This window comes from Escherichia sp. KTE96 (assembly GCF_000408525.1).
Lineage (GTDB): Bacteria > Pseudomonadota > Gammaproteobacteria > Enterobacterales > Enterobacteriaceae > Escherichia > Escherichia marmotae.
Genome location: NZ_KE137149.1, coordinates 919,611 through 977,281, shown reverse-complemented (window position 1 = coordinate 977,281; position 57,671 = coordinate 919,611). Strand labels below are relative to the sequence as shown.

50 protein-coding genes and 1 pseudogene (2 of these 51 cut by a window edge) are annotated in these 57,671 nt (G+C 51.5%); 27 read left to right on the top strand and 24 right to left on the bottom strand.

The window, feature by feature from the left end; translation table 11 throughout:
• Together A1WG_RS09725 and A1WG_RS09730 are read left to right on the top strand one after the other, a co-directional pair.
• Nucleotides 1–158 carry the 3' portion of an enamine/imine deaminase gene (locus A1WG_RS09725; RefSeq protein ID WP_000047542.1) on the top strand. Its footprint begins 229 nt before the window's first position, so only the last 158 of its 387 coding nucleotides appear in the window; its start codon lies off the left edge, out of view; the stop codon is at nucleotides 156–158.
• A gap of 66 nt (nucleotides 159–224) precedes the next feature.
• Nucleotides 225–680: a transposase gene (locus A1WG_RS09730; RefSeq protein WP_001517655.1), complete on the top strand. Its 456-nt coding sequence runs from the start codon at nucleotides 225–227 to the stop codon at nucleotides 678–680.
• Between the two features lie 44 nt (nucleotides 681–724).
• Here A1WG_RS09730 and mgtA read toward each other — a convergent pair whose 3' ends face one another.
• Complete coding sequence (gene mgtA / locus A1WG_RS09735; protein ID WP_001517654.1) at nucleotides 725–3,421, bottom strand: magnesium-translocating P-type ATPase; 2,697 nt, start codon at nucleotides 3,419–3,421, stop codon at nucleotides 725–727.
• A gap of 142 nt (nucleotides 3,422–3,563) precedes the next feature.
• The gene (gene mgtL, locus A1WG_RS24565; protein ID WP_001387276.1) at nucleotides 3,564–3,617 is read right to left on the bottom strand and encodes a mgtA regulatory leader peptide MgtL; all 54 of its coding nucleotides are present in this window, start codon (nucleotides 3,615–3,617) and stop codon (nucleotides 3,564–3,566) included.
• Nucleotides 3,618–3,790: 173 nt separating this feature from the next.
• Here mgtL and treR point away from each other — a divergent pair, with 173 nt between their 5' ends.
• From treR to nrdG, 5 genes are all read left to right on the top strand, one after another.
• Nucleotides 3,791–4,738 carry a trehalose operon repressor TreR gene (gene treR / locus A1WG_RS09740; protein WP_001181341.1) on the top strand — a complete coding sequence of 316 codons (948 nt, stop codon included), beginning with the start codon at nucleotides 3,791–3,793 and terminating at the stop codon, nucleotides 4,736–4,738.
• 121 nt (nucleotides 4,739–4,859) lie between these two features.
• Nucleotides 4,860–6,278, top strand: coding sequence for a PTS trehalose transporter subunit IIBC (gene treB, locus A1WG_RS09745; RefSeq protein ID WP_000049038.1), 1,419 nt, complete (start codon nucleotides 4,860–4,862; stop codon nucleotides 6,276–6,278).
• A gap of 49 nt (nucleotides 6,279–6,327) precedes the next feature.
• Nucleotides 6,328–7,983 carry an alpha,alpha-phosphotrehalase gene (gene treC, locus A1WG_RS09750; RefSeq protein WP_001517653.1) on the top strand — a complete coding sequence of 552 codons (1,656 nt, stop codon included), beginning with the start codon at nucleotides 6,328–6,330 and terminating at the stop codon, nucleotides 7,981–7,983.
• Between the two features lie 392 nt (nucleotides 7,984–8,375).
• Nucleotides 8,376–10,514, top strand: a complete 2,139-nt coding sequence (gene nrdD, locus A1WG_RS09755; RefSeq protein WP_000187807.1) for an anaerobic ribonucleoside-triphosphate reductase — start codon at nucleotides 8,376–8,378, stop codon at nucleotides 10,512–10,514.
• Nucleotides 10,515–10,598: 84 nt separating this feature from the next.
• The gene (nrdG, locus tag A1WG_RS09760; RefSeq protein WP_001106237.1) at nucleotides 10,599–11,063 is read left to right on the top strand and encodes an anaerobic ribonucleoside-triphosphate reductase-activating protein; all 465 of its coding nucleotides are present in this window, start codon (nucleotides 10,599–10,601) and stop codon (nucleotides 11,061–11,063) included.
• On the opposite strand, the pseudogene A1WG_RS09765 reads toward nrdG, so the two are convergent.
• Both A1WG_RS09765 and A1WG_RS09770 read right to left on the bottom strand, forming a co-directional pair.
• A pseudogene (locus A1WG_RS09765) lies at nucleotides 11,064–11,353 on the bottom strand (type II toxin-antitoxin system RelE family toxin).
• Nucleotides 11,343–11,585, bottom strand: a complete 243-nt coding sequence (locus tag A1WG_RS09770; RefSeq protein ID WP_000212715.1) for a type II toxin-antitoxin system RelB/DinJ family antitoxin — start codon at nucleotides 11,583–11,585, stop codon at nucleotides 11,343–11,345. Before A1WG_RS09770 ends, A1WG_RS09765 begins: the two are co-directional and overlap by 11 nt.
• A 28-nt stretch (nucleotides 11,586–11,613) precedes the next feature.
• Here A1WG_RS09770 and A1WG_RS0121895 point away from each other — a divergent pair, with 28 nt between their 5' ends.
• Nucleotides 11,614–11,778, top strand: coding sequence for a hypothetical protein (locus A1WG_RS0121895; RefSeq protein WP_228029481.1), 165 nt, complete (start codon nucleotides 11,614–11,616; stop codon nucleotides 11,776–11,778).
• Here A1WG_RS0121895 and cybC read toward each other — a convergent pair.
• Together cybC and pmbA are read right to left on the bottom strand one after the other, a co-directional pair.
• Complete coding sequence (gene cybC / locus A1WG_RS09775) at nucleotides 11,775–12,161, bottom strand: cytochrome b562 (RefSeq protein WP_001232257.1); 387 nt, start codon at nucleotides 12,159–12,161, stop codon at nucleotides 11,775–11,777. The two genes, A1WG_RS0121895 and cybC, sit on opposite strands and share 4 nt — an antisense overlap.
• A 58-nt stretch (nucleotides 12,162–12,219) precedes the next feature.
• Nucleotides 12,220–13,572, bottom strand: coding sequence for a metalloprotease PmbA (gene pmbA / locus A1WG_RS09780; protein WP_001162190.1), 1,353 nt, complete (start codon nucleotides 13,570–13,572; stop codon nucleotides 12,220–12,222).
• A 93-nt stretch (nucleotides 13,573–13,665) separates the two neighbouring features.
• On the opposite strand from pmbA, the gene yjgA reads away from it, so the two are divergent.
• Nucleotides 13,666–14,217 (top strand): ribosome biogenesis factor YjgA, encoded by a 552-nt coding sequence (yjgA, locus tag A1WG_RS09785; RefSeq protein WP_000166266.1) that lies wholly within the window; start codon nucleotides 13,666–13,668, stop codon nucleotides 14,215–14,217.
• Between the two features lie 179 nt (nucleotides 14,218–14,396).
• On the opposite strand, the gene mpl is transcribed toward yjgA, so the two are convergent.
• The gene (gene mpl / locus A1WG_RS09790; RefSeq protein ID WP_001219774.1) at nucleotides 14,397–15,770 is read right to left on the bottom strand and encodes a UDP-N-acetylmuramate:L-alanyl-gamma-D-glutamyl-meso-diaminopimelate ligase; all 1,374 of its coding nucleotides are present in this window, start codon (nucleotides 15,768–15,770) and stop codon (nucleotides 14,397–14,399) included.
• A 175-nt stretch (nucleotides 15,771–15,945) separates the two neighbouring features.
• Between mpl and fbp the strand changes: the two genes are divergently transcribed.
• Nucleotides 15,946–16,944, top strand: coding sequence for a class 1 fructose-bisphosphatase (gene fbp, locus A1WG_RS09795; protein ID WP_000853758.1), 999 nt, complete (start codon nucleotides 15,946–15,948; stop codon nucleotides 16,942–16,944).
• 39 nt (nucleotides 16,945–16,983) lie between these two features.
• On the opposite strand, the gene A1WG_RS09800 is transcribed toward fbp, so the two are convergent.
• From A1WG_RS09800 to ytfQ, 5 genes are all read right to left on the bottom strand, one after another.
• A complete protein-coding gene (locus A1WG_RS09800) occupies nucleotides 16,984–17,499 on the bottom strand; it encodes a DUF2569 domain-containing protein (protein ID WP_001517652.1) in 516 nt (171 codons plus the stop codon).
• A 26-nt stretch (nucleotides 17,500–17,525) separates the two neighbouring features.
• Nucleotides 17,526–18,530: a galactofuranose ABC transporter, permease protein YjfF gene (gene yjfF / locus A1WG_RS09805; RefSeq protein WP_000596001.1), complete on the bottom strand. Its 1,005-nt coding sequence runs from the start codon at nucleotides 18,528–18,530 to the stop codon at nucleotides 17,526–17,528.
• The gene (ytfT, locus tag A1WG_RS09810; protein WP_001468307.1) at nucleotides 18,517–19,539 is read right to left on the bottom strand and encodes a galactofuranose ABC transporter, ATP-binding protein YtfT; all 1,023 of its coding nucleotides are present in this window, start codon (nucleotides 19,537–19,539) and stop codon (nucleotides 18,517–18,519) included. The genes yjfF and ytfT overlap by 14 nt, the downstream gene beginning before the upstream one ends.
• A 13-nt stretch (nucleotides 19,540–19,552) precedes the next feature.
• Nucleotides 19,553–21,055, bottom strand: coding sequence for a galactofuranose ABC transporter, ATP-binding protein YtfR (gene ytfR / locus A1WG_RS09815; RefSeq protein WP_001517651.1), 1,503 nt, complete (start codon nucleotides 21,053–21,055; stop codon nucleotides 19,553–19,555).
• A gap of 135 nt (nucleotides 21,056–21,190) precedes the next feature.
• Entirely contained in the window at nucleotides 21,191–22,147 is a 957-nt protein-coding gene (gene ytfQ / locus A1WG_RS09820; RefSeq protein ID WP_000265933.1) for a galactofuranose ABC transporter substrate-binding protein YtfQ, read from the bottom strand.
• A 308-nt stretch (nucleotides 22,148–22,455) separates the two neighbouring features.
• Between ytfQ and ppa the strand changes: the two genes are divergently transcribed.
• The 4 genes from ppa (at nucleotide 22,456) to licT (ending at nucleotide 27,635) form a co-directional block, all read left to right on the top strand.
• Entirely contained in the window at nucleotides 22,456–22,986 is a 531-nt protein-coding gene (gene ppa / locus A1WG_RS09825; RefSeq protein WP_000055070.1) for an inorganic diphosphatase, read from the top strand.
• A 511-nt stretch (nucleotides 22,987–23,497) separates the two neighbouring features.
• Nucleotides 23,498–25,378, top strand: coding sequence for a beta-glucoside-specific PTS transporter subunit IIABC (locus tag A1WG_RS09830; protein WP_001108705.1), 1,881 nt, complete (start codon nucleotides 23,498–23,500; stop codon nucleotides 25,376–25,378).
• The gene (locus tag A1WG_RS09835; RefSeq protein ID WP_000640262.1) at nucleotides 25,375–26,799 is read left to right on the top strand and encodes a glycoside hydrolase family 1 protein; all 1,425 of its coding nucleotides are present in this window, start codon (nucleotides 25,375–25,377) and stop codon (nucleotides 26,797–26,799) included. Before A1WG_RS09830 ends, A1WG_RS09835 begins: the two co-directional genes overlap by 4 nt.
• Entirely contained in the window at nucleotides 26,796–27,635 is an 840-nt protein-coding gene (gene licT / locus A1WG_RS09840; RefSeq protein ID WP_000636962.1) for a BglG family transcription antiterminator LicT, read from the top strand. Before A1WG_RS09835 ends, licT begins: the two co-directional genes overlap by 4 nt.
• Before the next feature lie 285 nt (nucleotides 27,636–27,920).
• On the opposite strand, the gene A1WG_RS09845 is transcribed toward licT, so the two are convergent.
• The 4 genes from A1WG_RS09845 to tamA all read right to left on the bottom strand — a co-directional run bounded on the left by A1WG_RS09845 (nucleotide 27,921) and on the right by tamA (nucleotide 35,212).
• Entirely contained in the window at nucleotides 27,921–29,249 is a 1,329-nt protein-coding gene (locus A1WG_RS09845) for an IS4-like element IS4 family transposase (protein WP_001515900.1), read from the bottom strand.
• Nucleotides 29,250–29,355: 106 nt separating this feature from the next.
• Nucleotides 29,356–29,700, bottom strand: coding sequence for a gamma-glutamylcyclotransferase family protein (locus A1WG_RS09850; RefSeq protein ID WP_001219159.1), 345 nt, complete (start codon nucleotides 29,698–29,700; stop codon nucleotides 29,356–29,358).
• 2 nt (nucleotides 29,701–29,702) lie between these two features.
• The gene (tamB, locus tag A1WG_RS09855) at nucleotides 29,703–33,482 is read right to left on the bottom strand and encodes an autotransporter assembly complex protein TamB (protein WP_001517650.1); all 3,780 of its coding nucleotides are present in this window, start codon (nucleotides 33,480–33,482) and stop codon (nucleotides 29,703–29,705) included.
• Entirely contained in the window at nucleotides 33,479–35,212 is a 1,734-nt protein-coding gene (gene tamA, locus A1WG_RS09860; protein ID WP_001269290.1) for an autotransporter assembly complex protein TamA, read from the bottom strand. The genes tamB and tamA overlap by 4 nt, the downstream gene beginning before the upstream one ends.
• 205 nt (nucleotides 35,213–35,417) lie before the next feature.
• Here tamA and msrA point away from each other — a divergent pair, with 205 nt between their 5' ends.
• Nucleotides 35,418–36,056 carry a peptide-methionine (S)-S-oxide reductase MsrA gene (gene msrA / locus A1WG_RS09865; protein WP_016242574.1) on the top strand — a complete coding sequence of 213 codons (639 nt, stop codon included), beginning with the start codon at nucleotides 35,418–35,420 and terminating at the stop codon, nucleotides 36,054–36,056.
• Between the two features lie 187 nt (nucleotides 36,057–36,243).
• Nucleotides 36,244–37,593 carry a polyamine export protein PaeA gene (locus A1WG_RS09870; protein WP_001517648.1) on the top strand — a complete coding sequence of 450 codons (1,350 nt, stop codon included), beginning with the start codon at nucleotides 36,244–36,246 and terminating at the stop codon, nucleotides 37,591–37,593.
• Between the two features lie 60 nt (nucleotides 37,594–37,653).
• Here the strand turns inward: A1WG_RS09870 and A1WG_RS09875 are convergent, their stop codons facing one another.
• Entirely contained in the window at nucleotides 37,654–37,860 is a 207-nt protein-coding gene (locus tag A1WG_RS09875) for a DUF1107 domain-containing protein (protein WP_000689228.1), read from the bottom strand.
• 324 nt (nucleotides 37,861–38,184) lie between these two features.
• Between A1WG_RS09875 and A1WG_RS09880 the strand changes: the two genes are divergently transcribed.
• Nucleotides 38,185–38,742 (top strand): YtfJ family protein, encoded by a 558-nt coding sequence (locus A1WG_RS09880; protein WP_001517647.1) that lies wholly within the window; start codon nucleotides 38,185–38,187, stop codon nucleotides 38,740–38,742.
• Here A1WG_RS09880 and cysQ read toward each other — a convergent pair.
• Nucleotides 38,732–39,472 carry a 3'(2'),5'-bisphosphate nucleotidase CysQ gene (gene cysQ / locus A1WG_RS09885; protein WP_000886881.1) on the bottom strand — a complete coding sequence of 247 codons (741 nt, stop codon included), beginning with the start codon at nucleotides 39,470–39,472 and terminating at the stop codon, nucleotides 38,732–38,734. The genes A1WG_RS09880 and cysQ overlap by 11 nt on opposite strands.
• Nucleotides 39,473–39,643: 171 nt before the next feature.
• Here cysQ and cpdB point away from each other — a divergent pair, with 171 nt between their 5' ends.
• Entirely contained in the window at nucleotides 39,644–41,587 is a 1,944-nt protein-coding gene (gene cpdB, locus A1WG_RS09890) for a 2',3'-cyclic-nucleotide 2'-phosphodiesterase (RefSeq protein WP_001517646.1), read from the top strand.
• A 112-nt stretch (nucleotides 41,588–41,699) separates the two neighbouring features.
• Here the strand turns inward: cpdB and A1WG_RS09895 are convergent, their stop codons facing one another.
• On the bottom strand, nucleotides 41,700–42,080 hold the full coding sequence (locus A1WG_RS09895) for a winged helix-turn-helix transcriptional regulator (protein WP_001517645.1): 381 nt from the start codon (nucleotides 42,078–42,080) through the stop codon (nucleotides 41,700–41,702).
• An 88-nt stretch (nucleotides 42,081–42,168) separates the two neighbouring features.
• Between A1WG_RS09895 and A1WG_RS09900 the strand changes: the two genes are divergently transcribed.
• The 3 genes from A1WG_RS09900 to ytfE all read left to right on the top strand — a co-directional run bounded on the left by A1WG_RS09900 (nucleotide 42,169) and on the right by ytfE (nucleotide 44,873).
• Nucleotides 42,169–43,029 carry an SDR family oxidoreductase gene (locus tag A1WG_RS09900; RefSeq protein ID WP_001517644.1) on the top strand — a complete coding sequence of 287 codons (861 nt, stop codon included), beginning with the start codon at nucleotides 42,169–42,171 and terminating at the stop codon, nucleotides 43,027–43,029.
• Between the two features lie 108 nt (nucleotides 43,030–43,137).
• Nucleotides 43,138–44,103: a DMT family transporter gene (locus A1WG_RS09905; protein WP_001517643.1), complete on the top strand. Its 966-nt coding sequence runs from the start codon at nucleotides 43,138–43,140 to the stop codon at nucleotides 44,101–44,103.
• 107 nt (nucleotides 44,104–44,210) lie between these two features.
• Entirely contained in the window at nucleotides 44,211–44,873 is a 663-nt protein-coding gene (gene ytfE, locus A1WG_RS09910; protein WP_000331472.1) for an iron-sulfur cluster repair protein YtfE, read from the top strand.
• Between the two features lie 52 nt (nucleotides 44,874–44,925).
• Here the strand turns inward: ytfE and A1WG_RS09915 are convergent, their stop codons facing one another.
• The 4 genes from A1WG_RS09915 to fklB all read right to left on the bottom strand — a co-directional run bounded on the left by A1WG_RS09915 (nucleotide 44,926) and on the right by fklB (nucleotide 50,201).
• Nucleotides 44,926–46,419, bottom strand: coding sequence for a hypothetical protein (locus A1WG_RS09915; protein WP_001517642.1), 1,494 nt, complete (start codon nucleotides 46,417–46,419; stop codon nucleotides 44,926–44,928).
• Nucleotides 46,420–46,451: 32 nt separating this feature from the next.
• Nucleotides 46,452–47,609 carry a hypothetical protein gene (locus A1WG_RS09920; protein ID WP_016242573.1) on the bottom strand — a complete coding sequence of 386 codons (1,158 nt, stop codon included), beginning with the start codon at nucleotides 47,607–47,609 and terminating at the stop codon, nucleotides 46,452–46,454.
• A gap of 266 nt (nucleotides 47,610–47,875) precedes the next feature.
• Nucleotides 47,876–49,279 carry a D-serine/D-alanine/glycine transporter gene (cycA, locus tag A1WG_RS09925; protein WP_000228359.1) on the bottom strand — a complete coding sequence of 468 codons (1,404 nt, stop codon included), beginning with the start codon at nucleotides 49,277–49,279 and terminating at the stop codon, nucleotides 47,876–47,878.
• Nucleotides 49,280–49,580: 301 nt separating this feature from the next.
• Nucleotides 49,581–50,201, bottom strand: coding sequence for a BamJ family beta-barrel-assembly machinery protein (gene fklB, locus A1WG_RS09930; protein ID WP_000211229.1), 621 nt, complete (start codon nucleotides 50,199–50,201; stop codon nucleotides 49,581–49,583).
• A gap of 217 nt (nucleotides 50,202–50,418) precedes the next feature.
• On the opposite strand from fklB, the gene ytfB reads away from it, so the two are divergent.
• On the top strand, nucleotides 50,419–51,057 hold the full coding sequence (gene ytfB, locus A1WG_RS09935) for a cell division protein YtfB (RefSeq protein WP_001517640.1): 639 nt from the start codon (nucleotides 50,419–50,421) through the stop codon (nucleotides 51,055–51,057).
• On the opposite strand, the gene A1WG_RS09940 is transcribed toward ytfB, so the two are convergent.
• Complete coding sequence (locus A1WG_RS09940; protein ID WP_001517639.1) at nucleotides 51,041–51,688, bottom strand: TetR/AcrR family transcriptional regulator; 648 nt, start codon at nucleotides 51,686–51,688, stop codon at nucleotides 51,041–51,043. The two genes, ytfB and A1WG_RS09940, sit on opposite strands and share 17 nt — an antisense overlap.
• Nucleotides 51,689–51,897: 209 nt before the next feature.
• Here A1WG_RS09940 and A1WG_RS09945 point away from each other — a divergent pair, with 209 nt between their 5' ends.
• The 5 genes in view from A1WG_RS09945 to A1WG_RS09965 are tightly spaced (at most 9 nt apart) and all read left to right on the top strand, a layout consistent with a single transcriptional unit that may run on beyond the window.
• Nucleotides 51,898–52,689, top strand: a complete 792-nt coding sequence (locus A1WG_RS09945) for a 3-ketoacyl-ACP reductase (protein WP_001517638.1) — start codon at nucleotides 51,898–51,900, stop codon at nucleotides 52,687–52,689.
• Between the two features lie 9 nt (nucleotides 52,690–52,698).
• The gene (locus A1WG_RS09950; RefSeq protein WP_001205218.1) at nucleotides 52,699–53,541 is read left to right on the top strand and encodes a sugar phosphate isomerase/epimerase family protein; all 843 of its coding nucleotides are present in this window, start codon (nucleotides 52,699–52,701) and stop codon (nucleotides 53,539–53,541) included.
• A 9-nt stretch (nucleotides 53,542–53,550) separates the two neighbouring features.
• Entirely contained in the window at nucleotides 53,551–54,327 is a 777-nt protein-coding gene (locus A1WG_RS09955) for an enoyl-CoA hydratase/isomerase family protein (protein WP_001517637.1), read from the top strand.
• 9 nt (nucleotides 54,328–54,336) lie between these two features.
• A complete protein-coding gene (locus tag A1WG_RS09960; protein WP_016242572.1) occupies nucleotides 54,337–55,878 on the top strand; it encodes an acyl CoA:acetate/3-ketoacid CoA transferase in 1,542 nt (513 codons plus the stop codon).
• Nucleotides 55,875–57,671, top strand: the 5' portion of a protein-coding gene (locus tag A1WG_RS09965; protein ID WP_001517635.1) for an FAD-dependent oxidoreductase. It continues 276 nt past the right edge of the window; the window shows 1,797 of its 2,073 coding nt (coding positions 1–1,797); the start codon lies at nucleotides 55,875–55,877; its stop codon lies beyond the right edge, outside the window. The genes A1WG_RS09960 and A1WG_RS09965 overlap by 4 nt, the downstream gene beginning before the upstream one ends.

The window sequence follows — 57,671 nt, the reverse complement described above, 5'->3', positions numbered from 1 at the left end:
TTGTGAAAGATCTGAACGACTTCGCAACCGTAAATGCCACTTACGAAGCCTTCTTCACCGAACACAATGCCACCTTCCCGGCACGTTCTTGCGTTGAAGTTGCCCGTCTGCCGAAAGACGTGAAGATTGAGATCGAAGCGATCGCTGTTCGTCGCTAATCTCTTTCAAAAAGATAATCCAGGTTTCGCGCCTGGATTATCTGATTCAACCACGGAGGGTTGAAGATGGCTAAAGCCCGTTTCACTGATGAACAAATTGCTGAAATTTTACAACAGTCAAAAAAGGGTGCACCTAATAAGGATTTATGTGAACACTATCAATTTAGTGTTAGTACGCTGCGGCGCTGGCAAGAACAGCACGCAGAAGGCGTAAGAAGTGAATTAAAAAAAATAGAATCCAAAGCGCAAATCGTCTTTCTGCTTTTCTTTGCTGTCTCCATTATACTCACGCTTATATTTGGCAAGCCTACAGGTGGATGGGTAATACCGCCTTTATTACTTTATTGTGTTTATTATATCCGCCTGTATCGCAACATCTCCTCCAGACACATTAAAAAAGAAGACATCTATCTCTCTCGTTCGGTAAATAAAAGCTATAGCGCCCTTTATAATTTGAGCTGGACGTTTATTTGTTTTTTTATTTTTACAGTAATCTATTTTTTTGTGCAGATTTTTTCGTAGGTGACCGACCTGAAAGAATATTTCAGGTCAGTCTCATCACTGGCTTACTGCCAGCCGTAACGACGGCTATAGAACCCTTTCACCAGTTGCGTTAATGTCATATACCCTGCCAGAATCGCAATTAGCCACGGGAAATAGCTTAACGGCAACGCCTGCAGTTGCAGATAACTGGCCAGCGGCGAGAACGGCAATGCGATCCCCACAACCATCACGATCACGGTCATGATCATTAACGGCCACGATGCGCGGCTCTGAATAAACGGAACACGGCGGGTACGGATCATATGTACAATCAGCGTTTGCGACAGTAACCCCACCACAAACCAGCCCGACTGGAACAGCGTTTGCGTTTCCGGTGTGTTGGCATGGAATACCCACCACATCAGGCAAAACGTCAGAATATCGAAGATCGAACTGATCGGTCCGAAGAAGATCATAAAGCGCCCCAGATCCGCCGGATTCCAGCGCTGCGGCTTTTGAATTTGCTCGTCGTCGACGTTATCAAACGGGATAGCCACCTGTGACACATCGTACAGCAGGTTCTGAATAAGCAAGTGTAACGGCAACATCGGCAGGAAAGGCAAGAAAGCACTCGCCACCAGCACGCTGAACACATTACCGAAGTTAGAACTCGCCGTCATTTTGATGTATTTCAGCATGTTGGCGAAAGTGCGACGTCCCTCAATAACCCCCTCTTCCAGCACCATCAGGCTTTTTTCCAGCAGGATGATATCAGCCGCTTCACGAGCAATATCTACCGCGCCGTCCACGGAAATTCCAATATCCGCAGCGCGTAAGGCGGGCGCATCATTTATTCCATCGCCCATAAAGCCAACCACATGCCCTTCACGCCTCAGTAAGGTCACAATGCGTTCTTTATGCATCGGCGTCAGGCGCGCGAACAGCGTGGTACGTTGCGCGAGATTTGCCAATTCGTCGTCAGTTAGCGTTTCAATATCACTACCAGTAACCACTTCTCCCGCGTCCAGCCCCACTTCATGGCACACTTTCGCCGCCACTAACTCACTGTCGCCAGTAAGGATCTTCACGGTAATTCCACTGGCTTTTAACGCCCGCAGAGCCGGAGCCGTTGTCTCTTTTGGCGGATCAAGAAAAGCGATATATCCTTCGAGGATCAGATCGGATTCATCAATTCGCTGGTAATCTCCTTCACGCGCTGGCTGGTATTTCGTCGCCACCGCAACCACGCGCAGCCCCTGACGGTTCAGCGTATCAGTAACCCGTTTAATCTTGCGTAACATGGTGTCATCAAGCGGGACAATCTCGCCATTGTGACGCACTTGCGAACACACATTGAGGATCTCCTGCAATGCGCCTTTGCAAACCAGTTGATGGTGTTCGGCATTTTCTGCCACTACTACCGACATCCGGCGGCGCTCGAAATCAAACGGAATTTCATCCACTTTCTGCCAACGACTGGCCAACAGACGGGCAGACTCTTCATCGATGCCTTCCAGCACCGCCGTATCGAGCAGGTTTTTAAGCCCGGTCTGGTAATGGCTGTTCAACCACGCACTATGTAGCACCCGCTCGCTGGTTTTACCGGAGATATCGGTATGATTCTCCAGCACAATTTTATCTTGCGTCAGGGTGCCTGTTTTATCAGTGCACAGAATATCCATAGCGCCAAAGTTCTGAATGGCATCCAGATGTTTGACGATCACTTTCTGTTTCGACAGCTTGACTGCGCCACGTGCCAGCGTCGAAGTGACAATCATCGGCAACATTTCCGGTGTTAAGCCTACCGCAACCGAAAGCGCGAACAGCGCTGCTTCCCACCAGTCACCTTTGGTGTAACCGTTGATGAGCAGCACCACCGGCGTCATCACCAGCATAAAGCGAATCAACAATATGCTGACGCGGCTGATCCCTTGTTGAAAGGCGTTCGGCTCGTTTTCCTGCTCGCTGACACGCCCCGCCAGTTGACCAAACCAGGTATTGGCACTTGTGGCAATCACCATTGCTTGTGCCGTGCCGCTCACCACGGTGGTGCCCATAAAACACAAAGTGTCGCACTCCAGCGGATTACAGTGCTCTGACTGGCGGGTAGTTGTTGCTTTTTCAACAGGCAGAGACTCACCGGTTAATGACGCCTGAGCGATGAACAGATCGCGCGCCTGCAAAATACGTAAATCGGCCGGGATCATATCCCCCGCCGCCAGTTTAATAATATCGCCAGGCACTAACTGGTCGATTGGGATCTCCAGCCAGCCATTTTCCCCTTTGTCGTTAATTACACGCAGCACCGTCGCGGTATTGCTGACCATCGCTTTCAGGGCATCTGCCGCTTTAGTGGAACGCGCTTCCTGAATAAAGTTCAGCAGCGTGGAAATAGCCACCATTAACGCGATCACACCTGCAGCAAATAAATCCTCCGTGGCATAAGAAATACCGCCGAGAATGGTGAGCAATATATTAAAGGGGTTGCGATAACAGACCCACAAATGTACCCACCACGGAGACGGTTGTTGCGCAGGTAATTTATTTTCACCATGTTGTTCGCGGGCTAATTCCACTTCCGCCTGATTTAACCCTTCCGGATGGGTGTCGAAGGTTTTCCATAATTCCTCTTCTGGCATTACCGCCATTTTCAGGCAATGCGCACTTAAGGAAGGGGGGATCGGAATATTCGCTGTCTGTTGCGCGCCAGGCAACGGATCGCGATGAACCAGACGAGAAGGTAAATGGCGCATGAGCCGGGTAAAAATTTCTTTAAACATAGGAAGTCCCTCCGCACCCTGTAAGCATGGTGCAGAAAATATCTTCAGGCGTTGCAAAGCCTTACCTGAAGGTAATAAAAATGAGCTGGGACGTTAAAACGTCACGGCCTTACGCATCCGGTAACGCCGTGAAAAGACAGGCTTACCGGAAAAGTTTTAATCTCCGTCGAGGGAGAGGCGTGGGATCAGGTTCCATATAACCTCCGGTAAGTGAAAAATAGCGCCAGGAATCCAATAATATTGGTAGCATTTATGCCGATATAATACCTGCAGACAACTAAACCAACGATAAACCAGACTTTGCCCATTGCGGTATGCACAGGTAAAGTTAGGCTCAAATAATTAAACCGCAAGTTACGGGGCAACAGGATGCAAAATCGGCTGACCATCAAAGACATCGCGCGCTTAAGCGGCGTAGGGAAATCCACGGTTTCCCGGGTGCTGAATAACGAAAGCGGCGTGAGTCAGCGCACACGTGAGCGCGTGGAAGCAGTGATGAATCAGCATGGATTTTCCCCTTCCCGCTCCGCACGCGCCATGCGTGGGCAAAGCGATAAAGTCGTCGCCATTATCGTTACCCGTCTGGATTCGTTATCAGAAAATCTCGCCGTTCAGACCATGCTGCCTGCATTCTATGAACAGGGCTACGACCCAATCATGATGGAAAGCCAGTTTTCACCACAATTGGTCGCAGAGCATCTGGGCGTTCTGAAACGTCGTAATATTGACGGCGTGGTGCTGTTTGGTTTTACCGGCATAACGGAAGAGATGTTAGCCCACTGGCAGTCATCACTGGTGCTGATGGCACGTGACGCAAAAGGCTTTGCTTCAGTCTGTTATGACGACGAAGGGGCGATCAAAATCCTGATGCAGCGACTGTATGACCAGGGGCACCGCAATATCAGCTATCTCGGCGTGCCACACAGTGACGTCACTACCGGTAAGCGACGCCATGAGGCCTATCTGGCATTTTGCAAAGCGCATAAACTGCATCCCGTCGCCGCTCTGCCGGGCCTTGCCATGAAGCAAGGCTACGATAACGTGGAAAAAGTGATTACGCCTGAAACCACCGCGTTGCTGTGCGCAACCGACACGCTGGCACTTGGCGCAAGTAAATACCTGCAAGAGAAACGCATTGACACTCTACAGTTGGCGAGTGTTGGTAATACGCCGTTGATGAAGTTCCTCCATCCGGAGATCGTCACCGTTGATCCCGGCTACGCTGAAGCCGGACGCCAGGCGGCCTGCCAGTTGATCGAGCAGGTAACCGGACGCAGCGAACCCCAACAAATCGTCATCCCCGCCACCCTTTCCTGATCGTTGACTGAACGATAATTTGTGATCTTCGCTGCGTTTCGGGAACGTTCCCATTTTTAATATTCTCTTCCCACGATATTCTGCCATCAACCAAATATGTCATCTGCCACGGGGCTTTACGATGAGCAAAGTGAACCAAACGGATATCGACCAGTTGATTGAACTGGTTGGCGGGCGCGACAATATCGCGACGGTGAGCCACTGTATTACACGCCTGCGCTTTGTCCTCAACCAACCGACCAATGCCAGACCGAAAGAAATTGAACAATTACCAATGGTGAAAGGCTGCTTCACCAATGCCGGGCAATTTCAGGTGGTCATTGGCACCAACGTTGGCGATTACTATAAAGCGCTGCTGGCGAGGACTGGTCAGGCGCAGGTCGATAAAGAGCAGGTGAAAAAAGCTGCACGGCAAAATATGAAATGGCATGAACAGTTGATCTCCCATTTCGCAGAGATCTTCTTCCCGTTGCTACCGGCGCTAATTAGTGGTGGTTTGATCCTCGGTTTTCGCAATGTGATTGGCGATCTACCCATGAGCAACGGGCAGACGCTGGCGCAAATGTACCCTTCTCTAAAAACGATCTACGATTTTTTGTGGTTGATCGGTGAAGCGATCTTCTTCTACCTGCCAGTCGGAATCTGCTGGTCAGCGGTGAAAAAGATGGGTGGCACACCGATTCTCGGTATCGTACTTGGCGTGACGCTGGTTTCTCCACAATTGATGAACGCCTATCTGCTCGGGCAGCAGGTGCCAGAAGTATGGGACTTTGGCATGTTCAGCATCGCTAAAGTGGGCTATCAGGCACAGGTGATCCCGGCACTGCTGGCCGGGCTGGCGCTTGGCGTTATTGAAACCCGCCTTAAGCGCATCGTGCCAGATTACCTCTATCTGGTGGTTGTGCCGGTCTGTTCGTTGATCCTCGCGGTGTTCCTTGCCCATGCACTTATTGGTCCCTTTGGCCGCATGATTGGCGATGGCGTTGCCTTTGCGGTACGCCACCTGATGACCGGCAGCTTTGCGCCGATTGGTGCGGCATTGTTTGGCTTCCTGTACGCCCCGTTGGTGATCACCGGCGTACACCAGACCACGCTTGCTATTGATTTGCAGATGATTCAAAGCATGGGTGGCACGCCAGTGTGGCCGCTGATTGCACTGTCGAATATCGCTCAGGGCTCCGCCGTGATAGGTATTATCATTTCCAGCCGCAAGCACAATGAACGCGAGATCTCCGTGCCTGCCGCGATCTCCGCCTGGCTTGGGGTCACAGAGCCGGCAATGTACGGCATCAACCTGAAATATCGCTTCCCGATGCTGTGCGCGATGATTGGTTCTGGTGTGGCGGGATTGTTATGCGGCCTGAACGGCGTCATGGCGAACGGCATCGGTGTTGGCGGTCTGCCGGGCATTCTCTCTATTCAGCCGAGCTACTGGCAGGTGTTTGCGCTGGCAATGGCTATCGCCATCATCATTCCGATTGTACTCACCTCGTTTATCTACCAGCGGAAATATCGCCTGGGTACGCTTGAAATTGTTTAATTTTCTTCGGGGCGCACTTGCGCCCCCTCGCATTTGCAGGAATAACCTAATGACTAATCTTCCCCACTGGTGGCAAAACGGCGTTATCTACCAGATTTATCCAAAGAGTTTTCAGGACACCACCGGCAGCGGCACCGGCGATCTGCGCGGAGTCACCCTGCGCCTCGACTATCTACAAAAACTGGGGGTCGATGCTATCTGGTTGACCCCCTTTTATGTCTCTCCCCAGGTCGATAACGGTTACGACGTGGCGAACTATACGGCGATTGATCCCACGTATGGCACGCTGAATGATTTTGACGAACTGGTGGCGCAGGCGAAATCGCGCGGTATTCGCATTATTCTTGATATGGTGTTTAACCATACTTCTACCCAACACGCCTGGTTTCGCGAGGCGCTGAACAAAGAAAGCCCTTATCGTCAGTTTTATATCTGGCGTGACGGCGAACCAGGAATACCACCAAATAACTGGCGTTCTAAATTCGGCGGCAATGCCTGGCGCTGGCACGCAGAAAGCGAACAGTATTATTTGCATCTGTTTGCACCTGAACAGGCCGATCTCAACTGGGAAAACCCAGCAGTACGCACAGAACTGAAAAAAGTCTGTGAGTTCTGGGCCGATCGCGGGGTAGACGGGCTGCGTCTGGATGTGGTGAATCTGATCTCCAAAGACCCGCGCTTCCCTGACGATCTGGATGGCGACGGGCGTCGCTTCTACACCGACGGGCCACGAGTCCATGAGTTTTTGCACGAGATGAACCGTGATGTCTTTACACCACGCGGGTTGATGACCGTAGGTGAAATGTCCTCCACCAGCCTTGAACATTGCCAGCGATACGCGGCGCTGACAGGCAGTGAATTGTCGATGACCTTTAATTTTCATCACCTGAAGGTCGATTATCCCGGCGGTGAAAAATGGACGCTAGCTAAACCTGACTTTGTAGCGTTAAAAACATTGTTCCGCCACTGGCAACAGGGAATGCATAACGTCGCGTGGAATGCTTTGTTCTGGTGTAACCACGATCAGCCGCGCATTGTTTCTCGCTTTGGCGATGAAGGTGACTACCGAGAGCCTGCGGCAAAAATGCTGGCGATGGTGCTGCATGGTATGCAGGGAACGCCTTATATTTACCAGGGGGAAGAGATTGGCATGACCAATCCGCATTTCACACGCATTACCGATTACCGCGACGTGGAAAGCCTCAACATGTTTGCCGAACTGCGCAACTGCGGGTGTGACGCCGAAGAGTTATTGGCGATCCTCGCCAGCAAGTCCCGCGATAACAGCCGCACGCCAATGCAATGGAACAACGGCGATAACGCCGGGTTTACTACCGCCGAACCGTGGATTGCCGTGTGTGATAACTATCGGGAAATCAACGTGGAAGCCGCGCTGGCCGATGAATCTTCGGTGTTTTACACCTATCAGAAATTAATCGCGCTGCGTAAACAAGAACCCATTCTGACATGGGGCGATTACCAGGATCTGCTGCCAAACAGCCCTGCGTTGTGGTGCTATCGCCGCGAATGGCAGGGGCAAACCTTATTGGTGATTGCCAACCTTAGCCGCGACATACAACCCTGGCAGCCAGGGCAAATCCGCGGCGACTGGCAACTGTTAATGCACAACTATGAAGAAGCCTCCTCTCAACCGGGAGCCATGACATTACGGCCTTTTGAGGCTGCCTGGTGGTTGCAGAGATAATTCTTCTCCTGGCCCCGGTAAAGCGAGCATTTTCGGGGCCTTACATGGCAGCACATTGTTTTTGTTGGTTTTTTAAACAGAAAATTATTAAAAATTTACACATCGCTGTAGCGCCCGTCATCCGTACACTCTGCTTTTTACTTTGAGCTAAATCAAAAAAAGCTCAAACATCCTTAATGCAAAGCACTATATATAGACTTTAAAATGCATCGCAACCCAATATGTTGTATCCGTCGACTATACTTGCATCAAGATACACACCAACTAAGCCGACATAATTGTGGATAAGGCAGATTGGGACTGCTGTAACTCCCCGTAAAAAGAGCCAAATAAACCGGGGCGCACTTCCCAATTTTCTGTGTATAACCTGTTCTTAAAAATATGGAGCGATCATGACACCGCATGTGATGAAACGAGACGGCTGCAAAGTGCCGTTTAAATCAGAGCGCATCAAAGAAGCTATTCTGCGTGCAGCTAAAGCAGCGGAAGTCGATGATGCAGATTATTGTGCCACTGTTGCCGCTGTCGTCAGCGAGCAAATGCAAGGCCGCACCCAAGTCGATATCAACGAAATCCAGACTGCAGTTGAAAACCAGCTCATGTCTGGCCCGTACAAACAACTGGCTCGTGCTTACATCGAGTACCGTCATGATCGCGACATTGAACGTGAAAAACGCGGTCGCCTGAACCAGGAGATCCGTGGCCTGGTCGAGCAGACCAACTCTTCGTTGCTCAATGAAAACGCCAACAAAGACAGCAAGGTGATTCCGACCCAGCGCGACCTGCTGGCCGGGATTGTTGCTAAACACTATGCACGCCAGCATTTGCTGCCGCGTGACGTGGTTCAGGCGCATGAGCGTGGCGATATTCACTACCACGATCTCGATTACTCGCCGTTCTTCCCGATGTTCAACTGCATGTTGATCGACCTGAAAGGTATGTTGACCCAGGGCTTTAAGATGGGGAACGCCGAGATTGAACCGCCGAAGTCGATCTCTACGGCAACCGCAGTAACTGCACAGATTATCGCCCAGGTTGCCAGCCATATTTATGGCGGCACCACCATTAACCGTATCGACGAAGTTCTGGCACCGTTCGTCACTGCCAGCTACAACAAGCACCGTAAAACAGCGGAAGAGTGGAGCATTCCAGACGCTGAAGGCTACGCCAACTCTCGTACCATCAAAGAGTGCTACGACGCGTTCCAGTCGCTGGAATATGAAGTGAATACCCTGCACACAGCCAACGGTCAGACGCCGTTTGTCACCTTTGGCTTTGGTCTGGGTACTAGCTGGGAGTCGCGTCTGATTCAGGAATCTATCCTGCGTAACCGTATCGCGGGCCTCGGTAAAAACCGTAAAACTGCCGTGTTCCCGAAACTGGTGTTTGCGATCCGCGATGGCCTGAACCATAAAAAAGGCGATCCGAACTACGACATCAAACAACTGGCACTGGAGTGTGCAAGCAAGCGCATGTATCCAGACATTCTGAACTACGATCAGGTGGTTAAAGTTACCGGGTCGTTTAAAACGCCAATGGGTTGCCGCAGCTTCCTCGGCGTGTGGGAAAACGAAAACGGCGAGCAGATCCACGATGGACGTAACAACCTCGGCGTAATCAGCCTTAACCTGCCGCGTATTGCGCTGGAAGCAAAAGGTGATGAAGCCACCTTCTGGAAGCTGCTGGATGAACGCCTGGTGCTGGCGCGTAAGGCGCTGATGACCCGTATCGCCCGTCTGGAAGGCGTGAAAGCGCGCGTGGCCCCAATCCTCTATATGGAAGGTGCCTGTGGAGTACGTCTGAATGCTGATGACGACGTTTCTGAAATCTTCAAAAACGGTCGTGCATCGATTTCGCTGGGTTATATCGGGATCCACGAAACGATTAATGCGCTGTTCGGCGGCGAACATGTTTACGACAACGAGCAACTGCGTGCGAAAGGTATTGCCATTGTTGAACGTCTGCGTCAGGCGGTGGATCAGTGGAAAGAAGAAACCGGCTACGGTTTCAGCCTCTACAGTACGCCGAGTGAAAACCTGTGCGATCGCTTCTGTCGTCTTGATACTGCGGAGTTTGGCGTGGTGCCGGGCGTGACCGATAAAGGTTACTACACCAACAGTTTCCACCTCGATGTTGAGAAGAAGGTTAACCCGTACGACAAGATCGACTTTGAAGCGCCTTATCCGCCGCTGGCGAACGGTGGCTTCATTTGCTACGGCGAGTATCCAAATATTCAGCACAACCTGAAGGCGCTGGAAGATGTCTGGGATTACAGCTATCAGCATGTGCCGTATTACGGCACCAACACGCCGATCGATGAATGCTACGAATGTGGCTTTACCGGTGAGTTTGAGTGCACCAGCAAAGGCTTCACCTGCCCGAAATGTGGTAACCATGACACCTCCCGTGTGTCGGTGACTCGCCGCGTGTGCGGGTATTTAGGCAGTCCTGATGCGCGTCCGTTTAACGCCGGTAAGCAGGAAGAAGTTAAGCGCCGCGTTAAACATTTGGGCAATGGGCAAATCGGTTGATCTTCACTCTGCGGTAAGCAAATGCCGGATGCGACGCGAAAGCGTCTTATCCGGCCTACACGCGGACTGATAAGCCAGGCAAAAATGAATTACCATCAATACTATCCTGTCGACATCGTTAACGGCCCCGGCACTCGCTGCACCCTGTTTGTCTCCGGGTGCGTCCATGAATGTCCTGGCTGCTATAACAAAAGCACCTGGCGGGTAAATTCCGGTCAACCGTTTACCAAAGAAATGGAAGACCAGATCATCAACGATCTGAACGACACCCGCATCAAACGCCAGGGTATTTCCCTCTCCGGCGGCGACCCGCTGCACCCACAAAACGTGCCGGATATTTTAAAACTGGTACAACGCATCCGCGCCGAGTGCCCTGGTAAAGATATCTGGGTATGGACAGGCTATAAACTCGACGAACTCAATGCTGCGCAAATGCAGGTTGTTGACTTGATTAACGTGCTGGTCGACGGCAAATTTGTGCAGGATTTAAAAGATCCGTCCCTGATCTGGCGCGGTAGCAGCAACCAGGTGGTGCATCATTTGCGGTAATCACTCATCCAGCCGTTTATCCGCCTCATCATAAACGGCTGAGTTCTCTCTCTTACCAATAGCTATCACCAACACGAGCAACGCTTTATCATTGACCTGATAGACCAGACGATATCCCAGTGTCCGAAACTTAATTTTGTAGCAGTCCGGCAAATCCCGCAGTTTAGCCGATGGATTGCTCGGCCTTTTCAGCACATTCTCAAGCTTTTTTAAAATTGTTCCCGGACTGCCACGCCCAGCTTTTGCCACTCTTTCAGCGCTCGCGGATCAAAGGCCAGCTCATAGTTCATCCAGTCGGACCTTAATGGCCTCTTGTGGGTTGGCCAGTCGTTCCCTGACAGTGCGTAACAAGGCTTCTTCGCTATCACTGACAGTGAGCGTTTTTACCGGCATTCGCCCATTTTCCGCAACGTACTGAAACAACAGTCGCACTGCTTCAGTAGGCGTGATATTTAATTTTTCCAGCACCGCATAAGCCTCATTTTTCAGTTTATCATCCAGGCGGACGTTAAGTGTGGCCATTATGCCTCCGGTAATTACGAAAAGTGTAATGCATTATAGCATTACATATGCATTACATTCATTTATGGAAAACGCCTCGCAAAAATGGGGCTACGCACAGGACAATGGTCGTGTTGAAAGTAAATTCTGCGTGGGATTTATGAAAGGAGAAGAGCGTTGGGCGGTGATGTTTCACCGCCCAATCCAGCATTAACGATACTTCTTGTGATAGGTGTTGCGGGTGGTTTTCAGTTGCTCTGCGGCGGCCTGTGCTTCTTTGACTTTACCTTCGTTCGCCAACTTCAGCGCGTCGTCAATCTGGCCGACCAGAATGTCGAAACCGTGACGGAAATCTTTCATTTCCGGACTGTCTGGCGATTTACCTTCCAGCTTCGGCGGCGTTGCTTTTTGCGCATCCAGCGCCGCGGCGCGCATTTTGGTTAACGCATCTTTGACTTGCGCCGCGTTATCCGCTTTTTCGACCACTTTTAAATTGTCGTTGAGGGTTTCCATATTGCCTTCCAGATCAGCGGCAAACGACGCCGAACTGAATACCAACGAGGAGACTGCAAGAATAGCTAACAGGCTTTTACGCATTGCTCACTTCCTTCCATTTTTCTTATTAAGATTCGGCGCGGCAGGTCGCGCCAGTTTTTTACTGCCCGGCGATTTTCATCTCCGGCAACAGTACAGAACCACACTGTATATTGCTGCGTGTTTCAATATCGTTACCGACGGTGACAATATTGCGCCACATATCTTTTAAATTACCTGCGATGGTGATTTCGCTAACCGGATACTGAATTTCGCCGTTTTCTACCCAGAAACCCGCAGCACCACGGGAATAATCACCGGTAATTGCGCTCACGCCCTGGCCCATCAATTCTGTCACCACCAGCCCGGTGCCCATCTCTTTGAGCATCTGCTCGAAGCTCAGACCTTGCCCGGCAATACGCCAGTTGTGGATACCGCCCGCATGACCGGTACTTTTCAGCCCCAGCTTGCGCGCAGAGTAGGAAGTCAGCAGCCACTGAGTCAGGATGCCATCTTTGATGATATCGCGACGCTCGGTGCGCACACCTTCACTGTCGAATGGCGTGGATGCCAACCCTTTTAGCAGATGCGGGTGTTCTTCAATGGTCAGCCAGTCAGGCAAAATTTGTTTACCGAGCGAGTCGAGCAGAAAAGTCGATTTGCGGTAGACCGCACCACCGGCAATCGCGCCGACCAGATGACCAAACAGCCCCGTGGCAACTTCATTGGCAAAAATTACCGGCGCTTTCATAGTGGAGAGTTTACGCGGTGACAGGCGCGATAAAGTACGGCGGGCGCAGTCTGCCCCGACCCATTCCGGCGTTTGTAGATCGCTCATCGCGCGACCAATGGTGTAGGCATAATCACGCTCCATATCGCCGTTCTCTTCGGCAATCACGCAACTGGAGAGTGAATGGCGCGTTGAACAGTAGCCCTGCAACATGCCGTGGCTGTTACCAAATACTTTTACCCCGTAGTGGCTGTTAAAACTGCCGCCTTCGGTATTGGTGATGCGTTTGTCCGCCTTTAACGCAGCCTGTTCAGCACGGGCCGCCAGTTCAATGGCTTCATCCGGAGAGACTTCCGCAGGGTGGAACAAGTCGAGATCAGGCGCGTCAAAGGCCAGCAACTCTTTATCTGCCACGCCTGCGTAGGGATCTGGCGAGGTATAACGGGCAATATCCAGCGCCGCCTGTACGGTGCGGGCAATGGCCTGCGGGCTTAAATCGGTGGATGATGCACTACCTTTGCGGTTCTGGTGATAAACGGTGATCCCCAGCGCGCCATCGCTATTGAATTCGACATTCTCCACTTCACCATAACGCGTGCTTACGCTAATGCCGGTGGTCTTGCTGACGGCAACTTCTGCACCGTCCGATTTGCCTGAGGCCAACTCCAGCGCAGTCGAAACTGCTTCTTCCAGAATCTTGCGCTGCGCTTCAACTTGAGAGATTACTTTCATTGCAAGTGCCATAATGTAGAGAGTTTCTCTGAAGTCTAACAGAGAACCGTTTTTCAGTGCGCATCTTAACTGGTAACATTAGCCTCTTTTTTTAAGGAGCCTGACATGACTAAGCAGCCCGAAGACTGGCTCGACGACGTTCCCGGTGATGATATCGAAGACGAAGACGATGAAATTATCTGGGTCAGTAAAAGTGAAATTAAACGCGATGCCGAGGAGTTAAAACGCCTGGGTGCGGAAATTGTAGATCTGGGGAAAAACGCGCTGGATAAGATCCCGCTAGATGCGGATCTGCGCGCAGCTATCGAGTTAGCCCAGCGTATTAAGATGGAAGGCCGCCGCCGCCAGTTGCAGCTTATCGGTAAGATGCTGCGCCAGCGCGATGTAGAACCGATCCGTCAGGCGCTGGATAAGCTGAAAAACCGCCACAACCAGCAGGTTGTGCTGTTCCATAAACTGGAAAACCTGCGCGATCGTTTGATCGACCACGGTGATGATGCCATCGCTGAGGTATTGAACTTGTGGCCAGATGCCGATCGTCAGCAATTACGTGCTCTGATCCGCAACGCGAAGAAAGAGAAAGAAGGGAACAAGCCGCCGAAATCCGCACGACAGATTTTCCAGTATCTGCGTGAGTTAGCGGAGAACGAAGGGTAAGTTTTGTTGCTGATGTGAGTATGGTTTGCCGGATGCAGTACACCGCCAGATCTGTAGGCCTGATAAGACGCGTCAAGCGTCGCATCAGGCGCTATGCTCAAATGCCGGATGCGGCGTGAACGCCTTATCCGGCCTACAAAAGCACGTTGCCCCTGTAGGCCTTATAAAACGTCTCAGGGTTACTGCGCGGCTTCCGCCTTCTTCGCCAGACCATCCAGCAGTTTCTGATGAATACCACCAAAACCGCCGTTGCTCATCACCAGAATATGGTCGCCAGGCTGGGCGGTTTTCACCACCATATCTGCCAACGCATCGACATCACCACTCCAGTGTGCAGGCTGAATACAGGCTTCCGCCACTTCGGCTACCTGCCACGGAATATGCGCCGGTTGCAATAGGAAGACTTCATCGGCACGACCTAACGACGGTGCTAAATCATCTTTGCAGACGCCCATCTTCATGGTGTTCGAGCGTGGTTCCAGCACGGCAATAATACGCGCCGTACCACCAACTTTACCGCGCAGCGCCGCCAGCGTTGCCAGAATTGCCGTCGGGTGATGAGCAAAATCGTCATATACCGTCACGCCATTTGCTTCACCACGCAGTTCCAGACGACGACGAGCGTTGATAAATGACCCCAGCGCATTAGCAGCATCTGCCGGAGCAACACCAACATGACGGGCCGCAGCAATCGCCATCAGACCGTTGTGCATGTTATGTTCCCCCACCAGCGACCATTTCACTTCACCCACTTTTTCACCATCCAGCAAAACTTCCCATTCGGAAGCGTCGGTGGTCAGCTTTTTCGCCTGCCAGTGTCCCTGCTCGCCCACCAGCTCCTGCTCGCTCCAGCAGCCCATCGCCATGGTCTGTTTCAGGTTGATGTCGTTTTCCGGCCAGATAATACGACCCTGCCCCGGAACAATACGTACCAGATGGTGGAACTGTTTCTGGATCGCTTTCAGGTCGTCGAAAATATCGGCGTGATCAAACTCAAGATTATTGAGGATCAGCGTGCGCGGGCAGTAATGAACAAACTTAGAACGTTTGTCAAAGAAGGCGCAGTCATACTCATCCGCTTCGATAACAAAGAAGTCGCTTTCGCCCAGACGCGCCGAAACCTCAAAGTTTCCAGGTACACCGCCGATCACAAAACCCGGTTTATAGCCGCACTGTTCCAGAATCCAGGTCGCCATTCCCGCGGTAGTGGTTTTGCCGTGTGTACCAGCAACGGCCAGAACCCAGCGGTCACGCAGCACAAAATCGTGCAGCCACTGTGGACCTGACATATACGGAATGTTTTTTTCCAGTACCGCTTCCACACACGGATTTCCACGGGTCATGGCATTGCCAATAATCACCAAATCCGGCTGCGGATCGAGCTGGCTGGCATCGAAACCCTGAATCAGTTCAATGCCTTGCTTCTCAAGTAAGGTGCTCATCGGCGGATACACATTGGCGTCCGAACCCGTTACTTCATGGCCCAACTGGCGCGCCAGAATCGCCAGACCACCCATAAACGTGCCACAAATTCCTAAAATATGAATGCGCATACGTCATTATCCTTTTTTAATCTACCGCTCATTTTACGCATATGTCGGGCAAGTGAGAAACGCATTTCAGGATAATCCGTAATTTGCTGGCGCGATTCACCTGAGCGCAACATTCAGATTATTTGTTAAGATTGTTGCGGTCGCTTTACTCCATAAACATTGCAGGGAAAGTTTTATGAAAACGTTAGGTGAATTTATTGTCGAAAAGCAGCACGAGTTTTCTCATGCTACCGGTGAGCTCACTGCTTTGCTGTCGGCAATAAAACTGGGCGCCAAGATTATCCATAGAGATATCAACAAAGCCGGACTGGTTGATATCCTGGGTGCCAGCGGTGCTGAGAATGTGCAGGGCGAGGTGCAACAAAAACTCGACCTGTTCGCTAATGAAAAACTGAAAGCCGCATTGAAAGCGCGCGATATCGTTGCGGGCATTGCATCTGAAGAAGAGGATGGGATTGTCGTCTTTGATGGGTGTGAACACGCAAAATACGTTGTGCTGATGGACCCCCTGGATGGCTCGTCCAACATCGATGTTAACGTCTCTGTCGGTACTATATTCTCCATCTACCGCCGCGTCACGCCTGTTGGTACGCCGGTAACGGAAGAGGATTTCCTCCAGCCTGGTAATAAACAGGTTGCCGCAGGTTACGTGGTATACGGCTCCTCTACCATGCTGGTTTACACCACTGGCTGCGGCGTCCACGCCTTTACTTATGATCCGTCACTCGGCGTTTTCTGTCTGTGTCAGGAAAAAATGCGTTTCCCGGAGAAAGGCTCAACCTACTCCATCAACGAAGGAAACTACATTAAGTTTCCTAACGGCGTGAAGAAGTACATTAAATTCTGCCAGGAAGAAGATAAGTCCACCAACCGCCCGTACACCTCACGTTATATCGGTTCACTGGTCGCGGATTTCCACCGTAACCTGCTGAAAGGCGGCATTTATCTCTATCCAAGCACCGCAAGTCACCCGGACGGTAAACTGCGTTTGCTGTATGAATGCAACCCAATGGCATTCCTGGCGGAACAAGCAGGCGGTAAAGCGAGCGATGGCAAAGAGCGTATTCTGGATATCATCCCGGAAACCCTGCATCAGCGCCGTTCGTTCTTCGTCGGCAATGACCATATGGTTGAAGATGTCGAACGCTTTATTCGTGAGTTCCCGGACGCGTAATGGTCTAAAAACGCCGGAGCAGTCCGGCGTTTTTGCGTTTTAATTAACAAAAGTTAATTTGACGCGTTTAGAGACACGGAAATAGGGAACCCAGATAGCCAGATGAATGATATTTTTCAGCACACCCCATGCGTCTGAAAGATCAATTGTGGTATGAAGAAATTGTACTGCTCCCCAGGTATCAGCAACATTCAATGCGAAGAGCGCCAGAAGAAGGGCAATATAGTAGTGAGGAAGTTGGCGTTTCTTATTAAAAAACAAAAAAGTAGTATAACTCACCAACAGAAATATCGTGGCACATCCGACCACTTCCAGATAAAGCAGAGTTCTGAGCGGTTCTTCCTGACTACTCTGAGCAAGCCCCCATGTTCGTACAAAAGAATAAATGCTCGAAATAATCACCAGCACTAAAGAAATAGCAGGTAAATACAGCCAACCTCCAATCCCCGTAAGCTTTTTATCAGCACAACCTTTACAATAATCGTCAGGTGGTAAAACAGCTACTCCACAACTTTTGCATGTTGTACTTAAATCCTCGCCTTCCTTTGCCCACATAAAAATATCCTTGTATATCAGTAAATTTACTCTTTTATTGTATTTTCCGGACTCACTCTTATTACTGGCGAACTCTGACGGTTCTCCCACAGCACCGTTAACCCACGCTGTAATGCAATGAAAATAAACAGCAAAATGCCGATGGCGATTTTCGTCCACCATGAACTCATCGTGCCGTCAAAGTTTATGTAAGTCTGAATGAGTCCCTGAATCGCTACGCCAAAAAGCGTTCCTAATACTGTCCCAACACCGCCGCTTAAAAGTGTACCGCCAATCACCACGGAGGCGATAGCGTCCAGTTCCACACCTACGCCTGCCAGCGCGTATCCGGCCTGGGTGTAAATAGAGAAGACAATCCCCGCCAGTGTCGCCAGTCCGGTGGAGAGCATATAAATGCGAATAGTGGTGCTGCGAGTAGAAATTCCCATCAGGTTTGCCGAAGTCGCGTTGCCACCAATGGCATATACCTGATTACCAAAACGGGTACGATGTGCGAGGAAAATACCAATAACCACCACCGCAAGCATCAGCAGCCCCATCGCGCTTAAGCGACCACCGCCGGGGATTTTCCACGCCAGGCTTGAGAGCGTTTCATAAATGGGATGGTTAATCGGGATCGACTCTTCCGAAACGAGATAGCTGACGCCGCGCAAAAAGAACATTCCTGCCAGGGTAATGATGAATGCCGGGATCTTCAGCGCGTCGATCAGAAGCCCCATAAATGCGCCGAAGGCACAGCCCATCACCAGTACCAGCGGGAAGGCCAATAGTGGCGAAAAGCCGAAGTCACCAATCACCTTTGCCAGAAACACGCCGGTAAAAGCGATCACCGAACCGACAGAAAGATCGATCCCACCGGAGAGGATCACAAAGGTCATGCCGACAGCGATGATCCCCAGAAAAGCGTTATCAGTCAGGATATTGCAGATCACCCGCGTGGAGGCAAAACCGGGAAACTGCGTCAGACAGTAGAGATAGCCCAACACAAAGACGCCGATGGTGATCATCAGTGGCAAGTTACGTTTTATCACGGCTACGCACTCCTTTAATCAGACTGATAAAGCGTTGCGACTGAACAATCAGCACGCAAAGCACCACCACCGCTTTCACCACCTGATTCATCTCCGGCGGAAAGCCCGAGAGCAAAATCCCGGTATTCATTCCCTGAATAATCAGCGCCCCCACCACCGAGAGCAGCAGGTTAAAGCGCCCGCCCATCAGTGATCCACCGCCGATCACCACCGCAAGAATGGCGTCCAGTTCCAGCCATAATCCAGCATTATTGGCGTCGGCACCGCGAATATCCGCCGCCACGATAATGCCCGCAATCGCCGCACACAGCCCGCTCAACACATAGGTGAGCATGACGATGATCCGCGTGTTCACTCCGGCATTTTTCGCTGCCCGAATGTTGATGCCAACAGCTTCAATAAACATCCCCAGCGCCGTTTTGCGAGCCAGCAACCAAAACAGAAGAAGTGTCAGCACTGCAATAATGACCGGCGTTGGCAGGAACAACAGCGATCCGCTGCCGAACCAGGAGAGATCCGGCGAGTTGAAAGTAACGATCTGTCCGGAGGTGATCAGTTGCGCCACGCCGCGCCCGGCAACCATCAGGATCAGAGTGGCGACAAACGGTTGAATTTTGAGGATCGCCACCAGAATGCCATTCCACAATCCAGCCAGAATGCCGGTGCCTAACGCACTGAGTAGCACAATCGGCACGCTATACCCCGCTACCGTCATCGCGGCCGTTGTGGCTCCGGCAATAGCCATCACCGCGCCTACGGAAAGATCGATGCCGCCAGTGGCGATCACCAGCGTCATGCCGATCGCCAGCAGCGCAACGGGAGCCGCGCGGTTAAGGATATCGATGGGACTCCCGAACAGACGCCCATCCTGAAGCACCACCTGCCAGAAATGCGGGGCGACCAGGCTATCGACCAGCAGCACCAGCAACAGCGCTGCCAGTTGCGGCATTCCCGTCGGCCAGCGAAAACGCCTTTTCGACGACGCGGTGTCAGGGAGAGATTGAGGCATCACACTGTTCTCCTTACGCCGCAATGGCGTTCATGATCGCCGGAACGGAAAGCTCTGCCAGCGGGATCTCTGCCACTTGTTTACGATCACGCATAATGATCACCCGATCGGCATAGCCCACCAGTTCTTCCAGTTCCGAGGAGATCACCAGCAGTGCCAGACCATCGGCGCACAGCGTTTCAATCAGGCGGATGATCTCGGCGTGGGCACCAACGTCAATACCGCGCGTTGGCTCGTCGAGAATTAGAAATTGCGGACGAGTCAGCAGCCAGCGTGAAAGCAACACTTTTTGTTGATTACCGCCAGAGAGGAACTCTATCGGCTGTTCCATAGAAGGGGTGCGAATACCGAGCTGGCGGATAAATCGTTCTGCTATTTCCTGCTGTTCTTTGCGTGAAATCGGTCGCAGCCAGCCGCGCTGGGCTTGTAAGGCAAGGATGATATTTTCCCGTACCGAAGCGGCAGCAATAATGCCATCGGTTTTCCGGTCTTCCGGACAGAAACCAATACCCAGTACCGATGCATGATGCGGCGATCGCAGGGTTTGCGGTTTACCTTTGATCAACGCTGTGCCGCTGTCGGCGGGTTTGATACCGAAGATCACTTCCGCAGTTTCTGTACGTCCTGATCCCAGCAAACCTGCCAACCCGACGATCTCGCCGGGACGAATTTCCAGATCAAACGGCGCGATCGTCCCTTTCTTGCCGTAATTGTTAAACTCGGCAACAGGTTTGTCGCTCAACAATGTTCGCCCGGCACGCTGTAGCGCATGAGTGTCGAGTTCACGCCCCAGCATCATTTTCACCAGTTCGATCTGCGGAAGCTCGCGGGTTTCCCGACAGCCAACAAAGCTGCCGTTGCGTAAGACGGTGATCCGATCACTGACCTGGTATACCTGATCGAGAAAGTGAGTGACGAAGATCAGGCTGACGCCGCGATCTCGAAGCTGGCGCATCAGGCCAAACAGTAGTTCCACTTCCTGGGTGTCGAGGCTGGCGGTGGGTTCATCAAGGATCAGCACTTTGGCGGAGAGATCGATGGCCCGGCAAATGGCGACGATTTGCTGCATTGCCACCGAAAAACGGTTGAGCGGTTCGCGCACGTCGAGGGAGAAACCGTAGGATGCCATTAACCCGGTTGCGCGCTTTTCCATCTCTTTGCGCCGTAGCAAGCCGAAACGTTTGGGCTCACGGCCGATAAAGAGATTGTCGGCAACCGACATATTGGGTAACAGGTTGACTTCCTGGTAGACGGTGCCGATGCCAAGCTGTTGTGCATGGGCTGTGTTTTTCGGTGAGATGGCCTGGCCTTCCAGCCAGATTGTGCCGCGATCGGCATGGTAAACGCCGGTTAATGCTTTAATCAGCGTCGATTTTCCTGCCCCGTTTTCACCAAGCAGTGCCATAATTTCACCACGACGCAAGCTGAAGTCAACGTTATCTAACGCTTTGACGCCGGGGAAGAATTTGCTTAATCCTTCGGTACGGAGGATTTCCTGGTGTTGGTCGGTAGTCATAGCTCTCCCAGTGTAAAGCGGGCTCCTGGTAGGCCTGATAAGACGCACCAGCGTCGCATCAGGCATCTGCGCACAAATGCCGGATGCGGCGTGAACGCCTTATCCGACCTACCAGTCGGCATCGGTTTGTAGGCCTCAATACCCCATATTTTTCTTCTTCTCTAACTCTTCTTTTGCGGTATCAGGCAGATAAAGGGTGGACTTAGTCAGCGTCAGCTTTTCAGGCATGGTGCCGTCTTTCTTGTATTTCTCCAGCGCGTCGAAAGCTGGGCCTGCCATGTTTGGCGTCAGTTCAACACTGGCATTCGCTTCACCATCAATCATCGCTTTGTAGATATCCGGCACGCCGTCGATAGAGCCTGTCAGAATATCTTTGCCCGGCTTCAGACCCGCTTCTTTAATCGCCTGAATCGCGCCTATTACCATGTCGTCGTTATGGGCGTAAACCATGCAGATATTTTTGCCGTTGTTTTCCGCTTTGATAAAGCTCTCCATAACTTCTTTGCCTTTACTACGGGTGAAATCACCGGATTGCGAGCGGATAATTTTGATATTTGGCGCATTCTTAATAGCTTCGGCAAAACCTTTCTTACGGTCGATGGCAACGCTCGCCCCAACGGTGCCTTGTAACTCAACCACGTTACACGGTTTACCGTTGACCTCTTTCACCAGCCAGTCACCAATCAACTTGCCTTCCAGAATGTTGTCAGCAGTAACGGTCGTCATATAGAGAGATTTGTCTTTCACATCGATGGAACGGTCGAGCAAAAAGACCGGAATTTCGGCATCTTTCGCCTCTTTTAATACTGGTTCCCAGCCCGTCGCCACCACCGGAGCGATAAAGATCGCATCCACACCTTGTGCGACGAAGGAACGTACCGCTTTAATCTGGTTTTCCTGCTTTTGCTGACCATCGGCAATTTTTAGCGTGATACCGCGCTTTTCTGCCTCACTTTTCGCCACATTGGTTTCTGCGGCACGCCAGCCGGACTCCGATCCGACCTGCGAAAATCCTACGGTTAAGGGAGCGGCCAATGCCATAGACGACATGGCTGCTGAGACCGCAGAGACTACAAGTAAGCGTTTCCACATAGGGTTGTCCTCGTCGGGGTGATTATTATTGTTTAAAAGATGTTCGCGAAAAAACTATAGACAATCGGTCATGTAACAGATTGCGTTACTTCACACTTCAAAAAAGTAAATACATCGTTAATCACAAGTTTGTAATCGCTTTCATCTCGCTATGAAAAATGCGGCTACGGTTATGGATTTTCCTGCTCTGTAAACCGTCTTAAAGCTGGCGAAAAAGGAAAAAGAGGACGAAAACAAGCGAAGACATTCGGCGCGAGTTGGCTATAATACTCGGCACTTGTTTGCCACATATTTTAAAGGAAACAGACATGAGCTTACTCAACGTCCCTGCGGGTAAAGATCTGCCGGAAGACATCTACGTTGTTATTGAGATCCCGGCTAACGCAGATCCGATCAAATACGAAATCGACAAAGAAAGCGGCGCACTGTTCGTTGACCGCTTCATGTCCACCGCAATGTTCTATCCATGCAACTACGGTTACATCAACCACACTCTGTCTCTGGATGGTGATCCGGTTGACGTACTGGTCCCGACTCCGTACCCGCTGCAGCCGGGTTCTGTGATCCGTTGCCGTCCGGTTGGCGTTCTGAAAATGACCGACGAAGCCGGTGAAGATGCAAAACTGATTGCGGTTCCGCACAGCAAGCTGAGCAAAGAATACGATCACATCAAAGACGTTAACGATCTGCCGGAACTGCTGAAAGCGCAGATCGCTCACTTCTTCGAGCACTACAAAGACCTCGAAAAAGGCAAGTGGGTGAAAGTTGAAGGTTGGGAAAACGCTGAAGCCGCTAAAGCTGAAATCGTTGCTTCCTTCGAGCGCGCAAAGAATAAATAAGTTCTTGTATACTCTAAATAATTCAAGTTGCAGGAAGGCGACAAGCGAGTGAATTCCCGGGCACCTACATAAGTAAGTGACTGGGGTGAGCGAACGCAGACACAGTACATGCAACTTGCAGCATGACGAGTATATCGTAATAACCCTGAACACCGGGCTTCGGTTAGTAAGGGTTTTTATTTTATATTGACACCTGTTTTGTCTTGCAAAAAACAACCGAACCCGGTGTTGGTAAGGCACAAAGCCCTTCTTATCACATGATATGGTAGACACGTGTTTGGGTAAAACATAGAGGTTCACCTGAAACCGTCATAATTTCATTCAATGCAGATCACGTTTTTTCTCTATACCGATTGAAAGACAACAACATCACTTAGATAATCTGTCGAAATAACCCATTTCTATGATGGCGTGCTACTGCGAAAGCAGGCAAGACCAAAATAGAAATGCTCTCCCGCCAAGGGGAGCATTTCTATTTTGGTCTTTTTTTTGCCTCAACCCAGGGAACACTATGAACTATAACGAAACAGCAGACAAAATCCTCCACTCGGTGGGTGGTGCGGAGAATATCCGAATGCTCACCCACTGCGCGACCCGCTTGCGCATGGAGTTTAACGATCGCGCAAAGGTTAACGATACGCAGATTGGCGCTATCCCCGGCGTGATAAGCGTGGTGGAGAAAGGCGGTCAGTTCCAGATTGTTATCGGCAATGAGGTGCAGCAGGTTTATCGCCTGCTCAATAAGGCGCTGCCGGAGAAGAAAGGCCCCTCAAGCGGTGGCAAAAACGCCAAACCCACCGGTATCATCGCACGCATTATCAGCGTGATTTCGACCACCTTCACCCCAGTGATCCCGGCCATTACCGGCGCCGGGATGATCAAGGCACTGCTGGCTATCCTCAAACTAACGGGCGTGATTAGCGAAACCAGTTCAACCTATCAGCTACTCAACATTATTGCCGACGCGGCCTTCTTCTTCCTGCCAGTGCTGCTGGCCTACGGGGCATCGCTGAAATTTGAATGTAACCCGATTCTGGCGATGACCCTCGCGGGCGTACTGCTGCATCCGGGCATCGGCCAGATGCTGGCAGCGGGGAAAGCGGTTGATTTTGTCGGTATCAACGTCCTGCTTTCCGATTACGCCGGGTCAGTGCTGCCGATTATTCTGACGGTCTGGCTGATGTCGTGGGTGGAGCGCTTCGCGGAGAAGGTTTCGCCGTCGATCATTAAGTTCTTTGTTAAGCCGATGCTGATCCTGTTGATCACCGCGCCACTGGCGCTGGTGCTCGTCGGCCCTGCGGGTATTTTGCTTAACGATCTGGTGGCGGCTGGCGCGGGCGCTATTGATCGCCACGCCAGTTGGTTAATTCCGATGCTGATGGGCGCTCTGCAACCCTTCCTGATTATTACCGGCACCGCCTGGGCGATGACGCCAATCGCTACCGGTCAGTTGAGTAAAAACGGTTTTGAGATGATCAACGGGCCGGGAATGCTGGCGTCAAACGTGGCAATGGGCGCGGCGACGCTGTGCGTGGCGCTGAAAACCAAAAATAACAACCTGCGCCAGTTGGCCTCATCATCGGGCTTTACCGCGCTGCTGGGGATCACCGAACCGGCACTGTACGGGGTATTACTCAAGTTCCGCCGGGTACTGATTGCCGCGATGATCGGTGGCGGCTGCGCCGGGATTTATGCTGGTGTGAGCGGTCTGGTGCGCTATGCGTTTGTCTCCCCAGGACTTGCGGCGCTGCCGGCGTTTATCGGTGAAAACCCGATGAATATCGTCCATGCGCTAGTGACCTGTGCGATTTCTATCGTAGTAACCTTTGCCCTGACCTGGTTTATCGCCTTTAAAGATACGCCTGAAGAGCAAGAAGAGGTCAGCGAGGCTCCGCAGCCTGTCGTTAGCCCGAAAATTGAGGGTGAGATTGAAGTACTCAGCCCGCTGCGCGGTCAGGTGATGGCGCTGAACGAAGTGAATGATGATGTCTTTTCCGGTGGCCTGCTGGGAGAAGGCGTGGCGATCCAACCACAGGAAGGGGTTCTGCGTGCGCCGTTTAACGGTACTGTAATGATGTTTCTACCTTCCTGCCACGCCGTTGGTTTACAAAGTGAAAGCGGACTTGAGCTGCTGATCCATATCGGTATCGATACCGTTAATCTTAACGGCCAGCACTTTAGCTCATCGCTGAAAGTAGGCGACAAGGTGGAGGTCGGACAGGAGCTAATCCGCTTTGATATCCCCGCCATCGAACAGGCCGGGTATGACCTGATTACCCCGGTGATTGTGGTCAATGGCGACGAGCAGCACTCCCTGCGCCTTACCACCGCCGCGCAGGTCGATTACGGCGAACAACTGATGGTGCAATCCGCTAAGGAGGTGCAGGTATGATTTATCAAAAGAAAACGCAGTTCCCGGACGGTTTTCTGTGGGGCGCGTCCACTTCGGCCTATCAGGTTGAGGGCGCGTGGAATGAAGACGGTAAAGGACCGTCGGTAGTCGACATGCTCAGCCATCCGCCGGGAACGGCTGACTTCCGCATTGCCAGCGATCACTATCATCGCGTGGAGGAAGACGTAGCGCTGATGGCGCAGATGGGGCTGAAGGCCTACCGCTTTTCGGTGGCCTGGTCGCGGGTGATACCTGACGGTGATGGCCCGGTGAATCCGGACGGGTTAGCCTTTTATCACCGCCTGATCGACGCCCTGACACGCCACGGAATAACCCCCATCGTCACGTTGTATCATTTCGACTTGCCCTGGGCTCTGGAGTTGAAAGGCGGCTGGCTGAACCGCAAAACCGGGGAGGCGTTTGTTCGTTACGCCCGTCTGCTGTTCAGCGAGTTTGCCGATAAAGTCCCGCTATGGCTGACGATTAACGAACAGAACACCATGATCCTGCATCCCGGCGCGATTGGCGTACCCGCCAATCGTGAACTGCCGGATAAGAAGGCGCTGTACCAGCAGAATCATCATATGATGCTGGCTCAGGCGCAGATCTTCGCCCTGTGCCACCGCGAATTCCCTGGGCTGCGCATCGGCCCGGCGATAAACACCACTTCGATGTACGCCGAAAGTTGCAAACCGGAAGACGCTATTGCCGCGCATAACTGGGAAACGCTGCGCTGCTGGAGTTTTTTAGATGTAGCGGTACATGGTCGCTACAACGCCCTGGCGTGGGCGTATTTGCAGGATCGCGGCCTCGCGCCGGAAATGCAGCCAGAAGATGCGCTGATTTTGCAGCAGGGGCGGCCGGATTTTATCGCCATTAACTACTACTCAACCGCGACGATTGCTGCCAGCCGGGGCGATGGTGCCGATGTTGCCCCCCGCGCGGGCGATCAACAAATTATGCTGGGCGAAGAGGGCGTTTATCGGCCAGCGGAAAATCCGTGGGTCGGCAAAACGCCTTACGGCTGGGTCGTTGATCCGGTGGGATTGCGCCTGACGCTGCGTAAAGTGTGCGAGCGCTACGGCCTGCCGATTCTGATCAGCGAAAACGGTATGGGCGCACCGGATAAGCTGGAGCATGATGGGACGGTGAATGACGATTACCGTATCGCTTTCCTTGAAGCGCACATTGAGCAAATGCGTCTGGCAATTGCTGACGGCGTCGAGCTGATGGGCTATTGCCCATGGGCAGCAATTGATGTGGTAAGCACTCACCAGGGATACGCTAAGCGCTACGGTTTTATTTATGTCGATCGCGGCGAGGATGATCTGAAGAGTTTGCAAAGGATCCGCAAACGCAGTTTCTGGTGGTATAAGGATGTCATCGCGCAAAACGGTAACCACAACGAGTCTCAGAGATGATTGTTCAGAAGGTGCTCAATAATAGCCTGGTGCTCTCCCTTGATGACGATAACAGGGAAGTTATCGTCATGGGGAAAGGTATTGGCTTCAACAGCAGACCCGGGGACGAGATCGCCCCGGAGCAGATAGAGAAGCTATTTGTAACCCAGACGCTTGACGAACGCAGCGGCTATCTTGAGGCACTTTCCGCTATACCGGATGAAGTCATCGAAATGGCTGCGATGATTATTTCCCGTGCCAACATGCAGCTTTCGAGCAAAGTTCGTGAGCAGATTTTCTTTACCCTTGCCGATCACCTGGCTTTTGCCATCGAGCGCAGCCGCAAAGGGATCACCATTCAAAACCGCCTACTACCGGAGGTCAGGCGGTTTTATCCACAACAGTTCCACATCGCCAGCGAGGCTGTAACCATTATTCGCCAGCAGTACGGTATTGAACTACCGGAAGAGGAAGCCGGGAATATCGCTTTTCATCTTGTGAATGGTCAGAGCGAAGGCGACGACGTAGCGCAAACCATGCAGTCAGTGAAAATGTTGAAGGATATTTTTAATCTCGTGCAGTACCACTTTAAGCAGGAGATCGACACTGAATCGATTAATTACTCACGTTTTCTTATCCATATGCAGTTTTTCCTTCAGCGTTTACAGGAGGGAGAACTGGATAGCTCGCGGGACAGTTTCCTGCTAGTGCAAGTGATTAAAGAGTATCCAGAAGCCTGGCAGTGTACGCTACTGATCCGCGATTATATCAAGGTTCAACTCGGTATCACCCTCAGAGGTAACGAACTGCTATGGCTCACAGTCCATCTGGTGAGGATAACTGGACTTGATGCATAAACAGGATGCCTCTAATCGTTTAAATTGACGTATAACATTTGCTTTTGAGAACGCATCTTGCCTGTTCAGAGCCGCTTGCTGGAAATAAGCCGCTCCTGCTCATTCTCACCATTTAAATTGCGAGATGTTTTACCCCTGCGCATTAATGAACACCAGCAGCGTTTTTTATGCGTTAACAGATATAGAAAGCGACTCGGAAGGAAAAGAAACAGGCGGGAAAGTTACAAAACAGAATGCGTGTCGTCTCGCAAAAACAACGCCACCCAGACGGGTAATGCCAGTCAGTTAAGCAACTGACTGGCTCTTTTTCGGGGCTGTGGGGTATTTCCAGGGCCTATCCTTTACCACTCTCGGGAAGGCCCTTTCCCTTCTTGTCGGTAATTTCACAAGTTGTCCCATACTTGCAAGATCGCGCATCAGCTCCGGTATACGTCCCGGTGAAGCGCCCTGCAATGTCATCAGCATTCTCATCACCATTCCGCATGATTCTGAGAAACTCAGTTGATTCGGCCAGTAACCTTTCAGATGTTCTGCCATTTTAATCATCTGATATCTCACCAGATTATAAGCCAGTAAGACACCCCACAGCTCTTGCTCCACAAGCTCCGGCTTTTTACTTCTCAGCGTCAGCCTGCTCAGTTGCATCGTCTGTTTTATCTCCCTGTATCCCAGTTCGATTTCCCAGCGATGACTGTACAGCTCCGCCATTTCTCCTCCGGGGAAGCGCATGGCGTCCGTCATCGACGTCAGCAGATGGCAGACTTTTCCTTTGCGCGTCACGGTCAGCAGGCGGGCTGTCATCTCATTTCCCAGTCCCGGCCACTTTTTTCGTGCCTGCGGGCTGGTTTTCAGCTTCACCAGATGATCGCCTTTACCCAGTTTTCTGATCTCTTCATATTGCGCTCCCTTTCTGAGAGGGATCATCCAGTGGCGGTGTTCTCCCGCCAGGCTCCAGGCATTTAACAGTCCCAGTGAGTAATAACCTTTATCCATTAACGTCAGGGTGTTATCGCCGGTTTGTTCTATAAGTTGCTCAGCAAGCTCATTTTCGCTGTTCTTCATCGTGCCGAAAGCTGCAGCCGTCAGCAGATGGCTGGTCAGTTCCATCTGGCAGACCATTTTGACCTGCGGGTAGAGCGCCGGGTTCCCGGCATGTGTCTGGCGGGGGAAGGCTGCATCGTTCTCTGGTGTATCCGGTGTGCGCCAGAACACACCATCGATGGCCAGCAGGGTCAGGCCGCACCAGTGCGGATGCGGCGTGGCGTTATGCCAGAGCTGCGCTGTTTTCGTGAACACGCGGCGGACAGCCTCACTTCCCAGGCGCTGGCGGGCCTGAATAACGGCACTGGGGGCAACGAAGGGGCGATTGCCCGGTAGCATGATGTCCAGGCGATTCACAATCTGGTGAAGAGGTTCTTTACGCTCAAGCGCCATGCCAACAATACACCAGACCATCATTTCGAGGGGAAGACGGCGCTTGCGTAGCGTTACAGTACCTGATTCAGCAAGGCAACGAGAGATGAGTTCGGGGTCGAGGTAATCCCCCAGAGAAGTCAGTGGGTTACGCAGAGAATCGTAACGGGATACCAGATCAAGGGCCTGTCCAATGTGCATAAAAAAATCCGGAAACGAGTGAGCGTTTCCGGATTTTTACACAGCCACTGGATCGGTCAACTGATCCTTAACTGATCGGCATTACACCCGAAGGTGGCGTGTTTAATTATGGCTTATCCCTGTCTAACCAGTCGCCGCTTGCAATCAGCTTTAATCCATCGACGGGTCGTTGATATACGTACATCCATGCACTCCCGTACGGCGTCTGAATCAACTGGCGCGCGTATTCACCGCCCCTGGTGCGCAAGGCATCAAGTTCGGCCAGCGTGGCGTTGTCAATACGATAAACTTCACCGTGTACCGTTCCGTTCCCCGGAACTGCGCCTGGATAGTGGCCCAGGCTATACAACTGGTAGTTATCGATACTGAAATCGCCCAGCAACTGGGCATTGGTCATCCAGTGGCTGTTGCCTTGTTTGTGGCGTAAACTGCCGTAGACAAATATTCGCATAGCTAAAACTCGAACTGATAGAGCAAATCCAGTGCCTGGTCTACACCAGACACGGCTTCCAGATATAGCTTCGGCATCAGGCGATAACGTAACGTGAGTGTTGCTATAGAGTCAAATATCCCCACGCCGTATTTCACTTGTAGGCCTGGTAATACATAGCCGCTGACCACCACCTGGGAGGAATCGCCTACCCCCTCGGTGTCGAGCGCTAAATTACTTACGCCAAATGTCTCACCGATTTTACCCACAATCTGACCACTTTGTGCAACCCCCAGACCAATCAGCATCGAGGTCATCGCCGCGCTGTCACTCTGATCGCTCTCCAGCCCTTGTCCGCGTAACAAGTAGGACAATGCCGCCTGTTGTGACATCGCCGGGTCAGAGAAGATCTCCGCTTTCGGCTCATCCGCCAGTCCGGTGACACGAACACCGGCGATCACGTCGTCTTCTGTTGCATCCGGGTTACGAATCGCTTCGATATTGAGATACGGTTGATCCGGCGGGCCAGAGAACAGCAGTTCACCTTTACGCACAATCAGATCCTGACCATAGGCATGGAAGCGACCTTCCGGAATGTTGATCTGCCCGTTCAGACCCAGACCTTGTTTGTCCTGTACGACATTGAGATCGCCCGTCAGTCGCGCTTTCAGGCCGAAGGCATCAATGCGCACATTGTTGCCAACGTGAACAATCAGGTTGCTGTTGATCGGAATCGATGCCGTTTTCACCTCCTCCGGTTGCAGGTTATCGTTGAGCATTACCACATCGCTGGAGACGCCCACCGCACTTTCCGGTAGATCGTGCACCACAATGCGCGCCCACGGTACATCCACGCGGCCATCGAGGGTAAACAGGCTTGGAGTGGCTTCGAATACGACATCTGGCGACACATCCATGCGCACCATCGGCGGTACGGTGATCCGCACCTTACTGCCTTTTGCCGTCACCCGCGCACGCCAGTTTTCAATCTGACTCCAGTCAGCATCACCGTTCAGGTAAATTTCCCCCTGCTGGGTTCGCACAGTGCCCGCCAGCGTCGAGCGCATACCGTTAAAGTTGACCGCAAGCTGGCTCGGCTGCATATCAAACGGCATAAAGTTGCCATCGATATCCACACCAGTGACCTGGAGCTGACCAAACAACTGCGGGCTCTGCACATCACCGCCCAGACGTAAGTTGGCGCTCACCATACCCGCCGCTTTTTCACCACGCGTAAAGATGGGGTTTACCATCGCGAGGTTGAAGTTACGGATATTCACGTTGCCGCCGAGGTTACGCCGCCCTTGTGGATCGGTTACCTGCACCTGACCATCAAACTGACCGTTATTAGTCAGACGGATTGTCCAGCCCAGCTCGGCACGGTTATTACGCAACTCCGCCGTCAGGTTCAGCGTCTGAAACGCTACTGGCAGCGCCGCATCGTTGATGGTTTGCGTAACCTGCACGTTACGCCCGGAAAGAGTAACACTGCCCTGCGGCAGCCCTTCTTTGGTGGTATCCCAGGCGACATCCGCTTTACCTGTAAAGATACCGCTGGCCTGAGTGTTTTCCGGCATAAACGGCTTCAGCATTGCCAGGTCGAAACGGTTGAGATTCACCACCGCACGCCCTTCAGCCCCGGCATCAATGGTTTGCGGCACGCACAGTTCCGCATTCGGGTTAAGCCAGCAGTGTGGCCCGATGCTGATTTTTTGCTCCTGATTGCGGTAGTCCAGTGCGATATCACGCGTCAGCGACCACGGGCCGACCGGCGTCTGGAAGCGCGTATTGCTAAGTGTTCCCTTCCAACGTTCTTCTTTGCGATCAAAACTCCCTGCCAGATTGAGCTGCCCGGAAACCGGCTCGCCCTGAATCCGCAGTTGTAACTCGTGCTGCTTTTCGCTGCCTTTCGCGTTCAGAGTGACGAGGTTGATATTCACATCCGGCTGCGAGATTTGCTCAACGCGCACGTCGAGTTTACCCGCAATCTGATCGGTGGATTTGATATCGCCTTCCACACGAACCTGCGCTACGGAGAGTTCCTGCCAACGCAAACCGCGCGCGGTAATATCTGCCAGTAGTTGTGGCGCTTCCACAGTACCGCGTACTTTCACCAACCCTTTCGCTGTACCGCCCAGTCCTGGTAGCGCATTATCCAGCCCCGGCGCGTTGATGGTGGCATCAAGATTGAGATCTTTTACCCCCAACTCGCCTTTCACTTCGGCACTGTTTGGCCCCAGTTCCAGATGCAGACCTGGGATCGTCCACTGCATATAACTGTTGCCTTTCAGCGTTCCGTCAACGTTCACTTTGTTCTGTTTAACATTGCCGGTCAGCTTCAACTCTGGTACGTCCATCTGCCAGGTGCCGCCGTACAGGCTGCCTCGGGTTTTGATCAAACCATTGAGTTTTGACGGCCACTCCGGGAACTCTTTCGCAGTGTTAATGCCGTTAAGCGTTAACTCACCACGCCAGCTAATCGCCTGCTGCCAGTCGAGTAACGCTTTCAACTCGGTTTTCCCTTCCAGCGCTGCGACGGTAAGTTTGTCGAGATTAACCTGCTGTTCATTGCCCTTTGCATCGAGGGTAATGGTCGCTGGCGGGATCTCATGCCCCTTCACCGCCATGTGCATAGAGAGCGTGTAATCAGTCATTTTTCCGGTGAGTTTCAGTTTCAGATCATCCGCCTGATACTGCTTCTCGCCAGTAAACGGCCAGTAAAGCTGTTTGCTGTTTACTTCCACGTTGAGCGGCAATCCGACTTCTGCCAGCCGCGTCTGGGCGCGCAGATCCATATCCACCGGACCGGAAAGATTAACGCCAATCTCCAGTTGTTCGCGCAGCGCACCACCCACTTTCAGCTTCACTTTTTCGCCTTTTAGTGGCTCCACGTTCAGTGTGCTATTGAGGGTGATATCTACCGGCCAGTTATTGGACAATTGCGCCGTGCCACTGGCATTAACGCTCCCCTGATTAGAGTCGATATCAAGTGCGTCCAGTTTGGTATTGCCATCGATGCTACTGACTTTCAGCAGCATGGTGTGCACGGTGATGTCCGTGTCGCCCGTCACGCGCAGTTGCTCACCCTTAAACTCTTCAATGTTCAGGTTGAGCGGCAAATGTACGTCGGTCATCTCCGGTAATACCGGGCGAGAAAAGAGATCTTTCAGCGTTTCGCCCAGCGGTTTTTCATCCGGCTGCGGATTTTCAATCTTCGGTTCGACAACTTCTTCCTGCGCCACTTCTGCCACTTTCGGCAGGGCAATCAACAGCCCTTTCAGCGATGTCGGTTTCAGGGTCAGGGTTTTCTCTTGCCAGTTCAGACCGGAGGTGAAGTCCATCACCGACACCGTAGTGTCATCAATCTTAATGTTGACGTTATCCAGCGCTACCCGCGTCAGGGTGATGGGATATGGCGTAGAGAGATCCAGCGGCCCGCTATCTTCCTCTTCCTCCGCTTGCTCTGAAGGGGGCATTTTTTTACTGTCGATGTTGACCTGAATATCCTTCAGTGCCAAATCGTTAATACAAACACTGCTGTCCCACAGGCACTCCAGCCCGACCGCCAGATGCAGATTGCCCGCTTTTACCGCCACGCCTGGCTGCTCATAACGAACGTCAGACAAGGTAAGGTCGCGCCAGCCACCGGTGACCTTGCCAATATCCAGCCCTGGCACCCAACGGTCTGCCGCTTTAAATACCAGATGCAGGCCGCTGGTGGTGCCCACCAGAAACGCCACTGATCCCAGCAACAGTAAAATAACGATGACTACGCCGAGGCTGATTTTTTTCCATAAACTCATAATTCTGGCCCCAGACCGATGTAAAACTGTAAACCATGCTCGTCTTTGTCAGCGACCGGAACGGCGAAATCGAGCTTGATCGGCCCGACCGGCGATTCCCAACGCACGCCAACCCCGGTGCCGGTTTTAAAGTCACTGCGGCGAATATCGCTTACCGCTTCGCCGCTATCGACAAACACCGCGCCCCACCATTTTCCGGTCACGTTGTACTGATACTCCAGCGATCCGGTAATTAGCTTTGATGCCCCTTTCAAGTCACCATTGGCGTATTTCGGAGCGATCGATTTGTATTTATAGCCGCGAATACTGCGGTCGCCCCCGGCGAAGAAACGTAAATCTGGCGGTACTTTGTCGAAGTCACCGGTTTCAATCCAGCCCAGCGTGCCGCGAGTGACAAAGCGATGGCGATCGTAAAGTGTGCGGATCCAGACGTTCTGCGCCTGGAATACGGAGAAATCGACATCCGATCCCCAGGCGGTGTTGGAGTAGTCGATAGAGTAACGCTGCGAGTCGCCCCAGGTCGGCATCAGGCCGCCGCGTGATCGCGTCCGGCTAATCATGACCCCAGGATAAAACAGCATCGTGGTGTTAGTGATTTCACCCTGAGTAAAGTGGTCGAGACTCCAGCGCAGGTTAATGGCACGCTGCCAGCCACTGGAAAGATCCCAGTAACGGGAAGCAACCAGGGTGGTGGAATCGGATTCGGTATCATTCAGATCAGTACGCTTAAAACCACCCTGTACCAGATAGTATTGTTCCAGTGGGTTCTTAAGCAACGGCATTTTATAACTAAAATCGAGAGTCTGTTCCGGTGCAGAGATACTTGTGCTGGTGGTCAGGCTGTGACCGTAAGAGTTCATCCACGGCTTTTTCCACGAGGCTTTAACTCGTGGGCCAACGTCCGTTGAGTAGCCGACCCCGGTTTCAATGGTGTTTTCCGTGCGCGGCGAAACGACGCCAGTCAGTGGCAATACTTTAGTTTCTCGCGCTTTATCAAACTGCGGTGCAACCACCACCGAGTTAAACCAACCAGTAGCGGAGAGACGGCGGTTCAGTTCCGCCAGATCTTTAGATTCGTACTCATCGCCCTCTTTAAACGGCACCAGATTTTGCAGGTACTCATCGCGGATCTGTGAACCTTCGAAGGTCACATGCCCAAAGCGGTAGCGTTCGCCACTGTTGTAATCAATATCCCAGTAGGCTTTATGCAAGCCAAGTGCGATACCCAACTGTGCTTTGGTAAATTCGCTATCGAAATAGCCTTTACGCAACGCGATGCTGGTTAAGGACTTTTTGAAATTTTCGTAGTCGCCCTGATTCAGCACCGTGCCTATAGCCGGGCGGGTATCGAGCAACTTCAAATAGTCTTTATCAGTCCGCGCACCGCCGCGCAAAACCACATCAGTACCGCCAATCAACACCGGCACGCCGGGCGTGACTTTGGCGATCAACACCTGCCGCCCCTTCTTTGGCGGTGGTCGGAGATCAAATTCAATGGTCGGCTGGTAATAGCCCAGCGCCTTCAGACCTTCGCGGATGGCATCATCAACACGTGCGCGAAAGCGCCGATCTGGCGTAACTTCATCACTTTCAATCGTAGAAAGCTGCGCACGAACGTTCTTTTCTAGCTGCCCCGATAACCCTTCGACCTGTAGACGGACGTTCGCGGCGACGGCAGCTCCGCTAAAGCAGAGTAAGCTTACACAGCATAACTGTCGGATATAGCGCACATTTTCTCCTGAATATCCTTTGTTCCTGCCCCTGGAACTCCGTTAAACGGCTTAACAAAAATCCAGCCATATGGATTTAAAAGCAGACTAAACCCAAAATATTTCTTATGGTTTACTTTATACACATTCACGGGGGTTATTGTGTGCAAATACGTCTCTTGTTACAACCTAATCCCCAAAGGCCGACTTTCGGGAGAGCAACACTATGAGTTTATTTGATAAAAAGCATCTGGTTTCCCCCGCCGATGCCCTTCCTGGACGTAATACCCCGATGCCTGTAGCCACATTGCATGCGGTCAACGGCCACTCACTGACCAATGTGCCTGACGGAATGGAGATCGCCATTTTTGCTATGGGCTGTTTCTGGGGCGTGGAACGCCTTTTCTGGCAACTTCCCGGTGTTTACAGCACTGCCGCAGGCTATACCGGCGGTTACACGCCAAACCCGACCTATCGGGAAGTGTGTTCTGGTGATACCGGCCACGCCGAAGCGGTACGCGTGGTTTACGATCCGTCAGTGATCAGCTACGAACAACTGTTACAGGTATTCTGGGAGAATCACGATCCCGCACAAGGGATGCGTCAGGGCAATGACCACGGCACGCAGTATCGTTCCGCAATTTACCCGCTGACACCAGAACAGGACGCTGCCGCCCGCGCCAGTCTGGAACGTTTTCAGGCCGCAATGCTCACCGTCGGTGACGATCGCCAGATAACCACCGAGATCGCCAACGCTACACCGTTTTATTATGCCGAAGATGACCACCAACAATATCTGCACAAAAACCCATATGGCTATTGTGGAATTGGTGGGATCGGCGTTTGCCTGCCGCCTGAAGCGTAGCAATAAAAGGCTGAACTAAAGCGAAATGAAGCAAAAATTTAACCCTCTGGCGACTTTACAGAACCTTACGCTATACTAGCCACTGAAAATGTCGGTTCACTCTCTTCGAACCGGCTTTCAATGTGTATTTCGCACAAATTAATCAACTTCCCCTTCCGAGGATCTGACCTGAACGGTCGGATAAGATATGTTAAACAGTATTTTAGTCATACTATGCTTGATCGCTGTGAGTGCGTTCTTCTCGATGTCCGAGATCTCGCTTGCCGCCTCACGCAAAATCAAACTTAAACTGCTGGCTGATGAAGGCAATATAAACGCCCAGCGAGTTCTGGATATGCAGGAAAATCCCGGCATGTTCTTTACCGTGGTGCAAATTGGTCTGAACGCGGTGGCGATACTCGGTGGTATCGTCGGTGATGCGGCGTTCTCTCCGGCTTTTAACAGCCTGTTCTCTCGCTATATATCAGCGGAACTCTCTGAGCAACTGAGCTTTATTCTCTCTTTCTCATTAGTGACTGGCATGTTTATTCTGTTTGCGGATTTAACCCCGAAACGCATCGGTATGATTGCGCCAGAAGCTGTGGCTTTGCGTATCATCAACCCGATGCGCTTCTGCCTGTTCGTCTGCACCCCTCTGGTGTGGTTTTTCAACGGCCTGGCAAACATGATCTTCCGTATCTTTAAATTGCCGATGGTACGTAAAGATGACATCACTTCTGATGACATCTACGCGGTGGTGGAAGCCGGTGCACTGGCTGGAGTACTGCGTAAACAGGAACACGAGCTGATCGAAAACGTGTTTGAACTGGAATCCCGTACCGTGCCGTCTTCCATGACGCCGCGTGAAAACGTGATTTGGTTCGATCTCCATGAAGATGAGCAAAGTCTGAAGAATAAAGTGGCGGAGCATCCACACTCAAAATTCCTCGTCTGTAATGAAGATATCGACCACATCATCGGCTATGTGGACTCGAAAGATCTGCTGAACCGCGTGCTGGCCAATCAAAGCCTGGCACTGAATAGCGGCGTGCAGATTCGCAACACGCTGATCGTGCCTGACACTCTGACCCTCTCTGAGGCGCTGGAAAGTTTTAAAGCTGCGGGCGAAGACTTTGCGGTAATCATGAACGAGTACGCCCTGGTGGTGGGGATAATTACCCTCAACGACGTGATGACCACGTTGATGGGCGATCTGGTCGGTCAGGGGCTGGAAGAACAGATTGTCGCGCGTGATGAGAACTCATGGCTAATCGATGGCGGTACGCCGATTGACGACGTGATGCGTGTGCTGGATATTGACGAGTTCCCGCAGTCGGGCAACTACGAAACCATCGGCGGCTTTATGATGTTTATGCTGCGTAAGATCCCGAAACGCACCGATTCAGTGAAACTCTCCGGCTACAAATTTGAAGTGGTGGATATCGATAACTACCGCATCGACCAACTGCTGGTGACGCGGATCGACAGCAAAGCCACCGCCCTTTCACCGAAACAGCCTGACGCTAAAGATAAAAATAAAGAAGAAAGCGTCGCATAACCCCAGAAACATCAACGGCTCCTGAATCAGGAGCCGTCTTATTACTGCATAGCACGCTGGTTAAGCCATCTCTGTTTGCAGACGCATAACCTGACGGTTAACTTCGGACATCACTGACAAATGCAGCTTATCCTTCACTTTTGGGATAAGAATCTTACCCTTATCAAATTCAAAAGCGCCAACGTCCTTGATGTATAACCGTCCACGGAACAGGATTTTCACGTACTTCGCCACCTGCAGTGGGTTGTACCGTTGGAAAATTTTCATTGTTATCTCCTGCTGAGTATTACGCCTTTGTGGTGCCACAATCGGCCCAACTATTATGAGGCGCAAATTTTAATGCCTGATGACTATAGTCTATCGCTGCAATGTTTCCAGTGTGTATAAAGTTTTTTACCTTAACGTTACAGTTATTCAGAATTATCTTTTCGCCTAACCACAATCTTCAGTATAAGCATTCATTTTTCATATGATTTGTGCGCTTGTCCGCAAACTGGCACCACACTTGCGGGAAATTCGATAAATAGCACATATGATTAAAAGTCCGACCCAAGTGGTCGGATCACCTGCATACGATAAGAAGGAAACACTATGACCCTACGCAAGATTCTCGCGCTGACTTGCTTGCTACTGCCGATGATGGCCTCCGCGCATAAATTCGAAACCGGTCAGCGAGTACCACCAATTGGCATTGCCGATCGTGGCGAGTTAGTACTTGATAAAGATCAGTTTAGCTACAATACCTGGAACAGCGCACAGTTAGTGGGGAAAGTGCGGGTACTGCAACATATTGCCGGTCGCACCTCCGCAAAAGAGAAAAATGCGACGCTGATTGAAGCGATTAAATCGGCAAAACTGCCGCATGATCGCTACCAGACGACCACCATTGTGAACACCGACGACGCTATCCCCGGTTCAGGTATGTTTGTACGTAGCAGCCTGGAGAGCAATAAAAAGCTCTATCCGTGGTCACAGTTTATTGTCGACAGCAACGGCATCGCACGCAGCGCCTGGCAGTTGGATGAAGAGAGTTCCGCCATTGCAGTGCTGGATAAAGACGGTCGCGTGCAATGGGCAAAAGATGGAGCGCTCACTCAGGAAGAGGTGCAGCAAGTGATGGACTTGCTGCATAAGTTGCTTAATAAATAGAAACCCGGAACCCTGGATTCAGGAAGGATTCACGCGGAGTGTAATCCAGCGGTTTCCCCTGCCAGTCGTGGACGTGTGCTCCGGCAGCGGCAGCCACAGCATGACCGGCAGCGGTGTCCCAAATATTGGTTGGCCCAAAACGCGGGTAGAGCTGAGCCTGCCCTTCCGCCACCAGGCAAAATTTCAGTGAAGAACCGATGGATGTCGTCTGGTGTTCGCCAAGCTGTTGCAGATACTCTTTCAGCTCCGCATCCGCATGGGAACGGCTAATGACGACCAGAGGCGGGCGAGCGTCGCGTACCTGAATCTGCTTGCGCACGCCGCACTCTTCTTTCCAGGCTTTTCCTTCCTCCGCGCTGTACATTACGTTCATTACCGGCGCATACACCACACCTAATATCGGTTTGCCTTTGTCGATCAGCGCAATGTTAACGGTAAATTCGCCATTTCGTTTAATAAACTCTTTGGTGCCGTCCAGCGGATCCACCAGCCAGTAACGTTGCCAGTGCTGGCGGACTTCCCAACCGGGAGGATCTTCTTCAGAAAGAACGGGGATATCCGGCGTCAGTTTACGTAATCCTTCCATGATTACGGTATGCGCGGCGATATCTGCCGCCGTCACCGGAGAGTCATCTGCTTTGTTGGCGACGTCCATCGGTTTAGTCCCGTCGTAGACCTGCATAATGGCATCGCCCGCAATCCGTGCAAGCTGGCATACTTGATCTAACATTCTCCACCTCGTCTCTGTGAGCGGCGTTAACTTATTGTTTTACTTATACCCCATCGCTATAGAATCCGCCAACTGTGATGGCGTCATCGTTTCCTGATTTATTATTTATGGCATCCTTCACGCTCCGTATGAAAGACGTTTCATCTTCTCGTTCATAAAAGGATGTCCCTTATGATTAAGTTTAGCGCAACGCTCCTGGCCACGCTGATTGCTGCCAGCGTGAATGCGGCAACAGTCGATCTACGCATAATGGAAACCTCTGATTTGCATAGCAACATGATGGATTTCGATTATTACAAAGACACATCCACAGAAAAATTTGGGCTGGTACGCACCGCGAGCCTGATTAATGACGCGCGCAATGAAGTGAAAAATAGCGTGTTGGTCGATAACGGTGACCTGATTCAGGGCAGCCCGCTGGCGGATTACATGTCGGCTAAAGGATTAAAAGCCGGTGATATTCATCCGGTCTATAAGGCGCTGAATACGCTGGATTATACCGTCGGCACACTCGGCAATCATGAATTTAATTACGGTCTGGATTACCTGAAAAATGCGCTGGTGGGGGCGAAATTCCCCTATATAAATGCCAATGTCATTGACGTAAAAACCAACCAGCCGATGTTTACACCGTATTTAATTAAAGACACCGAAGTAGTCGATAAAGACGGGAAAAAGCAAACGCTGAAAATTGGCTATATCGGCGTCGTGCCACCGCAGATTATGGGATGGGATAAAGCCAATTTATCCGGCAAAGTTACCGTTAACGATATTACCGAAACAGTGCGCAAGTACGTGCCGGAAATGCGCGAGAAAGGTGCCGATGTCGTTGTCGTTCTGGCGCATTCTGGTCTGTCTGCCGATCCGTATAAAGTAATGGCGGAAAACTCAGTTTATTATCTCAGTGAAATTCCGGGCGTTGATGCCATTATGTTTGGTCATGCCCATGCCGTCTTCCCGGGCAAAGATTTTGCTGATATCAAAGGCGTAGATATCGCCAAAGGTACGATTAACGGTGTTCCGGCGGTAATGCCAGGCATGTGGGGCGATCATCTCGGCGTGGTCGATCTGCAACTCAATAATGACAGCGGGAAATGGCAGGTGACGCAAGCAAAAGCGGAAGCTCGCCCGATTTACGATGTCGCCAATAAAAAATCACTCGCCGCTGAAGACAGCAAGTTGGTTGCAACGCTGAAAGCCGATCACGATGCCACACGCCAGTTTGTCAGCAAACCTATCGGGAAATCCGCCGACAATATGTATAGCTATCTGGCGCTGGTACAGGACGATCCGACGGTGCAGGTGGTGAACAACGCGCAAAAAGCGTATGTCGAACATTACATTCAGGGCGATCCGGATCTGGCAAAACTGCCGGTGCTCTCTGCCGCTGCGCCGTTTAAAGTTGGCGGTCGCAAGAACGATCCTGCCAGCTATGTAGAAGTGGAAAAAGGCCAACTGACTTTCCGTAATGCCGCCGATCTCTATCTCTATCCCAATACGCTGATTGTGGTAAAAGCCAGCGGCAAGGAAGTTAAAGAGTGGCTGGAGTGCTCCGCCGGGCAGTTTAACCAGATAGATCCCAACAGCACTAAACCGCAGTCATTAATCAACTGGGATGGCTTCCGTACCTATAACTTTGATGTGATTGACGGCGTGAATTATCAGATTGATGTTACCCAGCCAGCCCGCTATGACGGTGAATGTCAGGTGATTAATGCCAATGCGGAAAGGATTAAGAATCTGACCTTTAATGGTAAACCGATTGATCCGGACGCGATGTTCCTGGTTGCTACCAATAATTATCGTGCATACGGTGGCAAATTTGCCGGAACAGGCGACAGCCATATCGCCTTTGCGTCGCCGGATGAGAACCGTTCGGTGCTGGCAGCGTGGATTGCTGAAGAGTCGAAGCGTGCAGGAGAAATTCACCCAGCGGCAGATAATAACTGGCGTTTAGCGCCGATTGCCGGTGATAAAAAACTGGATATTCGTTTTGAAACGTCCCCGTCCGATAAAGCCGCAGACTTTATTAAAGAGAAGGGTCAGTATCCAATGAATAAAGTCGCGACTGATGATATCGGGTTTGCGATTTATCAGGTGGATTTGAGTAAGTAAGACACACCGTTTTCGGTCTACACATCATGCATCGCATCCGGCACTTCCTGGCGGATGCGATGCTGACGCGTCTTATCCGCCCTACAAACCACGAATCGTAGGTCTCCGGCAGTTATGCCGCACGTTCATCCCGCACCGCCAGCACCTCTGGCAAATTCAACTCAATCCAGTCTGCCAGTGCAGCAACCTTTTCACTGACCTGTTCACCCAGCGGTGTGAGGCTATATTCCACATGCGGCGGCACCACCGGATACGCGATACGGTTAACAAATCCATCCTGCTCCAGCGCCTGTAACGACTGCGCGAGCATCTTTTCGCTCACTCCGCCCATTTTACGCCGCAAGTCGCTAAAGCGATGAGTGCCTTCGCGCAGCGCCACCAGAATCAGTACCCCCCAACGGCTGGTAACGTGTTTCAACACATCCCGCGACGGACACTGCTCAGCGAAGAGGTTTCCCTCTTTCAGTTGTTGCGACAGGCTTACCCGACTCATTTCATACTTACCTTTTTGTATGTACTTACTAAAAGTTAGTTTAGGTGTTAGCGTATTTAAACACAAGACAAACCAATGGAGATTTCTCATGATCGCAATCACCGGCGCGACCGGCCAGCTTGGTCACAATGTAATTGAATCTTTGCTGCAAACCGTTTCTGCCAGCCAAATAGTGGCTATCGCACGTAATCCGGAAAAAGCGCATGCTTTGAGCGCACAAGGCATTAGCGTGCGTCAGGCTGACTACGGCGATGAAGCTGCACTGACATCTGCGCTACAGGGCGTGGAAAAATTGCTGCTGATCTCTTCCAGCGAAGTGGGACAGCGTGCCTCGCAGCATCGTAATGTTATTAATGCCGCAAAGGCGGCTGGCGTGAAATTTATCGCCTACACCAGCCTGTTACATGCGGACACCTCCCCGCTCGGCCTGGCTGCTGAGCATATCGAGACGGAGAAAATGCTGGCTGATTCTGGCATCGCTTATACCCTGCTGCGCAACGGCTGGTACACTGAAAACTACCTCGCCAGCGCCCCGGCAGCACTGGAACACGGCGTATTTATTGGTGCGGCGGGCGATGGCAAAATTGCCTCAGCAACTCGTGCAGATTACGCAGAGGCTGCGGCACGCGTAATTAGCGAAGCAGGTCACGAAGGCAAAGTCTATGAGCTGGCGGGCGACAACGCCTGGACGCTGACACAGTTAGCGGCAGAGCTGACCAAACAGAGCGGCAAACCAGTTATCTACCAGAATATGAGCGAAGCCGATTTCGCCGCAGCGCTGAAAAGCGTTGGTCTTCCTGGCGGACTGGCGGATATGCTGGCTGACTCTGACGTTGGCGCATCAAAAGGTGGTCTGTTTGATGACAGCAAAACGCTCAGCACGCTGATTGGCCGCCCGACAACAACATTAGCCGAAAGCGTAAACGCGCTTTTTAATGTTAATAACTAGTTAATTAAAGTGGCATCCTCCCGCATCCTCTCTGATAATGACGGGATGCGGGGAGCAACCATCTCTGTTCCCTGAATATTTCTTCTGACAGACCAATGGATGCCAGTGATGATTAGCGGCGTGCTGTACGCCCTGTTAGCAGGGTTGATGTGGGGGCTTATTTTTGTCGGGCCGTTGATCGTTCCAGAATACCCGGCGATGTTGCAATCAATGGGACGCTATCTGGCATTAGGTTTAATTGCACTGCCCATTGCCTGGCTGGGGCGCGTGCGTCTGCGCCAGTTGACACGTCGCGACTGGCTTACCGCGCTAATGCTCACCATGATGGGCAATCTCATCTATTACTTTTGCCTTGCCAGTGCCATTCAGCGAACCGGCGCGCCTGTTTCCACGATGATTATCGGCACCCTGCCAGTGGTTATCCCGGTCTTTGCCAATTTGCTGTACAGCCAGCGCGACGGCAAACTCGCGTGGGGGAAACTCGCCCCGGCGCTGGTTTGTATTGGTATCGGCCTTGCGTGTGTAAATATTGCTGAGTTAAACCACGGTCTCCCCAATTTTGACTGGGCACGTTATACCTCAGGCGTCATGCTGGCATTAGTCTCCGTGGTTTGCTGGGCGTGGTATGCATTGCGCAACGCCCGCTGGCTGCGGGAAAATCCAGACAAACATCCAATGATGTGGGCGACGGCGCAGGCGCTGGTCACACTGCCGATTTCGCTCATCGGTTATGTTGTTGCTTGTTTCTGGCTGAATACGCAAATGCCTGATTTCTCTCTACCTTTTGGCTCCCGTCCACTGGCCTTTATTAGCCTGATGATTGCTATCGCCGTGCTTTGCTCATGGGTCGGCGCACTTTGCTGGAACGTCGCCAGCCAGCGATTACCGACGGTGATCCTCGGGCCGCTGATTGTTTTCGAAACGCTGGCAGGTTTGCTGTACACCTTTTTACTCCGCCAACAAATTCCACCGCTGATGACGCTGAGCGGTATCGCGCTGTTAGTGGCCGGCGTGATCATTGCAGTCAGAGCAAAACCGGAAAAACCCTTAGCTGAACCTGTCTCTGAAAGTTGACACCTTGCCAATCTGTTAAATAATCCTCTGCTACGTAAGGGTTATAGCTTTTAACTTAAAGATGCATTTAAAATACATCTTATCTTATTAAGAATGAGGTATCAGCTATGGCTTATCGCGACCAACCTTTAGGTGAACTGGCGCTCTCTATTCCTCGCGCTTCGGCTCTGTTTCGTCAATATGATATGGATTACTGCTGCGGCGGTAAGCAGACGCTGGCTCGCGCGGCGGCACGTAAAGAACTGGATGTTGACGTCATTGAAGCCGAACTGGCAAAGCTTGCTGAACAACCAATTGAGAAAGACTGGCGTAGCGCGCCGCTGGCAGAAATCATCGACCATATCATCGTGCGCTACCACGATCGTCACCGCGAACAACTGCCAGAGTTGATCCTGCAAGCCACCAAAGTAGAGCGCGTTCACGCCGACAAACCGAGCGTGCCAAAAGGGCTGACAAAATACCTGACTATGCTGCATGAAGAGCTTTCCAGCCACATGATGAAAGAAGAGCAGATCCTCTTCCCGATGATCAAACAAGGCATGGGCAGCCAGGCGATGGGGCCAATCAGCGTAATGGAAAGCGAACACGATGAAGCAGGTGAGCTGTTGGAGGTTATCAAACACATTACCAATAACGTCACACCGCCGCCGGAAGCCTGCACCACCTGGAAAGCGATGTATAACGGTATTAATGAACTGATTGATGATTTAATGGAGCACATCAGTCTGGAAAATAATGTACTGTTCCCACGCGCGCTGGCGGGTGAGTGATTTGTTTGATCAACGATCCTGACATGAGCAGGATCGTTGATTGTTAAGTGATTCAGTCACTCAGTGGAAGCAATTCATTATTGTAACTGGTGTACTTACCTTCAACGGTAAGCAGACTGCCGTTTTTATCAAGATGCGCCGCATTGAGTTGTCGAGTCTCATTACGCCGCTTCGCATCACGAACCAACCCATCTCCTACGTAATAAATATAATGGTCATCATGAGCAAAGGTATCTGATAATTGACCATTGGCGTATTTAAACCACGTCCATTGGCCTTTCAGTTCAAAGAGCTCAACCGTGTCTTCGTTAATAAAATACGTATAGCGGTCATCATGTGCCAAATAATTTAATGTTGTGCCATCGGGGCTTTTATACCACGTCCAATGCCCATTAATATCGAAAATAGTCACATCAGCGCTCGCGATGAAATAAACTTTATTCCCTACAATATTAACGCCTCCCTGTAATTCTTGTTTGGGGTCGGGTAAATGAATAACCGAAAGCGTTTTTTCGACCCCAGAAACATACTTCACCAGATAGAGCGAATCTTTATATTGCGCCACATTCTGCGTCAACGGGCGAAAATATTCCGGATCAACATCAGGAATGGTCGCAACCCGGCAGTCATTAGCGCGCCGGGAAGCATCACGCGTCAACCATGTTACTTTATCTCGCTGTAGATCAAACGTACTCCGGCAATCTTTCCCGAACGAATAACGTTTCTCCCCGTTTTTGTCGCGATAAATCAGTAGTGAACCGGCCATCCAGCGCACAAGATGAAAGGTATCCGGATCGGCATTGATGGCATCTCCATTCACAAAGACCTGCGATTGGGTTCGCCAAATGGTATCCCACGGTCCAGGATTACTTTTGCTTTCACAACTATTAGGTGAATAAAGAATGGGGCGACGTGTCCAGGATTTAACGCCAAGAATAGAATACCCTTGTGCACTGCCTAACCAACGCCCTTGAAAATAAATATTGCGGCGATCTTTGAGCACATCCGCAGAATCACCTGAACGAACGCGACCGCCGACTTGTTGCAGCGAATCCATATCAACCTGCTTTTCGCCGCGGTTATCATCCGTGCGTTCGCCATCAAAATAGAGGCTGTCTTTATCAGCGGCAAAACGTCCCCAGGCACGGAAAGTTGCGGCATCGACTTTCGGTGTTCCCGGCGGGTTCTGGACTATTTTCCCTGCCCATAAAATATGACGGCCATCAGTCAACCAGTCGAAACGCCAGCCGCCATTAGTTCTGATATAAGTGCCAGCATCCACTTGTACAAAATCATTATTGATATTATCCGGAGAATCATATTTATCATCAGTGCCGTTGGGTACGCGGCGAAGTTGCTTAAACTTGACCTGCGGTAAATGAATATCCGGGAAATAGAGTCCATAATCGTCACTATCTTCAACGCTATATTTTGTTCCTTGCCCCCACGGCTGGTAGTAAAACGCAGCAGAAGGTACACCGGAGCAGGCTAGTGAGATGGTTGAAAATAAAGCCAGGGCGAGACAAAGGGGTTTAATTCGCAACATAGCGTCATCCTGAAGCTGTTAGTGTGAAGAGGTTATTTAAATAAGGGTTTTAGTCCGCTCGGAGGTTGCTTCACCGATGACCATCCTCCCACACCCAGGTTATAACGCAGCCATTCACCTTGCCGGGCACGCTCTTTCACAATTTCAGTCGCTTGTTGAGCGTAAAGCTGCCCGTCTGGAGATATATACATATTAATTAATCTCCGCCAACCACCTGCTTCAAGTGAGCCGGAGAGTTCCTCCGACTTAAGATTAATCAATTCACCTTCACCCAAGGCGTTGGTTGTTACTTTATAAATTTGGTTCTTATATAAACCGGTGTCCCAAACAAACAGATAAAAATATTCCGGATCAACCCCCACCAGCGTTTCATAAACACAGTCACTGCCCGCTGGAGTGGCTTCATGTTTGAGCCAGGACACATTATTCAGACCACTATTAAATGGCGCACAGCGATACTCAATATCCTCAAGCTCATAGTCATGCTCGCCGCTTTTATCGCGATAAACCAACCGTTCACCAGGCATCCAACGTTTAATCTGAAAAGTTTTGCGATCGGCGGGCAGAAGCTTACCGTTAACAATTACCTGCGAATTTGTCAGCACAACAAATTGTATGGCTGAATCATGCCGCACGATTTGAAATCCATCGGCATGACCCAACCAGCGACCTTTATGCCAAAGACTATTTTTATCACGCAGTAAATTCCAGATGTCCGTCTCTTCCAGCGTTGACATATCCACCTGCTTATCACCGCTATTATCATCGGTACGCTGACCATCAAAATAGATACTGCGTTTATCGGCAGCGAAAGCGCCGAATGCCTGAAAACTGGTGGCATCGACATTAGGTTTACCGGATGGGTTTGTCAGGACTTTGCCTGCCCAAAGGACAGAGCGTCCATCGGTGAGCCAGGTATGCTGACAATCCCCCTCATCATCGCAATCGAACTTATCGGGATTAAAATCGGACAGTAAGCGGGTTTCTTGTTTATTGGCTAAATTGGCAATGCGCCAAAGGTGGGAAAAATTAATATCTGGTAATTCGGAGAGGATCTCATCTTTTTCCCCCTTCTGTTCGGCAATGTAAACCGTACCTTTCTCCTGCTGGCGGTAATAAAAATCTGCGCCCCAGGAAGGTGAAATGGAGAGAGGTAATGCGGCGATTAATAACCAACTGTACTTAGCCATAGTGAACTCTGCAATAAGTGGCAAAGATTCACGGTAAGCCCGCGCCTGGGCGCTGTCGATGACGGGAAGTATTTTTAGGAATGTATAAAGACAAAAGAGATTGCAGACAAAGTGTGCTTTGTTCATGCCGGATGCGGCGTAAATGCCTTATCCGGCCTACAAAAGCACGCAAATTCAATATATGGCAGAGCTCCCGTAGGCCTGATAAGCGTAGCGCATCAGGCAATTTTGCAGCCTGAAAGGCACCCGCAGGTGCCTTAGCAGCATTACTTCGCTATACGTTTCTTACCAATAAACAACCAGCCCAGCCCTAGTGCGATAAACCACAGCGGAGTAACCAGCAGCGCCTGCCGAGTGTCATCTTCCAGCGTCAGCAGCACGATAACGAACACAAAGAACGCCATACATACCCAGCACATCAGCTTGCCGAGCGGCATCTTGTAGATCGACTTCTCATGCAGGTGTGGACGCTGTTTGCGATACACCAGGTACGAGCAAAGGATAATTGTCCAGACGAACATAAACAGAATCGCTGAAACCGTGGTGATCATGGTGAACGCGCCAATCACGCTTGGATTCACATACAACATCACCACGCCGCCGAGCAGACAGATACAAGAGAAGGTCAGCCCTTTCGCTGGTACTGCGCGTTTAGAGAGTTTAGCGAACGCTTTCGGCGCGACGCCTTCCTGTGCCAGACCAAACAACATACGGCTGGTAGAGAATACGCCACTGTTAGCAGAAGAAGCCGCAGAGGTCAGCACCACAAAGTTAATCACACTTGCCGCCGCAGGCAGCCCCACCAGCACAAACAGTTCTACAAACGGGCTTTTCTCCGCGACCACTGAACTCCACGGCGTCACGGACATAATCACAATCAGCGCGAAGACGTAGAACATAATGATGCGGATCGGAATGGAGTTAATCGCACGCGGCAGTGATTTCTCTGGATCTTTGGTTTCCGCAGCCGTTGTGCCGACCAGCTCAATCCCCACAAAAGCGAAAACCGCTATCTGGAATCCGGCAAAGAAGCCGCTTAAGCCTTTCGGGAACCAGCCGCCGTCATTCCACAAATGCGCAAACGACGCTTCTACGCCAGTCGGTGACTGGAAGTGCATCATCACCATAATCAGACCGACAACAATCAGCGACACAATAGCGACGATTTTGATCATCGCGAACCAGAACTCCATCTCACCAAACATTTTCACGGTGGCGAGATTAAGAACCAGCAACAGAATGATCACCGACAACGACGCCACCCAGTCGGAAAGTCCTGGAAACCAGAACTGCGCGTAAGCGGTAATCGCCACAACATCCGCCATACCGGTTACCACCCAACAGAACCAATAAGTCCAGCCAGTGAAATAACCCGCCCACGGCCCCAATAAATCGGAAGCGAAGTCACTAAAAGATTTATATTCCAGATTCGAAAGCAGCAACTCCCCCATTGCCCGCATCACGAAAAAGAGCATAAAACCGATGATCATATAAACAAAAATGATCGACGGCCCGGCAAGACTAATTGTTTTACCGGAACCCATAAACAACCCTGTACCTATGGCACCGCCAATGGCAATAAGCTGAATATGCCGGTTTGTGAGATTGCGCCGTAGCGACTGTTCAGCCGGAGCCTGATCATCGGCAACGACTTTTACCTGATCTACCATGTTTTTTCTTCCTGTCTGTGTTGTTCAGGCTCTGCGGCCTTTTGTCAGTCTATGATACGACGAATCGGTATCGGGACTCATCGATATTAGGTAACAATGCGCGGGATGAATACTAAGATTTAGATCTAATGTTAATTTAATGTTTAAAGTGAGTGTCATATCACGGTGATAACGCGAAATAGCTCACAAAAATACACGCTTACGTGGTCTTTGCAACACAAAATAGCGCCGTTTGGCAAACTGAAGGGTTTATTGCTGAATGCCTGCTCCCCTCTGGCTCGAGGGGAACAGAATGCGCTGCTTAGAGGATTTCCAGCAGTTCGACTTCAAACACCAGGGTGCTGAACGGAGGAATAGACGCGCCAGCGCCACGCTCGCCATAAGCCAGTTCCTGCGGGATAGTCAGTTCCCATTTAGAACCTACCGGCATCAGAGTCAGTGCTTCAATCCAGCCGGGGATCACGCCGTTAACCGGGAATTCAGCCGGTTCGCCACGGGCAACGGAGCTGTCAAATACAGTACCGTCGATCAGTTTACCGGTGTAATGAACGCGAACGCGGTCGGTACGTGCCGGAATTGCGCCTTCGCCCTGATTAATCACGCGGAATTGCAGGCCAGATTCGGTGCTGTTCACACCCTCTTTTTTGGCGTTTTCTTCAAGGTATTTCACACCTTCGGCAGCCATCGTCTGGAAACGCTGACGACGAACAGCATCGGCACGTTCGTGGATTTCACGTAGCGCACGGTGCACCACATCAACCGGAACAGCCGGATGTTTGCCTTCCAGCGCATCAGCAATGCCTGCAACCAGTGCTTCTGGCAGTAACCCTTCCAGACCAGATTCACTCAGTTGTTGCCCTACCTGCAAACCAATGCCGTAGCTTGCTTGCGCTTCGATGGTATCAAAAGTTGGGGTGGTCATCGTATTTCCTTTCTTAGGGTAAAAAGTAGCGGGCAGCATATCAGCCACACAACTTTGGGTAAAACTTTGTCGCGGGAATGATGACAAATCACGGGGAAAAAGAAACAATAGCAATATCCCGTATGAATATAATAAAAGCGGGTTTACCACGGACATCATAGCGTTAGCTTATTCATAGGCTATGATTGAGGAACAAGACGCGGAGCAGGAGGAAACCATGCCCGGGCGCTTTGAACTAAAACCAACCCTGGAGAAAGTCTGGCACGCGCCGGACAATTTTCGCTTCATGGACCCGCTGCCGCCGATGCATCGTCGGGGGATCATTATTGCCGCCATTGTATTGGTGGTCGGTTTTCTACTTCCGTCTGATGATACGCCCGACGCGCCGGTGGTGACGCGTGAAGCGCAACTGGATATTCAGTCGCAATCCCAACCGCCGACGGAAGAACAACTGCGGGCGCAATTAGTCACCCCACAAAATGATCCCGATCAGGTGGCACCGGTCGCCCCTGAACCGATACAGGAAAGTCAGCCTGAAGATCAGCCGCAAACCGCACAAACACAACCTTTCCAGCCAGATAGCGGAATTGACAACCAGTGGCGCTCTTACCGTGTCGAACCCGGCAAAACGATGGCGCAACTGTTCCGCGACCACGGTCTACCCGCCACTGATGTCTATGCAATGGCGCAGGTAGAAGGCGTGGGTAAACCGCTGAGTAATTTGCAAAATGGGCAGATAGTGAAAATTCGCCAGAACGCCAGCGGCGTGGTGACGGGCTTAACCATTGATACGGAGAATAATCAACAGGTTCTGTTTACCCGCCAGCCAGATGGCAGTTTTATTCGTGCGCGGTAGATGAAGGTTCAAGCAGAAGCCAGCTAAGGATCGTTTCTTTAATGACCTTACGTCTGGCTTCCAGCGCTTGCGGTGAAACCATGCTGATGTGATAAACCAGGCCAAGCGTATGCTGGTTGATCAAATAATATCCTCCAAGCGCGGCAATATTGATATTCACCTGCAACGGGTCGATATCAGGCTTAAAAATATTGAGTTTCTTCCCTTCAGCCAACAAGGATTCCATTAACTGCAAATGCGCGTGGTTAATTTCCTGAAGACGCTGTGATTTTGCATAATGCACACCTTTGCTCTGGTTTTCACTATGCACAATTTTTAAAAACCAGGGATTAGCAATGTAATAATCCCAGGTAAAATCGATGATTTTTTCAATTGCTTTTTGTGGAGGGAGACCTGAAACATCAAGGGATTTTTCTTTTTGTCGAATATCATTCCAGGTATATTCCAGCACTTCGATAAATAAATTTTCTTTATTACCAAAGTGATGGTAAACCGTCTGTTTACTGCACTCCGCAGCCTTCACGATATTATCGACTCTGGCCCCTTCATAACCATATTCGGCAAATTCATTAACCGCACATAATAATAGTTTTTCCTTCAGGCTTTGTACGTTGCTGGTATCAAGATACATAACGCTTCCCCACGACCTCTTCAGGATTACTATCATAACCTGATTTGATTTCAGCTCCAGAAAAAAGGGCAAAACTCGTACTTTCATCGAGTTATCAAATGCCCTGTGATCGCTATCGCAGATCAACCAACCAGATGGTTGATCTTTCTTTCCACACGTCGCAAGCTAATCGTCACTCAAGGAAACAATATTCAAAAGAGGGTTATTGTATGAAGTCCACTCGTCCCGTTGCCGTGATTACCGGAGCCGCACGTGGTATTGGAAAAGGCTGTGCGCTGGAACTTGCTCGTGGCGGTTTTAACCTGCTGATTAACGATCGCCCCGATGCCGACAGCGTAGAAAAATTACATGCCACGCAACAGGAATGTCTGGCAGAAGGCGTGGAAGTGATTTGCTTCCCTGCCGATGTTGGCGATCTCTCCCTGCATGAAGAGATGCTCGACGCGGCGCAAAACCAGTGGGGGCGTCTGGACTGTCTGCTCAACAACGCGGGGATTTCCGTGAAAAAGCGCGGTGACCTTCTCGACCTGGAGCCAGACAGCTTCGACCAAAACATTGCCATTAACACCCGTGCGCCGTTTTTCCTCGCTCAGGCATTCAGTAAACGCTTACTGGCACAACCGAAACCGGAAGCGGAGCTACCGCACCGCTCGATTATTTTTGTCAGTTCAATCAACGCCATCATGCTGGCGATGAATCGCGGCGAATATACCATTGCCAAAACCGCCGTTTCTGCCGCTGCTCGTCTGTTTGCCACTCGCCTTTGCAATGAACAAATTGGCGTCTATGAAGTGCGCCCCGGCCTAATCAAAACCGATATGACCATTCCGGCAACGGCCTATTATGATGAACTAATTGCCAAAGGTCTGGTGCCGTGGGGACGCTGGGGTTATCCGGCTGATATCGCCTCCACAGTACGGGCAATGGCGGAAGGCAAACTGATTTATACCTGTGGCCAGGCGGTCGCTATCGACGGCGGCTTAAGTATGCCGCGCTTCTGAGGCTGAATCATGAGAGATCTGTTACAACGCCCGGATTTATTCAGCATTAATACCGCGACGCTGGGCTATAAAATGCCGCTACCCGCCATTATTGATGCCTGCGCCGCACGCGGTATCGGCGCGCTCGCCCCCTGGCGCAGAGAGTTGCAGGGCGAAGATCTCCAGCAGATCGCCCGCCAGCTTGCCGCCAGTAACATGAGCGTTTCCGGTTTGTGTCGTAGCACCTATTACACCGCGCCGACGCTGGCGGAGCGCAAACTGGCAGTAGATGATAACCGTCGGGCGCTGGACGATGCCGCTGCGCTGAACGCCGCCTGTTACATGCAGGTGGTTGGCGGGTTACCAACTGGCACAAAAGATCTGTATGAGGCGCGGGAACAGGTGAAACAAGGGATTCGCCAGTTGCTGCCACATTCGAAAGAAGTCGGCGTGCCAATTGCGCTGGAGCCACTGCACCCGATGACTGCCGCCGATCGTTCCTGTTTGTGTACGCTACGCCAGGCACTGGACTGGTGTGATGAACTCGATCCCGATGGTGAGTTTGGTCTCGGCGTGGCGGTGGATGTCTACCACGTCTGGTGGGACCCGGAACTGGCCAGCCAAATCCTGCGTGCCGGAAAACGAATTCTCGCATTTCATGTTTCCGACTGGTTAGTGCCAACCACCGATCTGGTCAATGATCGGGGAATGCCGGGAGATGGCATCATCAATATTCCGTCAATCCGTCGCCTGGTTGAAAACGCCGGATTTAATGGCGCTATAGAGCTGGAAATATTCTCACCGTACTGGTGGCAGCAAGATATAAACAGCACGCTGGATATTAGCGTCGATCGCATCGCGCATTATTGTTAAGGAATGATCATGAATGACCAACCCGTTCTGTTCAGCAGAGCGGCGGCTTCCTGCCGTCTGACGTTGAACCGTGAAGATAAATGTCATGCCATTAATGAAGAGATGATTGAATCTCTCGATCATTATTTAAATGAAATTGAAAACGACACCACATTACGATTAGTCGAATTAACCGCAACCGGCGATAAATTCTTTTGTGCGGGCGGCGATATTAAATCATGGTCGACTTATTCTCCATTAGATATGGGCAGAAAGTGGATTAAACGCGGTAATGATGTTTTTAATCGCCTACGCAATTTACCGCAATTAACGGTTGCGAATCTAAACGGTCACACCATCGGCGGCGGTATTGAACTTGCCTTGTGCTGCGATATTCGTATCGCTCGCCCCAACGCAAAACTCTCTAACCCGGAAGTGATGCTTGGCATGGTGCCTGGCTGGATGGGCATCGAACGTGTGCTTAATCAGGTCGGTCCGGTGGTTGGTCGCCAGATGCTGATGTTGGGTAAACGCCTGACGGCGCAGGAAGCCCTGGCGGCGAATTTGATTGATGAAGTGGTAGAAAAAGAACAGATAGAAAGCTGGATGGCGAATCAGTTAGCGCACCTGGAAAAATGTGGCCCGGTGGCGCTGGCGCATATTAAGCAACTGATTCTGGCGCTGGAAAATAAACATGCCGATTACTCACACCAGTTACTGGCGGGATTAATGTCCGCCACCCACGATTGCCAGCAAGCCACGCGCGCATTTGCCGAAAAAGGCAGCGTCAGCTTCCATAATCAATAAGGAAATTGTATGCGTAAGATAACAACCGCCGGGGCACTGGCGGCGCAAATTCAGGACGGCGCAACCATTGCCATTAGCGGTAACGGCGGCGGCATGGTGGAAGCTGACCATATTCTGGCAGCCATTGAAGCGCGTTTCCTGCAAACCGGACACCCGCGCAACCTGACACTAATCCACTCGCTGGGCATTGGCGATCGCGACAGCAAAGGCACTAACCGCCTCGCTCATGCCGAAATGCTCAAACGCATAATTGCCGGACACTTTACCTGGTCCCCCAAAATGCAGGAGTTGGTAAAAAATAACGCCATCGAAGCGTATTGCTTTCCTGGCGGTGTAATTCAGGCACTGCTGCGGGAGATCGGTGCCGGACGTCCTGGGCTTTTTACCCACGTAGGGCTGGGATCGTTTGTTGATCCACGCAATGGTGGCGGAAAGTCGAACGCTTGCACCACTGACGAACTGGTAGAACTGATTGAAATTGATGGCGAAACCAAACTCCGCTATCGCCCTTTCAAAGTGGACTATGCCATTTTGCGCGGCACTTATGCCGATCCGCGTGGCAACGTTAGCCTCGAAGAAGAAGCGATTGATATGGATAGCTATTCGATGGCGCTGGCAGCACACAACAGCGGCGGCAAAGTATTCGTCCAGGTGCGCGATGTGCTGGAAGCTGGCGCCATCGAACCACGCCGGGTCAAGCTGCCGGGGATTCTGGTCGATGGCATCGTTGAGCACCGCGAACAACCGCAAACCTATCTTGGCGGCTACGACCTGACAATTAGCGGTCAGCATCGCCGTCTGAGTTCTACCGGCGCTATTGAACTGGTTAGCCATCCGGTGCGCCGTCTGATTGCCCGTCGGGCGGCACGCGAACTGGTGGCTGGCGCTTCTACCAACTTTGGCTTTGGTATTCCGGGCGGTATTCCTGGGGTTGCACTGCGCGAAGGTGTTCCTTATCAAAGTTTATGGTTGAGTGTCGAGCAAGGCGTGCATAACGGCATGATGCTGGATGACGCGTTTTTCGGCTGCGCCCGTAACGCTGACGCGATTATCCCTTCGCTGGATCAATTCGAGTTCTACAGCGGCGGCGGCATTGATATTACTTTCCTCGGCATGGGCGAGATGGATCAGCACGGTAACGTCAATGTCTCACACCTGAACGGCAATCTGATCGGCCCTGGCGGCTTCCTCGAAATTGCACAAAATGCCCGTAAAGTGGTGTTCTGCGGCACATTCGACGCCAAAGGCAGCAAGATCGACGTGACGCCAGATGGTCTGCATATCACCCAGTCAGGTCAAATACCCAAACTGGTTACTCAGGTGGAAAAAATCACCTTTAGCGCCGCTTACGCACAGCAAAGTGGTCAGGAAGTGCTGTACATCACCGAACGCGCGGTTTTTCAGTTAACGACAGAAGGTGTTGAATTAATTGAGATTGCCCCGGGCGTGGAGATTGACCGCGACATTCTGCCGTTCATGGCCTTCCGTCCGATTATCAGGCAGCCGCGTCTGATGGAAAGTAGCCTGTTTACGCCGATGGAGGACGCATGAGCCAGCCTGATGACGCCATCCTCGAGGCACTGACGCACGTCACCTTTCCGAAAGGTTTTACGCCAGCAGAACCGCACTCAATTGTCACCGTGGAGGATGTTGATTACCCAACCTGGCAAGTTGATGCACTGGTCGTTGGTAGCGGCGCGGCTGGATTACGTGCAGCGGTTGAGCTGAAACGTCGCCAGCAAAATGTGCTGCTTGCTACCGCCGGGTTATACATGGGAACGTCAGCCTGCTCCGGTTCCGATAAACAGACGCTGTTTACCGCTGCTACTGCGGGCAACGGCGACAACTTCGCAAAACTGGCCGAGGCACTGGCGAGCGGCGGCGCGATGGATCACGACACGGCATATGTCGAAGCGGTCGGTTCCCTGCATACCCTTGGCGGGCTGCAATATCTTGGTCTGGAATTGCCGGAAGATCGCTATGGCGCAATTCTCCGTTATCAGACCGACCATGACGAAGCCGGACGCGCGACGTCCTGTGGACCACGCACTTCTCGCCTGATGGTGAAAGTGCTGCTGGAAGAAGTGCAGCGCCTCTCCATTCCACTGCTGACCAGTGCAACGGTGATTAAACTGCTGCATCAACGCGGTGAGAATGGCGAAGATCGCGTGGCGGGGGCTATCCTCGCAACCGGTTCCCGCGCCCATAACCCGTGGGGGCTGGCAATTGTGACTGCGCCCAATGTGGTACTGGCAACGGGCGGACCGGGCGAGCTTTATCGCGACAGTGTTTATCCGCATAAATGCTTTGGCTCGCTGGGGCTGGCGCTGGAAGAAGGTTTGACGCTAACCAATCTGACCGAAAGCCAGTTTGGTATAGGCACGCCGCGCAGCACGTTTCCGTGGAATTTATCCGGCACCTATGTGCAGGTGATCCCGTATATCTATTCTGTGGATACAGAGGGTAACGAGTATAATTTCCTTGCGGATTACTATCGCACTACCCAGGAACTGGCTTCAAATATCTTCCGTAAAGGCTATCAGTGGCCGTTCCACGCCACACGGGTGATGGATTTTGGCTCCAGCCTGCTGGATATGGCGGTGGCAAAAGAGCAGCAATCAGGCCGCCTGGTGTTTATGGATTTCAATCGCAATCCTGAAGCGGTGCCTGGTGATTTGCCATTCTCATTAGCGCGACTGGATGCTGACGTTCACGCGTATCTGGAAAACAACGGCGCGCTGGCACCATCGCCCATCGAACGCCTGCAACGAATGAATCCGCTGTCTATCTCGTTGTACCAGATGCACGGTTACGGGCTCACCACGCAACCACTGCAGTTCGCCATGAATAATCAACACATGAACGGCGGCATTGAGGTGGATATCTGGGGGCAAACCTCTCTCCCCGGCTGTTTTGCCGTGGGGGAAGTGGCCGGAACTCACGGCGTCACTCGCCCCGGCGGCGCAGCGCTGAATGCCGGGCAGGTTTTTGCCGTGCGCCTGGCGCGCTTTATTGGCTGTACGCAAATGCGGTCTGTTGAGGGAGATATCGCGCAACGGGTAGCTTCGCCCCTGACTACCGTAAGAGAGGTCATCACCCAGGCGCTGGCAAACGAAAACGGTATGACGCTGGCAACGGTGAAAGAAAAAATCCAGACGCGAATGTCTGATTACGCTGGATTTATTTGTCATGCCGATAAAGTTCGCCACGCCACCCGCGATGCCCTGCTGTTGAGTGAATTTGCCCAGCAACACGGTTTAACCATCAACCACGCAGGCGAAGTTGCTGAATTATTTATGTGGCGGCATATGGCGCTGACCTCTGCCGCCGTTTTAACGCAACTC

Coding starts and splice junctions, on each gene's coding strand:
- A1WG_RS09730 (WP_001517655.1), top strand. CDS start 225: ATGGCTAAAGCCCGTTTCACTGATGAACAAATTGCTGAAATTTTACAA.
- mgtA (WP_001517654.1), bottom strand. CDS start 3,421: ATGTTTAAAGAAATTTTTACCCGGCTCATGCGCCATTTACCTTCTCGT.
- treR (WP_001181341.1), top strand. CDS start 3,791: ATGCAAAATCGGCTGACCATCAAAGACATCGCGCGCTTAAGCGGCGTA.
- treB (WP_000049038.1), top strand. CDS start 4,860: ATGAGCAAAGTGAACCAAACGGATATCGACCAGTTGATTGAACTGGTT.
- treC (WP_001517653.1), top strand. CDS start 6,328: ATGACTAATCTTCCCCACTGGTGGCAAAACGGCGTTATCTACCAGATT.
- nrdD (WP_000187807.1), top strand. CDS start 8,376: ATGACACCGCATGTGATGAAACGAGACGGCTGCAAAGTGCCGTTTAAA.
- nrdG (WP_001106237.1), top strand. CDS start 10,599: ATGAATTACCATCAATACTATCCTGTCGACATCGTTAACGGCCCCGGC.
- A1WG_RS09770 (WP_000212715.1), bottom strand. CDS start 11,585: ATGGCCACACTTAACGTCCGCCTGGATGATAAACTGAAAAATGAGGCT.
- A1WG_RS0121895 (WP_228029481.1), top strand. CDS start 11,614: ATGCATTATAGCATTACATATGCATTACATTCATTTATGGAAAACGCC.
- cybC (WP_001232257.1), bottom strand. CDS start 12,161: ATGCGTAAAAGCCTGTTAGCTATTCTTGCAGTCTCCTCGTTGGTATTC.
- pmbA (WP_001162190.1), bottom strand. CDS start 13,572: ATGGCACTTGCAATGAAAGTAATCTCTCAAGTTGAAGCGCAGCGCAAG.
- yjgA (WP_000166266.1), top strand. CDS start 13,666: ATGACTAAGCAGCCCGAAGACTGGCTCGACGACGTTCCCGGTGATGAT.
- mpl (WP_001219774.1), bottom strand. CDS start 15,770: ATGCGCATTCATATTTTAGGAATTTGTGGCACGTTTATGGGTGGTCTG.
- fbp (WP_000853758.1), top strand. CDS start 15,946: ATGAAAACGTTAGGTGAATTTATTGTCGAAAAGCAGCACGAGTTTTCT.
- A1WG_RS09800 (WP_001517652.1), bottom strand. CDS start 17,499: ATGTGGGCAAAGGAAGGCGAGGATTTAAGTACAACATGCAAAAGTTGT.
- ytfT (WP_001468307.1), bottom strand. CDS start 19,539: ATGCCTCAATCTCTCCCTGACACCGCGTCGTCGAAAAGGCGTTTTCGC.
- ytfR (WP_001517651.1), bottom strand. CDS start 21,055: ATGACTACCGACCAACACCAGGAAATCCTCCGTACCGAAGGATTAAGC.
- ytfQ (WP_000265933.1), bottom strand. CDS start 22,147: ATGTGGAAACGCTTACTTGTAGTCTCTGCGGTCTCAGCAGCCATGTCG.
- ppa (WP_000055070.1), top strand. CDS start 22,456: ATGAGCTTACTCAACGTCCCTGCGGGTAAAGATCTGCCGGAAGACATC.
- A1WG_RS09830 (WP_001108705.1), top strand. CDS start 23,498: ATGAACTATAACGAAACAGCAGACAAAATCCTCCACTCGGTGGGTGGT.
- A1WG_RS09835 (WP_000640262.1), top strand. CDS start 25,375: ATGATTTATCAAAAGAAAACGCAGTTCCCGGACGGTTTTCTGTGGGGC.
- licT (WP_000636962.1), top strand. CDS start 26,796: ATGATTGTTCAGAAGGTGCTCAATAATAGCCTGGTGCTCTCCCTTGAT.
- A1WG_RS09845 (WP_001515900.1), bottom strand. CDS start 29,249: ATGCACATTGGACAGGCCCTTGATCTGGTATCCCGTTACGATTCTCTG.
- A1WG_RS09850 (WP_001219159.1), bottom strand. CDS start 29,700: ATGCGAATATTTGTCTACGGCAGTTTACGCCACAAACAAGGCAACAGC.
- tamB (WP_001517650.1), bottom strand. CDS start 33,482: ATGAGTTTATGGAAAAAAATCAGCCTCGGCGTAGTCATCGTTATTTTA.
- msrA (WP_016242574.1), top strand. CDS start 35,418: ATGAGTTTATTTGATAAAAAGCATCTGGTTTCCCCCGCCGATGCCCTT.
- A1WG_RS09870 (WP_001517648.1), top strand. CDS start 36,244: ATGTTAAACAGTATTTTAGTCATACTATGCTTGATCGCTGTGAGTGCG.
- A1WG_RS09875 (WP_000689228.1), bottom strand. CDS start 37,860: ATGAAAATTTTCCAACGGTACAACCCACTGCAGGTGGCGAAGTACGTG.
- A1WG_RS09880 (WP_001517647.1), top strand. CDS start 38,185: ATGACCCTACGCAAGATTCTCGCGCTGACTTGCTTGCTACTGCCGATG.
- cysQ (WP_000886881.1), bottom strand. CDS start 39,472: ATGTTAGATCAAGTATGCCAGCTTGCACGGATTGCGGGCGATGCCATT.
- cpdB (WP_001517646.1), top strand. CDS start 39,644: ATGATTAAGTTTAGCGCAACGCTCCTGGCCACGCTGATTGCTGCCAGC.
- A1WG_RS09895 (WP_001517645.1), bottom strand. CDS start 42,080: ATGAGTCGGGTAAGCCTGTCGCAACAACTGAAAGAGGGAAACCTCTTC.
- A1WG_RS09900 (WP_001517644.1), top strand. CDS start 42,169: ATGATCGCAATCACCGGCGCGACCGGCCAGCTTGGTCACAATGTAATT.
- A1WG_RS09905 (WP_001517643.1), top strand. CDS start 43,138: ATGATTAGCGGCGTGCTGTACGCCCTGTTAGCAGGGTTGATGTGGGGG.
- ytfE (WP_000331472.1), top strand. CDS start 44,211: ATGGCTTATCGCGACCAACCTTTAGGTGAACTGGCGCTCTCTATTCCT.
- A1WG_RS09915 (WP_001517642.1), bottom strand. CDS start 46,419: ATGTTGCGAATTAAACCCCTTTGTCTCGCCCTGGCTTTATTTTCAACC.
- A1WG_RS09920 (WP_016242573.1), bottom strand. CDS start 47,609: ATGGCTAAGTACAGTTGGTTATTAATCGCCGCATTACCTCTCTCCATT.
- cycA (WP_000228359.1), bottom strand. CDS start 49,279: ATGGTAGATCAGGTAAAAGTCGTTGCCGATGATCAGGCTCCGGCTGAA.
- fklB (WP_000211229.1), bottom strand. CDS start 50,201: ATGACCACCCCAACTTTTGATACCATCGAAGCGCAAGCAAGCTACGGC.
- ytfB (WP_001517640.1), top strand. CDS start 50,419: ATGCCCGGGCGCTTTGAACTAAAACCAACCCTGGAGAAAGTCTGGCAC.
- A1WG_RS09940 (WP_001517639.1), bottom strand. CDS start 51,688: ATGTATCTTGATACCAGCAACGTACAAAGCCTGAAGGAAAAACTATTA.
- A1WG_RS09945 (WP_001517638.1), top strand. CDS start 51,898: ATGAAGTCCACTCGTCCCGTTGCCGTGATTACCGGAGCCGCACGTGGT.
- A1WG_RS09950 (WP_001205218.1), top strand. CDS start 52,699: ATGAGAGATCTGTTACAACGCCCGGATTTATTCAGCATTAATACCGCG.
- A1WG_RS09955 (WP_001517637.1), top strand. CDS start 53,551: ATGAATGACCAACCCGTTCTGTTCAGCAGAGCGGCGGCTTCCTGCCGT.
- A1WG_RS09960 (WP_016242572.1), top strand. CDS start 54,337: ATGCGTAAGATAACAACCGCCGGGGCACTGGCGGCGCAAATTCAGGAC.